Annotated in this window: 52 protein-coding genes, 2 tRNA genes and 2 pseudogenes (1 of these 56 only partly in view); 23 read left to right on the top strand and 33 right to left on the bottom strand. The window is 66.2% G+C overall.

Annotated features, from left to right (window positions below):
* Positions 1–439, top strand: the 3' portion of a protein-coding gene (locus tag Q0D93_RS11530) for a CHC2 zinc finger domain-containing protein (RefSeq protein WP_294394336.1). 476 nt of this gene lie to the left of the window's left edge; the window shows 439 of its 915 coding nt (coding positions 477–915); its start codon lies beyond the left edge, outside the window; it ends in the stop codon at positions 437–439.
* Positions 436–1,968 carry a YfjI family protein gene (locus tag Q0D93_RS11525; RefSeq protein ID WP_294394334.1) on the top strand — a complete coding sequence of 511 codons (1,533 nt, stop codon included), beginning with the start codon at positions 436–438 and terminating at the stop codon, positions 1,966–1,968. Before Q0D93_RS11530 ends, Q0D93_RS11525 begins: the two co-directional genes overlap by 4 nt.
* Positions 1,969–2,011: 43 nt before the next feature.
* Here Q0D93_RS11525 and Q0D93_RS11520 read toward each other — a convergent pair whose 3' ends face one another.
* The 7 genes from Q0D93_RS11520 to Q0D93_RS11490 all read right to left on the bottom strand — a co-directional run bounded on the left by Q0D93_RS11520 (position 2,012) and on the right by Q0D93_RS11490 (position 8,524).
* Positions 2,012–2,668, bottom strand: a complete 657-nt coding sequence (locus tag Q0D93_RS11520; protein ID WP_294394332.1) for a hypothetical protein — start codon at positions 2,666–2,668, stop codon at positions 2,012–2,014.
* A 159-nt stretch (positions 2,669–2,827) separates the two neighbouring features.
* A tRNA-Lys gene (locus Q0D93_RS11515) sits at positions 2,828–2,903 on the bottom strand.
* A gap of 96 nt (positions 2,904–2,999) precedes the next feature.
* Positions 3,000–4,106 (bottom strand): rod shape-determining protein RodA, encoded by a 1,107-nt coding sequence (rodA, locus tag Q0D93_RS11510; protein WP_294394329.1) that lies wholly within the window; start codon positions 4,104–4,106, stop codon positions 3,000–3,002.
* Positions 4,103–6,076 carry a penicillin-binding protein 2 gene (mrdA, locus tag Q0D93_RS11505; RefSeq protein ID WP_294394325.1) on the bottom strand — a complete coding sequence of 658 codons (1,974 nt, stop codon included), beginning with the start codon at positions 6,074–6,076 and terminating at the stop codon, positions 4,103–4,105. Before mrdA ends, rodA begins: the two co-directional genes overlap by 4 nt.
* Entirely contained in the window at positions 6,073–6,585 is a 513-nt protein-coding gene (mreD, locus tag Q0D93_RS11500) for a rod shape-determining protein MreD (protein ID WP_294394323.1), read from the bottom strand. The genes mrdA and mreD overlap by 4 nt, the downstream gene beginning before the upstream one ends.
* A gap of 1 nt (position 6,586) precedes the next feature.
* On the bottom strand, positions 6,587–7,462 hold the full coding sequence (mreC, locus tag Q0D93_RS11495; protein ID WP_294394320.1) for a rod shape-determining protein MreC: 876 nt from the start codon (positions 7,460–7,462) through the stop codon (positions 6,587–6,589).
* A 24-nt stretch (positions 7,463–7,486) separates the two neighbouring features.
* Positions 7,487–8,524, bottom strand: coding sequence for a rod shape-determining protein (locus tag Q0D93_RS11490; RefSeq protein ID WP_294394316.1), 1,038 nt, complete (start codon positions 8,522–8,524; stop codon positions 7,487–7,489).
* 104 nt (positions 8,525–8,628) lie between these two features.
* Here Q0D93_RS11490 and mutL point away from each other — a divergent pair, with 104 nt between their 5' ends.
* From mutL to Q0D93_RS11475, 3 genes are all read left to right on the top strand, one after another.
* A complete protein-coding gene (mutL, locus tag Q0D93_RS11485; RefSeq protein WP_294394313.1) occupies positions 8,629–10,380 on the top strand; it encodes a DNA mismatch repair endonuclease MutL in 1,752 nt (583 codons plus the stop codon).
* Between the two features lie 50 nt (positions 10,381–10,430).
* Positions 10,431–10,640: a hypothetical protein gene (locus Q0D93_RS11480; protein ID WP_294394309.1), complete on the top strand. Its 210-nt coding sequence runs from the start codon at positions 10,431–10,433 to the stop codon at positions 10,638–10,640.
* A gap of 104 nt (positions 10,641–10,744) precedes the next feature.
* Positions 10,745–11,227 carry a superoxide dismutase family protein gene (locus Q0D93_RS11475; protein ID WP_294394306.1) on the top strand — a complete coding sequence of 161 codons (483 nt, stop codon included), beginning with the start codon at positions 10,745–10,747 and terminating at the stop codon, positions 11,225–11,227.
* A gap of 48 nt (positions 11,228–11,275) precedes the next feature.
* Here Q0D93_RS11475 and leuA read toward each other — a convergent pair whose 3' ends face one another.
* Entirely contained in the window at positions 11,276–12,934 is a 1,659-nt protein-coding gene (leuA, locus tag Q0D93_RS11470) for a 2-isopropylmalate synthase (RefSeq protein WP_294394358.1), read from the bottom strand.
* A gap of 257 nt (positions 12,935–13,191) precedes the next feature.
* Here leuA and Q0D93_RS11465 point away from each other — a divergent pair, with 257 nt between their 5' ends.
* On the top strand, positions 13,192–13,596 hold the full coding sequence (locus tag Q0D93_RS11465; protein ID WP_294394304.1) for a BLUF domain-containing protein: 405 nt from the start codon (positions 13,192–13,194) through the stop codon (positions 13,594–13,596).
* Here Q0D93_RS11465 and hisN read toward each other — a convergent pair.
* From hisN to Q0D93_RS11400, 13 genes are all read right to left on the bottom strand, one after another.
* The gene (hisN, locus tag Q0D93_RS11460) at positions 13,584–14,354 is read right to left on the bottom strand and encodes a histidinol-phosphatase (RefSeq protein ID WP_294394301.1); all 771 of its coding nucleotides are present in this window, start codon (positions 14,352–14,354) and stop codon (positions 13,584–13,586) included. The genes Q0D93_RS11465 and hisN overlap by 13 nt on opposite strands.
* 55 nt (positions 14,355–14,409) lie before the next feature.
* Positions 14,410–15,300: a bestrophin family ion channel gene (locus tag Q0D93_RS11455; RefSeq protein ID WP_294394299.1), complete on the bottom strand. Its 891-nt coding sequence runs from the start codon at positions 15,298–15,300 to the stop codon at positions 14,410–14,412.
* The gene (locus Q0D93_RS11450; protein ID WP_294394296.1) at positions 15,297–15,587 is read right to left on the bottom strand and encodes a hypothetical protein; all 291 of its coding nucleotides are present in this window, start codon (positions 15,585–15,587) and stop codon (positions 15,297–15,299) included. Before Q0D93_RS11450 ends, Q0D93_RS11455 begins: the two co-directional genes overlap by 4 nt.
* Positions 15,588–15,725: 138 nt before the next feature.
* Positions 15,726–16,091, bottom strand: a complete 366-nt coding sequence (locus Q0D93_RS11445; protein ID WP_294394293.1) for a GFA family protein — start codon at positions 16,089–16,091, stop codon at positions 15,726–15,728.
* Positions 16,091–16,645 carry a hypothetical protein gene (locus tag Q0D93_RS11440; RefSeq protein WP_294394290.1) on the bottom strand — a complete coding sequence of 185 codons (555 nt, stop codon included), beginning with the start codon at positions 16,643–16,645 and terminating at the stop codon, positions 16,091–16,093. Before Q0D93_RS11440 ends, Q0D93_RS11445 begins: the two co-directional genes overlap by 1 nt.
* Positions 16,646–16,728: 83 nt before the next feature.
* Entirely contained in the window at positions 16,729–17,100 is a 372-nt protein-coding gene (locus tag Q0D93_RS11435; RefSeq protein WP_294394286.1) for a tRNA-binding protein, read from the bottom strand.
* A 1-nt stretch (position 17,101) separates the two neighbouring features.
* Entirely contained in the window at positions 17,102–18,286 is a 1,185-nt protein-coding gene (locus Q0D93_RS11430; protein ID WP_294394283.1) for an acetyl-CoA C-acyltransferase, read from the bottom strand.
* Between the two features lie 501 nt (positions 18,287–18,787).
* Complete coding sequence (gene clpX, locus Q0D93_RS11425; RefSeq protein WP_294394279.1) at positions 18,788–20,062, bottom strand: ATP-dependent Clp protease ATP-binding subunit ClpX; 1,275 nt, start codon at positions 20,060–20,062, stop codon at positions 18,788–18,790.
* Positions 20,063–20,298: 236 nt separating this feature from the next.
* Complete coding sequence (locus Q0D93_RS11420) at positions 20,299–21,354, bottom strand: acyltransferase family protein (protein ID WP_366510278.1); 1,056 nt, start codon at positions 21,352–21,354, stop codon at positions 20,299–20,301.
* Positions 21,355–21,812: 458 nt separating this feature from the next.
* A complete protein-coding gene (gene clpP, locus Q0D93_RS11415; RefSeq protein ID WP_294394274.1) occupies positions 21,813–22,448 on the bottom strand; it encodes an ATP-dependent Clp endopeptidase proteolytic subunit ClpP in 636 nt (211 codons plus the stop codon).
* An 89-nt stretch (positions 22,449–22,537) separates the two neighbouring features.
* Positions 22,538–25,129, bottom strand: a complete 2,592-nt coding sequence (locus Q0D93_RS11410) for an AMP-binding protein (protein WP_294394271.1) — start codon at positions 25,127–25,129, stop codon at positions 22,538–22,540.
* Between the two features lie 315 nt (positions 25,130–25,444).
* Complete coding sequence (tig, locus tag Q0D93_RS11405) at positions 25,445–27,097, bottom strand: trigger factor (protein ID WP_294394268.1); 1,653 nt, start codon at positions 27,095–27,097, stop codon at positions 25,445–25,447.
* A 52-nt stretch (positions 27,098–27,149) separates the two neighbouring features.
* Positions 27,150–27,234 (bottom strand) — tRNA-Leu (locus Q0D93_RS11400).
* 116 nt (positions 27,235–27,350) lie between these two features.
* Between Q0D93_RS11400 and Q0D93_RS11395 the strand changes: the two genes are divergently transcribed.
* On the top strand, positions 27,351–27,533 hold the full coding sequence (locus tag Q0D93_RS11395) for a hypothetical protein (protein ID WP_294394265.1): 183 nt from the start codon (positions 27,351–27,353) through the stop codon (positions 27,531–27,533).
* 55 nt (positions 27,534–27,588) lie between these two features.
* Here the strand turns inward: Q0D93_RS11395 and gatB are convergent, their stop codons facing one another.
* On the bottom strand, positions 27,589–29,064 hold the full coding sequence (gatB, locus tag Q0D93_RS11390; protein ID WP_294394262.1) for an Asp-tRNA(Asn)/Glu-tRNA(Gln) amidotransferase subunit GatB: 1,476 nt from the start codon (positions 29,062–29,064) through the stop codon (positions 27,589–27,591).
* 158 nt (positions 29,065–29,222) lie between these two features.
* On the opposite strand from gatB, the gene Q0D93_RS11385 reads away from it, so the two are divergent.
* Together Q0D93_RS11385 and Q0D93_RS11380 are read left to right on the top strand one after the other, a co-directional pair.
* Entirely contained in the window at positions 29,223–30,188 is a 966-nt protein-coding gene (locus tag Q0D93_RS11385; protein ID WP_294394260.1) for a glycosyltransferase family 2 protein, read from the top strand.
* Between the two features lie 11 nt (positions 30,189–30,199).
* Positions 30,200–30,793: a transferase gene (locus tag Q0D93_RS11380; RefSeq protein WP_294394258.1), complete on the top strand. Its 594-nt coding sequence runs from the start codon at positions 30,200–30,202 to the stop codon at positions 30,791–30,793.
* 104 nt (positions 30,794–30,897) lie between these two features.
* Here the strand turns inward: Q0D93_RS11380 and Q0D93_RS11375 are convergent, their stop codons facing one another.
* The 3 genes from Q0D93_RS11375 to gatC form a co-directional block, all read right to left on the bottom strand.
* Entirely contained in the window at positions 30,898–31,731 is an 834-nt protein-coding gene (locus Q0D93_RS11375) for a 2OG-Fe(II) oxygenase (RefSeq protein ID WP_294394256.1), read from the bottom strand.
* A gap of 177 nt (positions 31,732–31,908) precedes the next feature.
* Positions 31,909–33,390 carry an Asp-tRNA(Asn)/Glu-tRNA(Gln) amidotransferase subunit GatA gene (gene gatA / locus Q0D93_RS11370; RefSeq protein WP_294394254.1) on the bottom strand — a complete coding sequence of 494 codons (1,482 nt, stop codon included), beginning with the start codon at positions 33,388–33,390 and terminating at the stop codon, positions 31,909–31,911.
* Positions 33,390–33,677, bottom strand: a complete 288-nt coding sequence (gene gatC, locus Q0D93_RS11365; protein WP_294394252.1) for an Asp-tRNA(Asn)/Glu-tRNA(Gln) amidotransferase subunit GatC — start codon at positions 33,675–33,677, stop codon at positions 33,390–33,392. The genes gatA and gatC overlap by 1 nt, the downstream gene beginning before the upstream one ends.
* A 129-nt stretch (positions 33,678–33,806) precedes the next feature.
* Here gatC and Q0D93_RS11360 point away from each other — a divergent pair, with 129 nt between their 5' ends.
* From Q0D93_RS11360 to Q0D93_RS11315, 10 genes and pseudogenes are all read left to right on the top strand, one after another.
* Positions 33,807–34,592 (top strand): succinate dehydrogenase iron-sulfur subunit, encoded by a 786-nt coding sequence (locus Q0D93_RS11360; RefSeq protein WP_294394249.1) that lies wholly within the window; start codon positions 33,807–33,809, stop codon positions 34,590–34,592.
* Positions 34,593–34,612: 20 nt separating this feature from the next.
* On the top strand, positions 34,613–35,722 hold the full coding sequence (zapE, locus tag Q0D93_RS11355; protein ID WP_294394245.1) for a cell division protein ZapE: 1,110 nt from the start codon (positions 34,613–34,615) through the stop codon (positions 35,720–35,722).
* A 72-nt stretch (positions 35,723–35,794) separates the two neighbouring features.
* Positions 35,795–37,324 carry an O-antigen ligase family protein gene (locus Q0D93_RS11350; RefSeq protein ID WP_294394242.1) on the top strand — a complete coding sequence of 510 codons (1,530 nt, stop codon included), beginning with the start codon at positions 35,795–35,797 and terminating at the stop codon, positions 37,322–37,324.
* A gap of 141 nt (positions 37,325–37,465) precedes the next feature.
* A complete protein-coding gene (mdh, locus tag Q0D93_RS11345; RefSeq protein WP_294394239.1) occupies positions 37,466–38,428 on the top strand; it encodes a malate dehydrogenase in 963 nt (320 codons plus the stop codon).
* A 39-nt stretch (positions 38,429–38,467) separates the two neighbouring features.
* Positions 38,468–39,352 carry a succinate--CoA ligase subunit alpha gene (sucD, locus tag Q0D93_RS11340; protein WP_294394237.1) on the top strand — a complete coding sequence of 295 codons (885 nt, stop codon included), beginning with the start codon at positions 38,468–38,470 and terminating at the stop codon, positions 39,350–39,352.
* A gap of 83 nt (positions 39,353–39,435) precedes the next feature.
* The gene (locus Q0D93_RS11335) at positions 39,436–42,348 is read left to right on the top strand and encodes a 2-oxoglutarate dehydrogenase E1 component (RefSeq protein ID WP_294394234.1); all 2,913 of its coding nucleotides are present in this window, start codon (positions 39,436–39,438) and stop codon (positions 42,346–42,348) included.
* 9 nt (positions 42,349–42,357) lie between these two features.
* A complete protein-coding gene (gene odhB / locus Q0D93_RS11330; protein WP_294394231.1) occupies positions 42,358–43,656 on the top strand; it encodes a 2-oxoglutarate dehydrogenase complex dihydrolipoyllysine-residue succinyltransferase in 1,299 nt (432 codons plus the stop codon).
* Between the two features lie 69 nt (positions 43,657–43,725).
* Positions 43,726–43,990 (top strand): annotated as a pseudogene (locus Q0D93_RS11325) (GIY-YIG nuclease family protein).
* A gap of 95 nt (positions 43,991–44,085) precedes the next feature.
* Positions 44,086–45,480 (top strand): dihydrolipoyl dehydrogenase, encoded by a 1,395-nt coding sequence (gene lpdA, locus Q0D93_RS11320; protein WP_294394228.1) that lies wholly within the window; start codon positions 44,086–44,088, stop codon positions 45,478–45,480.
* A gap of 203 nt (positions 45,481–45,683) precedes the next feature.
* Positions 45,684–46,334: a hypothetical protein gene (locus Q0D93_RS11315; RefSeq protein WP_294394226.1), complete on the top strand. Its 651-nt coding sequence runs from the start codon at positions 45,684–45,686 to the stop codon at positions 46,332–46,334.
* A 237-nt stretch (positions 46,335–46,571) separates the two neighbouring features.
* Here Q0D93_RS11315 and Q0D93_RS11310 read toward each other — a convergent pair whose 3' ends face one another.
* The 5 genes from Q0D93_RS11310 to secB form a co-directional block, all read right to left on the bottom strand.
* On the bottom strand, positions 46,572–47,384 hold the full coding sequence (locus Q0D93_RS11310; protein ID WP_294394223.1) for an RNA methyltransferase: 813 nt from the start codon (positions 47,382–47,384) through the stop codon (positions 46,572–46,574).
* Positions 47,385–47,425: 41 nt separating this feature from the next.
* A complete protein-coding gene (locus Q0D93_RS11305) occupies positions 47,426–48,145 on the bottom strand; it encodes a DUF4136 domain-containing protein (RefSeq protein WP_294394219.1) in 720 nt (239 codons plus the stop codon).
* A gap of 118 nt (positions 48,146–48,263) precedes the next feature.
* Positions 48,264–49,265, bottom strand: a complete 1,002-nt coding sequence (trpS, locus tag Q0D93_RS11300; RefSeq protein WP_294394216.1) for a tryptophan--tRNA ligase — start codon at positions 49,263–49,265, stop codon at positions 48,264–48,266.
* A gap of 31 nt (positions 49,266–49,296) precedes the next feature.
* Positions 49,297–50,910, bottom strand: a complete 1,614-nt coding sequence (gene murJ, locus Q0D93_RS11295) for a murein biosynthesis integral membrane protein MurJ (protein ID WP_294394214.1) — start codon at positions 50,908–50,910, stop codon at positions 49,297–49,299.
* A gap of 151 nt (positions 50,911–51,061) precedes the next feature.
* Positions 51,062–51,571: a protein-export chaperone SecB gene (gene secB, locus Q0D93_RS11290; protein WP_294394211.1), complete on the bottom strand. Its 510-nt coding sequence runs from the start codon at positions 51,569–51,571 to the stop codon at positions 51,062–51,064.
* A 224-nt stretch (positions 51,572–51,795) separates the two neighbouring features.
* Here secB and Q0D93_RS11285 point away from each other — a divergent pair, with 224 nt between their 5' ends.
* The 3 genes from Q0D93_RS11285 (at position 51,796) to Q0D93_RS11275 (ending at position 54,229) form a co-directional block, all read left to right on the top strand.
* The gene (locus Q0D93_RS11285) at positions 51,796–52,440 is read left to right on the top strand and encodes a Tim44/TimA family putative adaptor protein (protein WP_294394208.1); all 645 of its coding nucleotides are present in this window, start codon (positions 51,796–51,798) and stop codon (positions 52,438–52,440) included.
* Positions 52,441–52,446: 6 nt separating this feature from the next.
* Positions 52,447–53,691: an MltA domain-containing protein gene (locus tag Q0D93_RS11280; RefSeq protein ID WP_294394205.1), complete on the top strand. Its 1,245-nt coding sequence runs from the start codon at positions 52,447–52,449 to the stop codon at positions 53,689–53,691.
* A 67-nt stretch (positions 53,692–53,758) separates the two neighbouring features.
* A complete protein-coding gene (locus Q0D93_RS11275; protein ID WP_294394202.1) occupies positions 53,759–54,229 on the top strand; it encodes a Smr/MutS family protein in 471 nt (156 codons plus the stop codon).
* Here the strand turns inward: Q0D93_RS11275 and dapE are convergent.
* Positions 54,195–55,331 carry a succinyl-diaminopimelate desuccinylase gene (dapE, locus tag Q0D93_RS11270; protein WP_294394199.1) on the bottom strand — a complete coding sequence of 379 codons (1,137 nt, stop codon included), beginning with the start codon at positions 55,329–55,331 and terminating at the stop codon, positions 54,195–54,197. The genes Q0D93_RS11275 and dapE overlap by 35 nt on opposite strands.
* Before the next feature lie 60 nt (positions 55,332–55,391).
* Positions 55,392–55,664 carry a hypothetical protein gene (locus Q0D93_RS11265; RefSeq protein ID WP_294394195.1) on the bottom strand — a complete coding sequence of 91 codons (273 nt, stop codon included), beginning with the start codon at positions 55,662–55,664 and terminating at the stop codon, positions 55,392–55,394.
* 106 nt (positions 55,665–55,770) lie between these two features.
* On the opposite strand from Q0D93_RS11265, the gene Q0D93_RS11260 reads away from it, so the two are divergent.
* Positions 55,771–56,205 carry a pyridoxamine 5'-phosphate oxidase family protein gene (locus Q0D93_RS11260; protein WP_294394192.1) on the top strand — a complete coding sequence of 145 codons (435 nt, stop codon included), beginning with the start codon at positions 55,771–55,773 and terminating at the stop codon, positions 56,203–56,205.
* A 101-nt stretch (positions 56,206–56,306) separates the two neighbouring features.
* Here Q0D93_RS11260 and Q0D93_RS11255 read toward each other — a convergent pair.
* A pseudogene (locus Q0D93_RS11255) lies at positions 56,307–56,526 on the bottom strand (chemotaxis protein); the annotation flags it as partial.

Here is a 56,526-nt window from a genome sequence, read left to right as displayed (position 1 = left end):
GATGCTGGTGGCAGGCATACAAAATGCCAACGGATCGCTGATCGGCATTCAGCGTACGTTTCTGGCGAAAGATGGGCAAGGCAAAGCGCCAGTCCGCAAGCCGAAGCTATCGCTGGGCTCGATACGCGGTGGAGCTATTCGTTGTGGCGAACCCGGACGAACGCTGATCCTGACCGAAGGACTGGAAGACGCCCTTTCGGTCATACAGCTCTTCGGCATTCCCGCATGGGCAGCGGCCGGTTCCGGGATGCTCGCATCCATGCGCCTGCCATTCTCGATCCGATCCGTGATAATAGCGCGGGATAACGATCCCGCCGGTGAACGGGCAGCGCAAGCCGCCGCACAAGCTTTGAGCCTGCAAGGGCGCGAAGTGCGCATCATCCAGCCGATGGACGGCTGCAAAGACTTTAACGACGAATTGAAGGAGGCAATCCGATGACGGATGCCAATAACGCCGTGCGCATCGAAGATGCGCCTGTTTTTACCGCTTGGGAAAAGCCCGAACCGCTACCCAGCGGCTTGCCTCCTGTGGCGCTGTTCGATCGTGATCTGTTGCCAGACGCGCTGCGCGATTGGGCTATGGATATAGCCGATCGGATGCAATGCCCGCCCGATATGGTAGGGGCGACCGCCATGGCGGCCGCTGGTGCCGTACTAGGCCGCAAAATCGGTGTTCGTCCGCAAGCTCAAACTGATTGGACGGAATGGCCGAACCTGTGGTGCTGTGTTGTCGGGCGACCGGGAGCGATGAAAAGCCCGGCCATGAGCGAAGCGCTAGCGCCCCTCAAAAAGTTGGAAGTGAACGCTCGCCATGTGCATGACAGTGCATTGCAGGTATGGCAGGAAGGTGATCTTGCGCGCAAGGCGCGTGAAAACGCTATCAAGAAAGAATTGCAGGGCCGATTTGCCGATGACATCAACGCAAATGTCTCGGACATTCAGGTGTTGTCAGATAATCCGCCCACGCTAAGGCGGTATATTGTTAACGATTCAACGTATCAAGCTCTTGGCCCTCTTCTGATAGAAAATCAGAACGGACTGGTGTATTTTCGGGACGAGTTGGCTTCTCTTTGGCGTTACCTCGACAAGGAAGAAAACTCCGAGGCGCGTGGCTTCTATCTTCAAGCGTGGAACGGCGCTGATAGCTACACCTTTGACCGTATCCTTCGTGGGCCTAACATCCACATCCCTAGCCTAACCTTGTCACTTGTTGGATCAACCCAACCCGGCAAAATTCAAGAGTATGCGGCGCGGGCGCTCGGCGGTGGCAGCGGTGATGATGGCCTGTTGCAACGCTTCCAGCTTCTCGTTTGGCCTGATCAAAGCCGCGCGTGGTTTGATACCGATAGGCCAGCCGATAGTGAGGCAAGGCGAAAGGCATTCGACGCCTTTGCTCATATGGACCGTCTGACAGCGGAGGCCGCCGGGGCTGAACGGGACAGCATCGATAGCGACAAGCCGTTTTTGCGGCTGGCTCCCGAAGCTCTCACGCTTTTTCGGGGCTGGCGCGAGAAGATGGAGGGCCGCCTTCGATCGGACGATCTGCACAAGGCGATGGAATCGCACCTAGCGAAATACCGCAAGCTCGTTCCTGCCCTCGCGCTTATTGATCATCTTTGTGATGGCGGCACCGGACCTATCGGAGAACAGTCTATGACCCGCGCGATCCGATGGGCGAATTATCTCGAAAGCCATGCCGCGCGGCTCTATGGTGCCGCCGCATCAGCTGTGACGGACGGCGCGAACCTGATTGTCGTGCGGGTAAGGCAAGGCAAGCTGCCAGCGACTTTCAAGGCTCGTGACGTTTCAAAAAAGGGCTGGGCCGGGCTACCAGATACCCGCACGGTTAATGTCGCAATGGACCTGTTAGAAGAATATGGCTGGGCGAGCCGACAGGCGATCGGTGCAGGCCCGAGTGGCGGCCGGCCTACCGAAGAATGGACGATCAATCCCCAATGTCTCGAATGAAGTTTTGGGGGTTCTGGTGGCCTGCACTCCGTAGAATCCGCCGTCACTTTTCCAGTCGGTAATGTAGCCCCTCACCGTCAATGTTCGTTACTACAAGCTTTACGTCCTTAAAGGCGACAGCTTGCGGGTACTTGTCGGTGAGGGGAAATGTATAGTCTTCCGTAAACGCGGGTCTCGCCATGTCATTTATAAACTCTCTATAGGAAAGCCTCAAAGTTGCGTTCATTGTTCCCAAATAAATAACATATTGTTTGTAGTTTCCATCAGCTTGCGGCACAGAGATTTCGGATTCTTTATAAGAAACAGGATGATCTAACTTTTTTCCACCTTGGATATTGGTGCCTGCGACTCGATCGAAATAGCCATCCCGATTATCATCTATCAGGCATCCGTTCATCATGGTATGCCAAGCTCTAGCTGGATCAGGGAAATAGCAGGCCTTTAAGACCTTTCGACTATTTGTAGACAGAAGCTTAGCGCCAGCCGGAATATCAACGTTCGCGAGTAACACCGTCGCCTGAACGGCTTCGCTAACCTGAAATGCCGGGACGACAGCGTAGTGGAATTTTTCCAAGACGTTTGTGCCCACGGCAGCGATCCTGTCGACCCCTGCTTCCGGGATCGTTCCTTCCCGCACTTCCGCATGAGCCATCGACGCTGTGAGTGCGCTACACGCTAACACCAAGGCTATACGCGTCATCTTCTCTTCCCCGCCTGCTATCCATGATATCGCACTGGTACGCAGATGACGTAAGCGGTCAACGTCCAACACACAGAGGCGCGTGGCTTGCTATCTGATTGCCGGATGGATCAGCCTTAGCCGTACCGGCATGGCCCCCGAGCTAAGTTATTGAAAAGGTGGTGGACGCACTTGGGCTCGAACCAAGGACCCGCTGATTAAGAGTCAGCTGCTCTACCAACTGAGCTATGCGTCCACACGTGATCAGGCTGGGCCTGTTCAGGCAACAGCGACAGTGCCGCTGTGGAGGCGCGCAGCTAGCAACGCCTGCAATCCTTGTAAACAGGTTTTTTCAGCGGGTCCGCAATTTGGTGTCGCGATCGATCGCCATCAACAGGCCGAGGCAGATCAGCACGGTCATCATCGCCGATCCGCCCCAGGAAATCAGCGGCAGCGGGATGCCCACCACCGGCGCCAGCCCCATCACCATCGACAGGTTGATGGCGACGTAGAAGAAGATGGTGGTGGCCAGCCCGCCCGCCGCCAGCCGGCCGAAGCGGGTTTCCGCCGCCACGGCAACCTTGAGCGCCCAGCCGATCACCCCGCAGAAGCCGAGGATGATCCCGACGCCGCCGATCATGCCCCATTCCTCCGCCATGGTGGCGAAGGCGAAGTCGGTATGCCCTTCCGGCAGGTAATCGAGGTGGCTCTGCGTGCCCTGGAGAAAGCCCTTGCCGAGGATGCCGCCCGATCCGATCGCGATCTTGGACTGGATGATGTGATAGCCGGTGCCGAGCGGGTCGCTTTCCGGGTTGAGGAAGATCTCGATTCGGCTGCGCTGGTAATCGTGCATCAGCGACAACAGGATCGGTGTCATGCCCGCCGCCGCCGCGACGCCGCCCGCGAACAGGCGCAGCGGCACGCCCGCCAGGAACATGGTGGTGATCCCGCCGAACACGATCATCAGCGACGTGCCGAGATCGGGCTGCACCATCACCAAAGCGAACGGCACGCCGATCAGCAAGGCCGCCGGCCAGATTGCGGAAAAGCGCCGTATCTCCGCCGCCGGCAGCATGTCGTAGAAGCGGGCGAGGGCCAGCACGATGGCGGGCTTCATCAACTCCGAAGGTTGCAGGCGGATGATGCCGAGGTCAAGCCAGCGGCGGCTTCCGCCCGCTACCGCGCCCAGCGCCTCCACCCCCACCAGCATGGTGATCAAAGCCAGGTAGATCGGCCAGGCGAGTGCGCGCAATTGCGGCAGGGACAGCCGCGACAGCACCAGCGCGCCACCCAGGAACGCCACGAACCGAACCCCCTGCGGCAACGCCCACGGCATCAGCCGCCCGCCCGCCGCCGAATAGAGCACGGTCAGCCCAAAAAAGGTGATCCCCGCCACCAGGGCCAGCATGCCCCACGGCACCCGCGCCAGCGCGGCGGGGACAAGGCTGGAGCGGTTCATTCGGGCGCATCCTCTTGATCCGGCGGTTCCGGTCCGTCGGGCGCGGGCGGGTGCGGGGCGGCGTGGCCGATCTTCCAGGCCGCGCTCTGCGCCGCCATGCGGGCCGCGATGTCGCCGCCCCATTGCTTCTCCAGCACGGCAAGCGTCGCCATGGCGCGGTCGGGCGCATAGAGCCAGGTCATCACGTCGCGCGCGACCTTGGCGGCGTCACCCCCGTGCCCGGCATGTTCCAGGGCGACGGAAATGGCGTAGCGCGGCTCGACCAGGGGTGCGAAGCCGATGAAGTGGCCGTGATCACGCAGCCGCCACGCCAAGGCCTCGTTCTTCAACACGCCCGATCGCCGTTCGGCCATGGTGATGCGGCGGACCTGGGCGCTGCCGGTCTTGCCCGCCATCTGCACGTCGGCGAGCGGCAGGCGCGATGCGCCGGCGGTGCCGCCCGGCGCGTTGATCACCGCGCTCATCGCCTGATGCACGATGTCCAGGTGGCTGGGCGAGATGTTCAGCGATGATCCCTGCGGCGGGTAGCGCCGATTGACGATCAGGCGCGGCACGAGCGCCCGCCCGCTGGCGATCCGGGCCGACATCACCGCCAATTGGAGCGGGTTGACCAGCACATAGCCCTGGCCGATCGAGGCATTGACCGTGTCGGCGATCGTCCATGCCGTATGATATTTGCGCTGCTTCCACGCGCTGTCGGGCATGGTGCCGTAACGCTGCATCGTGACCGGCAGGTCGAACTTCTCGCCCATGCCCAGCATCCGCGCCATGCCGGCGATCTTGTCGATGCCGATCCGCCGGCCCATCGTGTAGAAATAGACGTCGCAGCTCTGCTGGATCGCGCGATGCATGTCCACGGGCCCGTGCCCGCGCCGGCTGTGGCAGTGGAACAGGGCATTGCCCACGCGGTAGAAGCCCGGACAATTGACCCGCTCCCCCGGATCGACGCCCCAGCGCAGCAGCGCCAGCGACACCATCGGCTTCACCGTGGAGCCCGGCGGATACAGGCCCTGCAACGTCTTGTTCATCAACGGCAGATGGTCGTTCTGCGACAGCATCGCCCATTCGGACTGGCTGATCCCGTCCGAAAAGCTGTTCGGATCGTAGGAGGGCATCGCGCACATGGCGAGCAGCCCGCCCGTTTGCAGGTCCATGACGCAGACGGAGCCGCTGTTCGGCCCCATCCGGCGGGCGGCATAGTCCTGCAAGCCGGCATCCACCGTCAGGCGCAGGACGTTGCCCATCTTCTCGGGCCGGGTGGTCAGTTCCTCCACCAGCTTGCCACGCGCCGTCACTTCCGTTCGCTTGGCGCCGGCTTGCCCGCGCAGCCACGGCTCCAGCGTCTTTTCCAGCCCCTCCTTGCCCACCTTGAACCCGGGCGTGATCAACAGCGGATCGTGGGTCTCGCGATATTCCTCTACCGAAGCCGGACCGACATAGCCGACCAGATGGCCGACCGCCGCGCCCGCCGGATAATGGCGCGCAAAGCCGCTGGTGGGGGCGACGCCGGGCATGTCCGCCTGGCGCAGGGTGACGCGGGCGAAGCGGTCATAGTCCAGCCCCTCCGCCACCGGCACCGGCTGATAGCCCGGGGCCTTGTCTAGCGCCTGCTTGATCCGGTCCACATCCTCATGCGTCAGGCCGAGCAGCTGGCGCAGCTCGTCGATCACCGCATCTGGGTCCTGCAGGCGGTCGGGGATCAGGTCGACGCGGAAGCTGGTGCGGTTGACTGCGATCGGCTTGCCGTTGCGATCGACGATCCAGCCGCGCCGGGGCGGGACGATCTGGCTCTGGACGCGGTTGCTTTCGGCCAGGCGATCATATTTGTCCTTTTGCGCGATCGCCAGCCAGCCCATCCGCCCGGCCAGCAACCCGCCCACCGCCAGCTGCGCGCCGCCCAGCACCAAAGCGCGCCGCGTGAACGTGAAGGAAAGCGCCTGTTCCGTGACGACACGGCGCGGCCGCTTCATCGCCGCAGCCGCCAGCGGTCGAGCCGGGCGCACAACCGCGCCACCGGCGGGAACAGCAGGATCGCCAGCAGGATCTGCGAGAATGCGGGCAGAACCGGCCCGCCATTGGCGGTGAAGCGGTCGATCGCCGCCGCGCCGACGATGCCGAACAGCAGGGCGGCGCCGGCGATCATCCAGTCCAGCCAGAAATCGCGCCACATCGGCCGGGTGTCGGCAAGATCGATCGCCAGGAAGATGATCGTCCACAAGGCGGCGGCGCTGCCCAGCGGCGCGCCGCTCATCAGGTCGTCGGCCAGGCCCAGCGGCAGCGCCATCCACGCGGGCCACATCTCCGGCCGCAACAAGCGCCAGCCGAGCGCCATCAGTAGGCCGAACGGCGGCAGCAGCGCAGTGTTGGCGACAAACGGCAGCAGCGCCATGGCCGATCCCGCCAGCGTCGCCGCGATCGGCACCAGCCACAGACGGAGCGGCGAGGGCCGCTTGGTCAGTTCCTCGCTATAGACCGCCATGTCAGCGGGGGCCGTCGATCGGCGCGGGCGGGGGCGGGGGCGGCACCTCCGTCAGCACGACCGCGAGGTCGAGCTTGGCCGGATTGGCGAGCGGCAGAGCGGTCGCCAGCTCGCCGCTGGTCCCCGTCACCACCGCCACCGGCAGGCCCGGCGGATACACGCCGCCAAGGCCGGACGTCACAAGCAGGTCACCACGTCTCAGCCCTGGTGCGCCGGCGATCGTCGCGCGCACGTCGATCGCGCCGTCACCCCGTCCCTGGCCCAGCACCGGCGCGCCGGTGCGGACCACGCGCAGCGGCACCGCGCTGCTGCCGTCGGTCAGCAGGACGATGCGGGCGGCATGGCGGCCGACCTCTGCAATGCGGCCGACCAGCCCCTCGGGCCCACGTACCGGCTGACCGGAACGAACGCCATCGGCGCTGCCCGCGACCAACGTCGCGAAACGGCGGTTGCCGGTCACATTGGATCCCACGATCCGCGCGCTGGCGACGGGCTGCGATGCTTCGCCGGAAAAGCGTAGCAGCCGCTGGAGCCGGACATTTTCTGCCGCCGTTGCGCGTGCCTGGATCACCTGCCGCTCGGCGGCGGCCAGGCGGGCGCGCAGGGCCTTGTTCTCGCTCGCCGCGCCGAAATAGTCCGCAATGTCGCCGCCCAGCGACGTGGCGCCGCGCACGATCGGGCGGGTGGCGGTGGTGAAGGGCGCGGTCGCGTCCAGCGCCAGACCGCGGATCCCTTCAAACGCCAGCGGCTGGAACCGCGCGATCAGGATCAGCGCGATCGCCGCGACGATCCCGGCAGTCGCCGCGACGTAGCCGAAGAACAGGCCATATTGAATGCGCCGCGAAAAGCCGCGATCGCGATGGCGCGGCGGGGCCATGGCTCCGCCCTCCTTTCCTGGCCCTTAGGCCGTGTGCAGCACGCCGCGGAACACCGGATCTTCCAGCGCGCGGCCGGTGCCCAGAGCGACGCAGGTCAGCGGATTGTCGGCGACGGTGACGGGAAGGCCGGTGGCTTCACGCAGCACCTCGTCGATGCCGTCCAGCAGCGCCCCGCCGCCGGTCAGCACGATGCCCTGATCGACAATGTCGGCGGCCAGTTCGGGGGCGGTATTTTCCAGCGCGATCCGCACGCCCTCGACGATGGCGGACACGGGTTCGGACAGCGCCTCCGCAATCTGGCCCTGCGTGATCTGGATTTCCTTGGGCACGCCGTTCACCAGGTCGCGGCCCTTGATCATGATGCGCTCGCCCACGCCATCGGCGGGCATGCGGGCAATGCCATGTTCCTGCTTGATCCGTTCGGCGGTCGAATCGCCGATCAGCAGATTGTGGTTGCGGCGCACGAACGAGCTGATCGCCTCGTCCATCTTGTCGCCGCCGACGCGGACGCTGGTGGTATAGGCCAGGCCGCGCAGCGACAGCACCGCCACCTCGGTCGTGCCGCCGCCGATGTCGACCACCATCGACCCGATCGGTTCGGTCACCGGCATGTCGGCGCCGATCGCGGCGGCCATCGGCTCCTCGATCAGGAAGACCTGGCTCGCGCCCGCGTTGGAGGCGGCGTCGCGAATGGCGCGGCGTTCCACCTTGGTCGATCCCGACGGCACGCAGATCACGATTTCCGGCCAGCGCGGGAAGCGCCGGTTGCCGTGCACCTTGCGGATGAAGTGCTTGATCATGTCCTCGGCGATGTCGATGTCGGCGATCACGCCATCGCGCAGCGGCCGGATGGCCTCCATATGCTCGGGCGTCTTGCCCATCATCAGCTTGGCATCGTCGCCTACAGCGCGAACCTTCTTGATGCCGTTCATCGTCTCGATCGCGACCACGGACGGTTCGTTCAGCACGATGCCCTTGCCGCGAACATAGACCAGGGTGTTGGCGGTCCCGAGATCGATCGCCATGTCGTGCGACATGAATTTGAACCAGCGCATACGCATCCGTGCCTGTAGTGTCGTCCGGTCCGCGCGGGCGCCGGGAATCGACATGTCGATGAAGGAAAGCCCCGTCGCGGAAGGCCGCTGACTGGGCTACAGCCTGTTTCGTGTCAATACGCAGACTACCCGAGCATCTGGTCAACCGCATCGCCGCCGGTGAAGTGGTGGAACGTCCCGCCAGCGCGTTGAAGGAGCTGGTCGAGAATGCCGTCGACGCGGGCTCCACCCGCATCCTGATCCGCCTGTCCGATGGCGGAATCGGCGGGATCGAGGTGGTGGATGACGGGTGCGGCATGAGCCCGCCGGATATGGCGCTCGCGCTGGAGCGGCATGCCACGTCCAAGCTGCCCGACGACGCGATCGAGCACGTCGCGACGTTGGGTTTTCGGGGCGAGGCGCTGCCTTCCATCGCCAGCGTTGCGACGCTGACCGTCGAAAGCCGGGTGCGCGGTGCCGAGGGCTGGCGCCGCACCGTCGACAATGGCCGGGTGGTGGAGGAGGGGCCGGCCGCCTTGCCGCCGGGCACGCGGGTCAAGGTGGAGGGGCTGTTCGCCCGCGTGCCGGCCCGCGCCAAGTTCCTGCGCACCCCGCGCGCGGAATATGCCGCCTGCGTCGACGTCGTCCGCCGTCTGGCGATGGCGCGGCCCGAAATCGGCTTCACCCTGGAGCATGACGGCCGCAAGTCGATCGCCGTCCAGCCGGACGAGACCCGGCCGGAGCGGGTCGCCGCGCTGATCGACCGGGAACTGGTCCGCAATTCGATCGCGGTCGATCATATGCGCGAAGGCATCCGCCTGGGCGGGGTCGCGGGGCTGCCGACCTTCAGCCGCGGCGTGGCCGACCATCAATATCTGTTTGTCAACGGCCGCCCGGTGAAGGACCGGCTGCTGATCGGCAGCGTGCGCGCTGCCTATCAAGATCTGCTCGCCCGCGATCGCCACCCGGTGCTGGCCCTGTTCCTGGACGTGCCGATGGAAGAGGTGGACGTGAACGTCCATCCTGCCAAGACGGAGGTCCGCTTTCGGGAGGCGGGGCTGGTGCGCGGCCTGATCGTGGGCGGCCTGCGCGCGGCGCTGGACAGTGCCGGTCATCGCAGCGCGGAGCGGCCCTCCGTCGCGTCGCTGGGCCGGTGGCAGGTGGAGCCGCTCGCGCCGCAATGGGCGCCCCCCGCGCCCGTCCCGGTGTCGCAGCCATCGGTGTGGGATCAGGCGCCTGCCTACATGCCGCCGCCCGTCGCCCGCGCCGAACAGGCGATGGCGCCGCCGCCGGTGTCCGCCGAATATCCGCTCGGCGTGGCGCGCGGGCAGGTAGCCGCCACCTATATCGTCGCGGAAACCACCGATGGCCTGATCCTGGTGGATCAGCATGCCGCGCACGAGCGGCTGGTGCTGGAACGGATGCGCCGCGCGATGGCGGATGGCGGGGTGGCGCGGCAGTCCCTGCTGCTGCCGGAGGTGGTGGAGCTTGAGGAAACCGCCTGCGACCGGCTGGAGGCGCGCACCGGCGAACTGGCCGAAATGGGCCTCGAACTGGAACGGTTCGGGGCCAAGGCGATGCTGGTGCGCGCCACCCCGGCCCAGCTGGGCGGGGGCGATCCGCGCCAATTGGTCGTGGATCTCGCCGATGAACTGGCCGCTTACGACCAGGCGCTCAGCCTCAAGGAAAAACTGGATTCGATCGCGGCCACCATGGCGTGCCACGGCTCGGTTCGTGCCGGCCGCATCCTGTCGGTGGCCGAGATGAACGCCCTCCTACGCGAGATGGAGGCGACGCCCCATTCGGGCCAGTGCAACCATGGCCGCCCGACCTGGGTGAAGCTGGACCATGCCGAAATCGAGAAGCTGTTCGGGCGCAAGTGACGGCAACCGTTCCGCAACAGGCCCGTTTTCCCCGCATGGATGGACATGATTTGGTTGCCGCGGTCCGCGACGCTGCCGCGCGGCACAATGTGACATGGGAAGCTCTGGTGCCCGATGCCTACCGGGTCGATTTCGCGCATGAGGAAGCGGAAGAACTGGCCTATGCGGAGATGGAGGCCGCCAAAAGCGTGCTGCGCGACCATATCTGCCAGACCTACGGCATCAGCTATCGCGAGTTGGGCAGCCTTGCCCGGCCCTGACCGGCAACACTTCTAGAGGATGTCTGTCATGCTGCCGGCAAGTCACCTATGGTGACTGCGGTTGCCCGCATCGGCCGGGCTTTCCGCCGTCAGAGGAGACCAACATGACCCGACTGCCGCTCCTGCTCGCCGCCGCCGGCCTGGCCCTTGCTCCGGCGCTTGCGCGAGCGCCCGTGACCGCGCCGTTCAAGGGCGTGCAAGGCAACGTCACGGCGGTTCCCGCGCCCAAGGGCGTGCTGCTGAAGGTGGACGCCGCCGGCTTGACGCCGGGCTGGCATGCCATCCACCTCCACGAAAAGGGCGATTGCAGTGATGCCGCGTTCAAGGCGGCGGGCGGCCATACCCACAAGGCGGCACCGGTGCATGGCCTGCTCAACCCCGACGCGACCGATACGGGCGACCTGCCCAACATTCATGTCGCCGCTGATGGCACGGTGAAGGCCGAATTGTTCACCACGCTGGTGACGATGGACGGCCTGCGCGACGCCGACGGCTCGTCCGTGGTGATCCATGCCAAACCCGACGATCACATGACCCAGCCGATCGGCGGCGCCGGCGACCGCGTGGGCTGCGCGATCATCAAGTAAGCCGGGGTTCGGCCCCCGCCCGGGCAGGCGGGGGCCACGCCTCCTGCGTCAGAGCGCGTTGGCCGCGCTCAGCAATGCCCGCACCGATGCGGTCGCGACGTCCGTGTCGATGCCCACGCCGAAGATGGCTCGCCCGTCGCCGCTGCGCGTCTCGACATAGGCGGCCGCCTGTACGTCGCTGCCCTTGCCGATGGCGTGTTCGGAATAGTCAGCAATCTCCAGCTCAACCCCGAACGCCTCGCGCATCGCCGCGACGACGCTGGACAACAGGCCGTTCCCGCGCCCGCTGACCGTGCGCTCGACGCCGTCATGGCGGATCCTGCCGGTGAAGATCCGGTCCGACCCAGCCTGCGTTTCTTCGTAGGAAACGAGTGCGAATGCCTGTTCGCCTTCCAGCCGGTACTGCTGCTGGAACCGGCCCCAGATGTCCGCCGCGTTCAGCTCGCGGCTGGTTTCGTCGGCCAGGGCCTGCACCGCGCGGCTCAGGTCCGCCTGCATCCGCTTGGGCAGCTTCAGCCCCTTGTCCTGTTCCAGCACCCAGGCGACGCCGCCCTTGCCCGACTGCGAATTGACGCGGATCACCGCCTCGTAATCGCGGCCGAGATCCTTGGGGTCGATCGGCAGATAGGGCACGTCCCACATCTGATCGTTGCGCTGTTCCTGCGCGGCAAAGCCCTTCTTGATCGCGTCCTGGTGGCTGCCGGAAAAGGCGGTAAAGACCAGGTCGCCGGCATAAGGCGTGCGGGGATGGACCGGGATGTTGGTGCAATATTGCACCGTGTTCACCACCTCGTCGATGTCCGACAAGTCCAGTCCGGGCTCGACCCCCTGCGTGTAGAGGTTGAGCGCGACCGTCACGAGGTCGCAATTGCCGGTCCGCTCGCCATTGCCGAGCAGGCAGCCCTCGACCCGGTCGGCCCCAGCCATCAGCCCCAGCTCCGCCGCCGCCACGCCGGTGCCGCGATCATTGTGGGTGTGGAGCGAGATCACCACCGCGTCGCGATTGGGCACGTTGCGGCAGAAATATTCGATCTGGTCGGCGTAGATGTTGGGCGTCGCCGCCTCCACCGTCGCCGGCAGGTTCAGGATCAGCGGCTTGTCCGGCGTCGGACGCAGCACGTCCATCACCGCCGCGCACACCTCCAGGCTGAAATCCAGCTCGGCGGTGGAAAAGGTTTCCGGGCTATATTCGAAGTTCCAGTCGGTGCCCGGCCGCTTGGCCGCCTCGTCGCGCAGGATCTTGGCGCCCGCAACAGCAATGTCGCGCACCTCGTCGCGGGTCATGCCGAACACGATCCGCCGCCATGACGGCGATACGGCATTGTAGAGGTGGACGATCGCCTGACGTGCGCCCTCCAGGCTCTGGAAGCTCTTTTCGATCAGGTCGCGGCGCGACTGGGTCAGCACCTGCACGGTCACGTCGTCGGGGATGCGCCCGGTGCGGACCAGGCCGGAGATGAAGTCGAACTCGGTCGCGCCCGCGCTGGGGAAACCGACCTCGATCTCCTTCAGCCCGACCTTGACCAGCAGGTCGAAGAAGCGGGTCTTCTTCTCCTCGTCCATCGGATCGATCAGCGCCTGGTTGCCGTCGCGCATGTCGGTGGACAACCAGCGCGGGGCGCGCGTGATCGTTCGGGACGGCCATTGCCGGTCGGGCAGATCGACCTGCGGGAAGGAGCGGTATTTGACGGAAGGATCGGCGATCATCGGCATGGTCGGTCTCGGCACATAAGAGCGTCAGGGCGCTGTGGAGCGCGGTGGCGGTCCCTTAGGCGGTGACGGCGGCCTGGCCAGGCCGCAAGCGATCGACGCGCCTAAGGGCGCGTAAGTCGAAGCAGGAGAAGGCCGCGGCCGAACTGCATAAGGGTGGGCTTAACCGATGGCCGCACGGGCGTCCACCCGCTTTCCGCTCAACATTCCTTAACCATCGGCCTGCTAGATGGACGTGAAAGGATCACGCTCCCATGCTTCAGCTCACCTACATCAGCACCGGCACGCCGGGCCTGTCGGGGGAGCAGATCCGCGACATCCTGCGCACATCCCGCGCCAACAATTTCCGCGCGGGCCTGACTGGTCTGCTGCTGTATGACGGCTATCGCTTCCTGCAGGCGCTGGAAGGGGAACCGTCGGCGGTGATGGCGACCTACAACCGCATCAAGCTCGATCCTCGTCACCGCGCACTCGTTCTGCTGTCCCAGCGAACCGTGGAAGTGCGCTCGTTCGGCGGCTGGGCGATGGCCGCGCAGCGCGTCACCATCGCCGCGGGCGAGACGGTCGCCGATCTGGTGGACCGGATGACCGACACGCTGGAAGACAAGAATATGCGCGAACTGTTCCGCGGCTTCGCGCGCGTGCGTCAGGCCGCCTGAAGCAATTCAACGGCCGGGTCGATCAACGCCGGGTCGCCGGCCGCGATCACCTGGCCGATGCTGTCGCGGTCGAGCGCGCGCCCCTGCCAGTCGGTCATCCGCCCGCCGGCACCTTCGACGATCGGCACCAAGGCGGCGAAGTCATATAATTTCAGCCCGTCCTCGATCACCAGGTCGAGATGGCCCGCCGCCAGCAGCCCGTAATTGTAGCAGTCGCCGCCCCACAACGTGTCGCGCGCGGCGGCGCGCACCCGGTCGAACGCGAGGTAGCTGTCCGTCGTGAAGTAAGCCGGGCCGGTGGTGGCAAGGTGCGCCCGCGCGATGGCCGAACAGGCGCGGGTGCGGATCGCCGCGCCGTTCAGCAGGGTCGGACGGCCCTTGGCCCCGATCCAGCGTTCGCCGGCAATCGGCTGGTCGATCACTCCCAGCACCGGTCGCCCGTCCTCCAGCAACGCGATCAGCGTACCGAAGATCGGCCGCCCGGCCACGAAGGAACGGGTGCCGTCGATCGGATCGAGCACCCATTGCCGCGCGGCCTGCGCGCGCTCCTCGCCATATTCCTCACCGATGATGCCGTCGTCCGGCCGTTCGGCGCCCAGGATCGCACGCATCGCTCCTTCCGCCGCCCGGTCGGCCTCCGTCACGGGCGATTGGTCGGCCTTGGTCTCCATCGAAAAGGGCTTACGGAACAAGGGGCGGATCGCCGCGCCCGCGGCATCGGCCAGGCGCTGTGCCAGCAGGAGATCGTCGTCAGTCATCCGGCCTCCATGCCCCAGATCTCCACCAAACCGAAGTCCCGGAGCGACGTGCCGCTCACCACAACACGCCCTTGACCGGCACCAGGGGCGGCGGCGCTTCCTCGCCAATGGATTGCAGCAGGTCGATCTCGATCGTCCGGCACATGGCGGTCAGCGGTACGTCGTGCACCGTGCCGGCGAACGGATCGACCAGATCGTCCGCGATCTGCAGGCCGACCAGGAACATGAAGCCCGCCACGGACGAACCGATCGGCGTCGCCCAGCCGAGCGATTCAACCATCCCGATCGGCGCGAATATGCACAGCATCCGAGTGAAAAATGCCGGAAAGCTGCGATATTGGGCAGGCAGGGGCGTGTTCTTCAGCCGCTCCATGCCGCCCTGCGCATTGGCAACATCGACCAGCACCGCTTCCAACTGCGTCTGCTGGATCGTATCGATCAGCCCTTCGCGGCAGACGGTGGCGATCAGCCGGGCATTGCCCTCCAGAAGGGCATTGGCGGGATTGGCCCGCGCCAGTGCGTCGCGTCCGCCTTCCTCACCCAATAAGCGGTGGATTTCCGGGGCGGGATCCTCCCGCCGCAACTGGCGCCGCAATGCCTGCACATAGGCGATCTGGCGCAGCACCAAGATCCGCTTGATCGACAGGGCGCCGGCATGGTCGTCGGGCAAAAAGGCGATCACGCCGCGCGTCAGGCTGCGTGATGCGTTGATCATCGCGCCCCACAATATCCGCCCTTCCCACCAGCGTTGGTAGGCGGACGTGTCGCGAAAGCCGATAAACAAGGCAACGGCGGTGCCCAGCAGGGTGATGGGCAAGGCCGGCGCCTTGAACGGCACCACGAAGTAGAACACGGTGACCGCCAGGTCCCACACGAACAGCACCGCCAGGATGCGCCAGGCCGAATAGAGCGTCTGCCGGATGCGCGGCGCGGGGCCGACGATCATGCGGCGGGGCTCTGCTGGTCGGCGGCCTCCTGCTCATAATCGAACAGCAGGTAGCGCAGGCCCAGCATCATCAGGATCAGGACGGATTTGAACAAGGCGGATTCCAGCTCGGAATCGATGCCCAGCCAGACGCGCACCAAGCCGGCGACGATGATCGCGGCAAAGATGTAGAAAGGCAGCGCCTCCACATCGGCCCAGCTCAACGGCTCGTCGCGCGTGGCCAGATAATAATGCAGCATTCCATGCTCCCGCCGGCTGAAGCGCGGGATTTGGATGCGGCGCAGCATGGGTCAACGCCGATCATGGGCGGGAAACACTAATTGGCAGCAATGTTGCCGTATGCCGACCGTTTGCGTCCCGACGTTGCTGCTCCATTTCCGCTGCACGTCATAGTGCGGTGCAGCGGAACCATCAGGTGCCGGCGATCAGCCGACGACGCCGGGATGGTTGCGGCCGTCGAACGGACGCATCACCGTATCCAGTCCATGCCCTTGGTCCAGGCAGCGCAAATTCACGCTATACGAATCGGGATGGGATCGGGGGCGGTAGAAGCTCTTGATCCCGCACTGCGTGCAAAAGATGTGCTGCGCCGTGCCCGTGCCGAAACGATAGCTGGTGGTGTCACGCCGCCCCTCGACCAGGCGGAAGTTGGCGGCGGGTACGATCAGATGCTGATACCCCGTCATCGAACAGATCGAACAATCGCATTCGTCGATCGTCACCGGCCCGTCCGGCACATCCGCCTCGAACCGCACCAGCCCGCAATGGCAGCCGCCTTCGACCGTACGCATCAGCCAACCCGCATCGCGCGCAGCGCACGGGCATCACCGATCCGCAGCATGTAGCTGCCCATCAGCGCCCGCTTGATGTGGACCGGGGTTCCCGCGCGCGGCGCCACCGCCATGCCCGCTTCCGTGGTGCGCCACACCGCGCCGCCGGCGATGCGGATCGTCCAACGATCGACCGCATAGGGCGTGGCCGACACGATCGTGGAGGAAATTTCGTTGACCGGCTCGGGCGCGGGGGTGGGCCCCTTCGCTGTCACCTGAGCCGGCGCCTTCCTGCTTGCCTTGGGCGCGGGCGGCTCCTGTCCGGAATAGCCGAACATGGCCTTGCGGTTGACCTGTACCTGCTCGCGGTCGAGGATCGTCACCTGCTTGGCGGACACGGCGCCACGCAGCCCATCAAGCGCCCGGTCGTAGCAGGCCGCGCGCGCGGAGGCGTCGCTGATCGGTCGGCAGGCGACCAATGGCGCCAGCACCCGCGTCGCGCCGTCCTTCTCCGCCGCCATGGCGGGCATGGCCGCGACCAGCAGGCCGCTCACGATCGCCGCAATCATCTTCATCCCCGCTCACTCCCCGTCTTGCGTCCGCGCACATAGCCCCTGGCCGTCCGCCGCAACAGACCCTTCGGCCTTGGCCGCTCGGGTCAGAACAGGCGTGCGCCCTCGGGCGTCGGCCTGTTCGGGGCGAACAGCACCACCTCGCCCGCGTCATCGGGGAAGCCGAGGGTCAGCACCTCCGACAGGAACGGGCCGATCTGGCGTGGGGGCAGGTTCACCACCGCCGCCACCTGCCGCCCGACCAGGCTGTCGGCCGCGTAATGGCGGGTGATCTGCGCGCTCGATCGCTTGGTGCCGATGGCGGGGCCGAAATCGATGGTCAGCTTCAGCGACGGCTTGCGCGCTTCGGGGAAGGGCTCGGCCGCCACGATCGTGCCGATGCGAATATCGACCGCCAGGAATTGGTCGAAGCCGATGGTCGGGGCGGCCCCGGTCGCGGGATCATGGGTCAGGTGCATGTCACGGGCGCTCCACGGCGATGGCCGTCGCCTCGCCACCGCCGATGCACAAGGCGGCCACCCCGCGCTTCAGCCCGCGCGCTTTCAGGGCCGCCAGCAAGGTCACGATGATGCGCGCCCCCGATGCACCGATGGGGTGACCGAGGGCGGTCGCCCCGCCATGCACGTTGACCCGATCGTGCGGCAGCTCCAGCTCCTGCATCGCGATCATGGTCACGCAGGCAAAAGCCTCGTTGATCTCGAACAGGTCCACATTCGCCACGGTCCAGCCCGCTTTTTCCAGCACCTTGGCGATGGCCGGAACGGGCGCGGTGGTGAACTGGGCAGGATCCTGCGCATGGGCGGCGGTAGCGACGATCCGCGCCTCGATCGGCCAGCGCTGGTCCCGTGCCAGGCTTTCGCGCGCCAGCAGCAGGGCGGCGGCTCCGTCGGAAATCGAGGATGCGTTGGCGGCGGTGATCGTGCCGTCGGTTGCGAAGGCGGGCTTCAGCGTCGCGATCCTGTCCGGCCGCGCCTTGCCGGGTTGCTCGTCCGTATCGACCGCCACGTCGCCGCCGCGCGTCCTCACCGTCACCGGCACGATCTCGTCGGCGAAGGCTCCATTCTCGACCGCGTGCGTTACCCGGGCCAGGCTCTCGATCGCGAACGCATCCTGCGCCGCGCGGGTCAAGCCGTAGCTGCGGGCGGAGTCCTCCGCGAATGCGCCCATTGCCTTGCCGGGTTGGTAGGCATCCTCCAGCCCGTCCATCATCATCGAATCGACCACGCGATCATGGCCGATCCGGGCGCCGGCACGATGCTTGGGCAGCAGAAAGGGCGCGTTGGACATGCTCTCCATCCCGCCGGCCAGCACCGTGCCGACCGCGCCGGCGCGGATCGCCTCATCGCCCATGATGACGGCCTGCATCCCCGATCCGCACATCTTGTTGACCGTGGTCGCCTCCACCGATCGCGGCAGCCCCGCGCCGAGCGCCGCCTGGCGCGCCGGCGCCTGGCCCAGTCCGGCCGCCAGCACGCACCCCATATAGATGCGCTCGATCCGGCCGGGCGACACCCCCGCCCGCGCCACCGCCCCCTTCACCGCCGCCGCGCCCAGTTTGGTGCCGGACAGCGAGGACAAAGCGCCTTGGAAGCCGCCCATCGGCGTGCGCGCGGTGCCGCAGATGACGGTGGGATCATAAGCCATGCCATCATATAGCGCCCACGTCCGCGCCTTTCAGCCCTTCCGCGATGCGGCCCGCTTGATCGTGATAGGCGGAAGGGGAGGGGGCAAGTCGCCCGCCAAATCCTCGCACCCGGCGGCTCACGCAGGCCATCCGCAAGCGCCTTGCGCCATGCATCCGTCACACAGGCGCGGCCCAGCCCACGACCGGGCATCCACCCCGCAAACGTCACTAGGTGTGCTCCCGCGCAGGCGGGAGCACATGGGATCAGGCGGTACCCCTCCGCTTCCCAAGCTCTCGCCTGCGTGCGGGCACAGCTTCCGTCTTGATGAGGTGGCGCCGACAGCTCTGTCCCGACTGCAAATGCCCCAAGCCTCATGCGGCGAGAACGGACGCACGATGAGGCCAACCCGTCACCCACGGCGCCACCGCCCCGTACCGTCCGGGCGCGTCCGCCCCAAAGAAAAACGGGTGCCCCGGCCATCGCCGGGACACCCGCCATCCGATCGGTCGAAACGCCAGCCTCAGGCCGCGTCGCCGCCCGCCTTTTCCTTGGCCTTCTTGGCGAAGACGCGGACCGGTTCCTTGCGGCCTTCCACCACGTCCTTGTCGATCACGATCTCGTCCACGCCGTCCATCGACGGCAGGTCGAACATCGTGTCGAGCAGCATCCCTTCCAGGATCGACCGCAGCCCGCGCGCGCCGGTCTTGCGGACGATCGCCTTCTTGGCGACCGCGCCCAGCGCCTCGTCCGTGAAGGAAAGGTTGACCCCCTCCATCTCGAACAATTTCTGATATTGCTTGACCAGCGCGTTCTTCGGCTCGGCCAGGATCTTGACCAGCGCCGCTTCGTCCAGGTCCTCCAGCGTCGCGATCACCGGCAGGCGGCCGACGAATTCGGGGATCAGGCCGAACTTCAGCAGATCCTCCGGCTCGCACTGGCGCAGCACCTCGCCGGTGCGGCGCTCTTCCGGGGCGGCCACGAACGCGCCGAAGCCGATCGACTTGCCCTGCAGGCGGTCGCCGATGATCTTCTCCAGCCCGGCGAACGCGCCGCCGCAGATGAACAGGATGTTGGTCGTGTCCACCTGCAGGAATTCCTGCTGCGGATGCTTGCGCCCGCCCTGCGGCGGCACGCTGGCGGTGGTGCCTTCCATCAGCTTCAGCAGGGCCTGCTGCACGCCTTCGCCCGACACGTCGCGGGTGATGGAGGGGTTGTCCGCCTTGCGGCTGATCTTGTCGATCTCGTCGATATAGACGATCCCGCGCTGCGCCCGCTCGACATTGTAGTCGCTCGCCTGCAGCAGCTTCAGGATGATGTTCTCCACATCCTCGCCGACATAGCCGGCTTCGGTCAGCGTGGTCGCATCGGCCATGGTGAAGGGCACGTCGAACGTCTTGGCCAGCGTCTGGGCCAGCAGGGTCTTGCCGCAGCCGGTGGGGCCGACCAGCAGGATGTTGGACTTGGCAAGCTCGACGTCCGCACCCTTGGCGCCATGGTTCAGGCGCTTGTAATGGTTGTGGACCGCGACGGACAGGACGCGCTTCGCCTGGCTCTGGCCGATCACATAATCGTCCAGATGCTGCTTGATGTCGGACGGCGTCGGCACGCCCCCATCCTTGCGACTGACAAAGGCGGCCTTCGTCTCCTCGCGGATGATGTCGTTGCACAGCTCCACGCACTCGTCGCAGATGAACACCGTCGGCCCGGCGATGAGCTTGCGCACCTCATGCTGCGACTTCCCGCAGAAGGAGCAATACAGGGTACTCTTGGAATCGCCGCCGCTAAGCTTCGTCATTCACTCACCTCAAGGCCGATGGCCGACTCGAAAGATGCCACTCTTTGCATGGCCGTAGCAACCCTGCACGGCCATCTCGGGCATGGACACCCTATGTGTGTATCAGCGCGCGGTAAACAAGCGGTGCTTCAAGCCATGCCGCATCATTCAGCCCTCCCGGAATCATATCGATGCGATCGGACCCGGTTCGTTCCAGCTTTGCCGCTAAGGTGGCGAGCAGGCAACCTGTCCGGGCCCTAAGTCATTTTGCCGTTGAGCAAGAAGCGCGCCCATCGGTGGCGTTCCACAAGCTGGGAATGAATTGTCAGGGCTACTATAAACACCGAAATGACTGTCGCGGCTGCGGCAGGATAAATTGATAGCCCTGCCCAGGAATAGGCGTACAAAAACATAGAAACGAGCAAAAAATGTACGATGTAAATAGTGTAAGAGGATTTGCTGAGACTGGTAAGAAACGGATGGATGGACGTTATTTTCAGAAAAACTGGCGTAGTAATTACAATGAACGCCAGTGAAAAAGCGGTGGATCCAACGCTGTTTACAATGTCATGGGTCTTGGGGTCGAGTGCCACAACGCCGATCCTGGCTAGGAGCAGAGGAATGCTCAGCAGGCCTACCAGCCAGTATATAGGCGATGAAAACATGGCCTGAAGAAACCGGTGGTTTGGAAGTAGGTAACCCAGAAGGTAGAATGGTAGGGTGCCAAATGTCATGGATATGATGAAGGAAAAATGGCCTAGTCCTGCTGACCTGAATGGTATGTGATAAACCACCCACATCGCCAAGTAGCGGAGTGCCGGAAAGGCAAGCAGGGCGGCAAGCACTGCCAATCTGATATGTGGCGCGTCAGGGATGAGATTATCGTTTCTGATCGCTATGCTGCGCCCCTTTCTTACTTGCAAGTCCCGGATTGCAAAGGTGGTCATTGTAAAGGCGAGCAGCGGAAACAGGAACCACAAGTGAAGGTGCCATACAAGCCGATTGCGCTCTACAAAGCCCACCATGAATCCAACTTTAGGAACATGACTGTGTAGCAAGAAGAAAAGAGGATTGAGTATCAGCAACCCGAACAGGAGAGGTACGCTCAACGCGATCACGCGTTTTTGAAGCCACGAGGCCGGCGTTGCTCGCCCGATTGTCAACGCCGCCAGTAATCCGGATAGAAAGAAGAAGGTGTTCATCCGGAAAAGACCCGAGCTTCCTTCTATGAAGAAAAACAGGGGTTCAATCTTGACGTTGGCAGTATGGACGAAGATGCCATAGCTCAGAAGGATGGCACGCAATGCGTCCAATCCTATTAATCGGGAGACGGGTGCTGCCTGGTTGTCAGCTTGAAAACGAATATCGTTTTCCGGGCGTGCGCGATGAGTAGCAAGAATCGGATTTCCCCCCCAATTCTAGATTGTCACGCTTTACAGAGTAGGCGCCTCACCGCATCTAAGGTGCAATCCGCATCCCATGCATCCGGTGACTTCTATGCTGCGTGCGCCTACCAATATTCGCTTCTTAGCGCTTGGCGGTCTGGTCTGTCTATAGACCAAACAGAGCAAATAGCAGGGAGCTGCAAAAACGGGTATGCGCTTGCCAGCCCACCCATCCAACATCGGTGCCACGCATCAGCCCAAAGCTGACTGTGTTGCTGCTGTGCTACTTGGGAATTGTTAAGTCGGGTAGGTCAGTAAAATGCGCCGCCATGCCACAAGGCGAGATGGCGGCGATTTTCGAAGAAATCCGGTACAGTATCCAGTACTTAAGCCGAAGCCGCCTCATCCGACGGGGCGGGGCGCTTGTCGAACACTTCGTCGATCAGGCCGTAGGCCTTGGCTTCGTCGGCTTCCAGGAACTTGTCGCGGTCCATCGCCCGCTCGATCTCCTCGATCGGCTGGCCGGTATACTTCGCGTACAGCGAGTTCAGGCGGTGGCGCATGCGCAGGATTTCGCGCGCCTGGATCTCGATGTCGGCGGCCATGCCCTGGGCCCCGCCCGACGGCTGATGGATCATGATCCGGCTGTTGGTCAGCGCCACGCGCATCCCGGGCTCGCCGGCGGCCAGCAGGAAGCTGCCCATGGAGGCGGCCTGGCCGATGCACACGGTGCCCACGCGCGGGCGGATATATTGCATCGTGTCGTGGATCGCGAGGCCCGCCGTCACCACGCCGCCCGGGCTGTTGATGTACATGAAGATGTCCTTCTTGGGGTTCTCGGACTCCAGGAAGAGCAATTGGGCGGTGATCAGCGAGGCCATGTGATCCTCGACCTGACCGGTCACGAACACGATCCGCTCGCGCAGCAGGCGGCTGTAGATGTCGAAGCTGCGCTCGCCGCGGTTGCTCTGCTCGATGACGATCGGAACGAGGCCCGCGGTGATGTCGGCGTGGTCGGTCATGTGGGATGGGATCCTTGGTGGCTTGGTCTGCTTTGGTGGCTGCAAGATCGTCGCTTGCGCAAGGGAGTTCAAGCCCCGCGCGGACGGGGTCACCGGCCGATCACGGGCAGGCTGATCCAGCGCGGCGCGCGCGTCATGATGGTGTGGAGCATCACCGGCAGCAGCATGCCGCCCGCCAGCCCCAGCAGGAACAGCACCGGCCGCTGCTCGACGCCCGCGATGCGCAGCGCCTGGCGCACCGCGGCATTGCCCATCGGGTGCCACAGATAGATGGTGAAGGAATAAGCCCCCAGCACCTCCAGCGCGATCAGACGGGGGAAGAAATGCAGCGCCAGCAGCACGATCGCGCACCCGCCCGCAATTCCCATCGGCAGCAGCCAATGCTGCGCCATCAGGCCGGACAGCACCAGCTGCTGGAGCGCGAGCAGGACCACCGCGCCGGCTCCGGCCAAAGTCAGCAGCGGCCGGGACGACATGAGCTGCGGCCGGCGATGCAGCAGCATGCCGAGCACAAAGAAGGGCAGCAGGTGCAGCGCCTCCGAAATGCTGAACAGATAGACGAAGGGCAGCGTCATGGCGGCGAACGGCGTGAGCAGGAACACCACCGCCCAGAAACGCCACGCCATGCTTACATAGCAATCCAGCACGCCCACGATCACGAACAGGACCATCAGCGCGTAGACGAACCACAGGTGGAGATAGCCGTGCAGCAATCCCCATATCAGGTCGTCCCGCACGCCATAGGCTGCGCTCCGCCCGAGCCAGTTGACCAGGGTGACGAACAGCAAGGGTGCGGCGAGCAGGGCCACCTTGCGCCGCAGAAACGGGCCGAGCCCCTCGCCGGGGGCCGGCATCGCGGCATAGAGGAAGCCCGCCATGGCGGTGAACAGCGGCATGCGGATGAAGTCCAGGCTGTCGACCAGCCGCAACCAGATCGACCCGTCCGGCAGGCGCAGGCCCGACGTCGAATCCAGGCCCACCACATGGTAGACCACCACCAGCAGACAGGCGATCGCGCGCAGCGTCTCCAGGTTGCGCGGCATGGCCGTACGCGCGGCGGGAAGCTCCCCGTCCGCCCGCTCCTCGGCCAGCGCAGTCAGTTGCCCGATCGACAAGGCCGGCCAGTCGTCGGGCAGGTCGCCGAGGACGCCTTCCAGCGCCAGCGCGACCGACACATAGTTGAGCGAATCCCCGCCGAGCGACGCGAAGCTCGCCGTCTCCTCATGCCCCCGATCGCCAAAAGCGGCGATGAAGGCGGCCCCGACCGCCGCCGGATCGCGCCGGGCCGTAGCGGGCGCGGCGTCGGCCCTGGCGGGGATGGAGGCTTTAAGGCCGGCATAGTCAATCTTGCCGGACGCCAGCAGCGGATAATCCTCCACCACCCGCACGGTGAAGTAGGCGTCGGGCAGCTTGAGGTCCCGCCGCAGCATGGCGGCAATGGCCGGCACCGCGCTGGCATCGCGCGTGGCCACCAGCAACTGGTCGTCGATCCCTGTGGCGATCGCGGGATGGCCGGCATCCGCCAGCAGCCGTTCCACATCGTCCAGGCCGATGCGATTGCCGAAGATCTTGATGAAGCGGCTGAGCCGACCGACGATCCGAAAGAAGCCGTCCGTGTCACGCACCGCCAGGTCGCCGGTCGCCAGCACCGGCGGCTGCCCCGCGTCGCGCAAATGGTCAGGCGACGTCGCATAGCCCATCATCACGTTGGGGCCGGCATAGACCAGCTCCCCCACCTGCTCGACCGCCTCGATCGCCGCGCCATCCTCGTCGCGCAGGGAGAGCGCACCGCCGGGAATGGCGATGCCGATCGTGCCGGCCTTGCGCAGCGCGTCGGCGGGCGGAACATAGGCCATCCGCGCGGTCGCCTCGGTCTGGCCGTACATGACGAAGAAACGCCAGCCATGCCGCTCCGCCAGCGTCGCGAACTGGCGCATCTGGGCTTCGGGCAGCCGACCGCCCGCCTGGGTGAAATAGCGCAAGCTGGCCGGCGCGCGCGAGGGCAGCTCGACGCGGGCCAGCAGGTCGTAGCTGTGCGGCACGCCGGCGAAGCTGGTCGCGCCATGCCGCGCGCAGAAGGTCCAGAAATCGTCCGCCACCACCGACTCGCCGGTCAGCAACAGGGTCGCGCCCGCATGCAAATGGCTGTTCACGATCGACAGCCCATAGGAATAATGCGTCGGCAGGCTGACCACGCCGCGCTCGTCCGGCCCGAGCGCCAGATACGCCCCGATCGAGGCCGCATTGGCATGGAGACTCGCCGCCGACAGCCGAACGCACTTGGCGCTGCCGGTCGATCCGGAGGTGGACAGCATCAACGCCAGATCGGGGTGCAGTTCGGGCGGCCGTTCGGACAGGTGCTCGACCTGGAACCCACGATCGGCGGTCAGGCGCAGCGACGGCCGGAAGCTGTCCTGCAATCGCCCGAGCGCGTCCGGATTGCCGCCGGGCGCGATCAACATGGGGTGGCCGCCGCGCAGGCCCGCGACATAGGCCACCAGCCAGGCGCAGCTATTCTGCCCTTCCAGCAGGATCAGCTGCCGCTCGGGACCGATATCGCGCAGCATGTCGTCGGAGGCCGCGATCAGATCCGCGTAGGACAGCGTCACGCCCCGATCGTCGATAGCGGCGGTGGCGTCGGGTCGTGCTGCCGCGATCCGTTCAATCACCTCACCGAGCATTCGCCATGTCCTTCGGCTTGGATGTATCTGGATCGCCGGCAAGGCGCTTAGCCAACAACGCTATTGCAGCGCAACACGCAGGGGAAAGCGGCCGGGACGTCCACCATCGCACCTGCCGCAACATAGCTCAACTCCCGAACGGTTCGTCGGGGCGAGGGGGGGCGGGGGCCTTTATCCTGTTTCCGGTGGCGGGCGCGTCGGACAGGTTGCGGAACATGAAAAAAGGCGGCGACCGGACCTGCCGGACGCCGCCTTCTGTATCATAAGACGATCGGAACGACGGCGTTGCACCCGGTCGCCCCGATCCGGCCGGCCTCAGCCTTCGGCTTCGGTCTTCTTCTTGGTCGCGCGCTTCTTGGGGGCTGCCTCGCCCTCGATCGCGATTTCCTCACCGTCAGCGGCGACGGCCTTCTTGGCACGCTTGGCGGCAGGCTTTTTGGCCGCGTCGTCCGCCTCGCTCACCTCGGCTGCGTCGCCCTCGATCGCCGGAGCGGCCTTCTTGGCGGCGGCCTTCTTCGGCTTGGCCAGATCGGCTTCGGCCGCGTGATCGTGGTCATGGCCGTGCGCATGGTCATGGTCGTGATCGTGGTCATGGTTGCAGTCCGGGCCATGGACGTGCGGCTTGGGGCCGCCGTCATCCTCGGCCTCGATCGCCGCTTCCAGCTCCTCGCGGGTCACGGCACGATCGGTGATGGTGGCCTTGTCGAACAGGAAGTCGACGACCTTGTCTTCGTAGAGCGGCGCGCGCAGCTGGGCGGCGGCGACCGCATCCTGCTGGATATATTCCATGAACCGCTCGCGATCCTTGGGCGCATATTGCTGCGCGGCCTGCATCGCCAGCCGCTGCATTTCCTGCGGGCTGACCGTGACGCCGTTCTGCTGTCCGATCTCGGACAGGAGCAGGCCCAGGCGCACGCGGCGCTCGGCGATGCCGCGATATTCCGCGCGATCCTTCTCCAGGTCGGCCTTGGCGGCTTCCGGATCGGCCTCGTGCGTCGCCTCATGCTCCAGCTGGCGCCAGATCTGGTCGAACTCGGCCTCGACCATCGATGGCGGCACTTCGAAATCGTGGCCCTGCGCCAGCTGATCGAGCAGCTTGCGCTTCATGTGGGTGCGGGTCAGGCCGTTCAGCTCCTGCTCGATCTGGCCCTTGAACAGCTCCTTCAGCTTGTCCAGGCTTTCAAGGCCGAGCGTCTTGGCGAACTCGTCGTCGATCACCGTGTCCTTGGGCACGTTCACCGACTTGACCGTGATGTCGAACGTAGCTGGCTTGCCGGCCAGGCTCTTCTCGCCATAGTCGGCGGGGAAGGTGACGTTGAGCGTGCGCTCCTCGCCGACCTTGGCGCCTTCCAACTGGTCCTCGAAGCCCGGAATCAGGCGGCCCGAACCCAGTTCGACCGACATGTCCTCGCCGGTGCCGCCGGGGAAGGCCACGCCGTCCTCGGTCTTGCCGACGAAATCGATCACCACCTGGTCGCCCTCGACGGCGGGGTGGCCGTCCTGCGCGGGCTCGAAGCTCTTCTGCTGGGCGGCGAAGCGTTCGACCTGCTGGTCGACGTCCTCGGCCGGTGCCTCGACCGTCAGGCGCTCCAGCGTCAGGCTGTCGATCGCGGGCGCGGGCACCTGCGGCAGCACTTCCAGCGAGACGTCGATGGCGACGTCGTTGCCGGCCGTATAATCTTCCTGCAGCTCGACCTGCGGCTGCATGGCGGGGCGCAGCTGCTTCTCGCTCAGCAGCGCCTGGATGCTTTCCTGCACGGCGGTGTTCAGCGCGTCGCGCTCCAGCGCCGGGCCATGCATCTTCTTGATGAGGTTGGCGGGCACCTTGCCGGGACGGAAGCCGGGCATCCGGATCTGCGGCGCGGCCTTCTGGACCTCGGCATCGACCTTGGCGGCGATGTCGCCGGCCGGGATGGTGAGGGTGTAGGCGCGCTTCAGGCCCTCGTTCAACGTCTCAACGGTCTGCATGGATCTACTCGAAGCCCTCGGCTTGGGTTTGGCCCTTCTCGAAAGCAGCGGCTGGTGCGGGCGAAGGGACTCGAACCCCCACATCTTACGATACTGGAACCTAAATCCAGCGCGTCTACCAGTTCCGCCACGCCCGCGGGACGCTGCTCGGAAAGCGGGCGCTTATAGCAGCGCGCGGCGAAGGGCAAGGTTTGGTGGAGCCTTCCGGCACGACCGCTCGTTGTGAAACCTCAAACCAGGACGGAGAGAGACCATGGCCATCTACCCCGACGCTATTCCTGATTCGCCCCCGGCTGGGTCGCCCGACGCCCCCGAGCAGGTGTCGCCCGCCGAGCAGCCCGACCGCGAGAATATCGAGGACAGCCCCGGCGAGTTCCAGGGCACTGCGGGCACCGGCGGCGAGAACCGGGTGCAGGATCAGTCGTTCGAACGCTGATATCCTGACGGGATAAAGACCGGGCCGGGCAGCGTGACGCTGGCCGGCCCTGGCTTCAGGCGTCCAGCGCCTTTTTCAGCAGTTCGTTGACCACCGCCGGATTGGCTTTGCCGGCCATCGCCTTCATCGTCTGACCCACGAAGAAGCCGAACAATTTGTCCTTGCCGCCACGATAATCGGCGACCTTGTCGGCGTTGGCGGCCATCACCTTGGCGATCTCCGCCTCGATCGCGCCGGTGTCGCTGGTCTGCTTCAGCCCGCGTTCCTCCACGATGGCAGCGGGATCCTGGCCGGTCTCCAGCATGATCTCGAACACCTGCTTGGACAGGCTGCCCGACAGGGTACCATCAGCGACCAGGCCCAGCAGCTGCGCCGCCTGCGCCGCGCTGACCGGCGAGTCGCCGATGTCCTTGCCCAGTCGGTTGAGCGCGCCGAACAGTTCGGACGTCAGCCAATTGGCCGCCGCCGCCGGTTTTGCCCCTTCCGCCAGCACCGTCTCGAACCAGCGCGCGGTTTCCACGTCGGAGGTGATCACGCCCGCATTGTAGGCCGAAATGCCCAGCTCGCGCTCGTAACGGTGGCGCTTGGCGTCGGGCAGCTCGGGCAGGCTGGCGCGGCACTCCTCCAGGAATGCCTCCTCCAGCTCCAGCGGCAGCAGGTCCGGATCGGGGAAGTAGCGATAATCGTGCGCATCCTCCTTGGAGCGCATCGACCGCGTCTCGTTGCGGTCGGGATCGTAGAGGCGCGTTTCCTGCACGATCGTGCCGCCCGCTTCCAGCACGTCGACCTGGCGGCGGGCCTCGCCCTCGATGGTCGCCATGACGAAGCGTACCGAGTTCACGTTCTTGGTCTCGGTGCGGGTGCCGAACGGCGCGCCTGCCTTGCGGACGGAGACGTTGACGTCGGCCCGCATCGAACCCTGCTCCATATTGCCGTCGCACGAACCGACATAGCGCAGGATCGCGCGCAGCTTGCGCAGATAGGCACCGGCCTCGGCGGGGGAGCGCATGTCGGGCCGGCTGACGATCTCCATCAGCGCCACGCCCGACCGATTGAGGTCGATATAGGACCGCGTCGGATGCTGATCGTGCATCAGCTTGCCGGCATCCTGCTCGACATGGATACGCTCGATCCCGATGGTCTTCACCTCGGAGTCCGGATCCTTCTCGTCCAGCGTGATCTCGATCGCGCCTTCGCCCACCAGCGGATGGTAGAGCTGGCTGATCTGGTAACCCTGCGGCAGGTCGGCGTAGAAATAATTCTTGCGGTCGAACCGCGACCAGCGGTTGATCTCCGCGCCGATCGCCATGCCGGTGCGCACCGCCTGGCGGATGCATTCCCTGTTCGGCACGGGCAGCATTCCGGGCATGGCCGCGTCGACCAGGCTGACCTGGCTGTTGGGCTCGGCCCCGAAGGCGGTCGCCGCGCCGGAAAACAATTTCGCCGCGGACGTGACCTGGGCATGGACCTCAAGCCCGATCACGACCTCCCACGGGCCGGTGGCCCCTTCGATATGATAGGGTTCGCTCATGCCGATTGCGATGGGTAGGGGCGGAGCCATTGTCAATCCGCTGCGGTGCGGGCAAGTGAGCGCCGACCGCACGCGGCGGCGTCAACGGAGGTGATCGCAGGCATGAAGGCGCCGTTCGTGGCCGTGCATCCCGCCTACCAGCCAGAGGGGGTCCGCCAGTGACCAACATTGCGATCGTCATCGTCAATTACCGGACGCCCGGGCTGGTCAAGGAATGCCTGGCCTCCGTTGCGCGTGAGCGTGCGCCCGGACTGACGCTCAAGGTCTATGTCGGCGATGCGGATTCAGGCGACGGATCGACCGGGATCATCCGCGACTATATCGCGGAGGCCGGCCTCGATTTCTGCACCTGCTTCGACATCGGCGTGAATGGCGGCTTCGCCTATGGCAACAATCACATCCTCGAACAGCATGTGCTGGGCGACCCCGGCATCGACTATGTCTATTTCCTCAATCCCGACACCTATGTCCGGGCGGGAGCGATCCAGGCGTTGCTGACGACGCTGCGGGAGCATCCCAAAGCAGGCGTGGCCGGTAGCCGCCTCGAAAATCCCGACGGCAGCCCGCGCGCCTACGGCTTCCGCTTCCCCGCGCCGTGGCGGGAATTCTTCGGCGGCGCGCGCCTGGGGGTGGCGGACAGGCTGGTGCCGAGCGCCTCGGTCAAGATCGAGAATCTGGAGGAGACCGGGCAAGTCGATTGGGTCACGGGCGCCAGCTTCATGATGCCGCGGCCGGTGCTGGACGTGGTCGGGCTGATGGACGCACGCTATTTCCTGTATTTCGAGGAGGTGGACCTGATGGCCCGCGTGCGCGCCGCCGGCTACGAAATCTGGCATGTGGCGGACAGCCGCGTCGTCCACCTCGCCGGCCAGTCGACGGGCGTCCGCTCCGATGAAAAGCTGAAGCGCGTGCCCGCTTACTGGTACGAATCCCGCTACAAATTCTTCCATGATCGCTACGGCAAGGGCCAGGCGGTGTTGGCCAACATGCTCTTCCTGACCGGGGATCTGGTGTATCGCGCCCATCGCACAGCACGCGGCAAGCAGATCCTGGATGCGCCGTTCCTGTGGCGCGACATGATAGCACACGGCTTCTCATTGCCGAAAGCCAGGGGCGCGCGGTGATGGAGGCGATCATGGTCCATCCGTCGCCGGATCCGGCGGTGCAGCCGGACAGCGACCGGATGCTCGGCCGCCTCAACCTCAACCCGCCCGGCATGACCCTGCGTCAGCTGCTGCGCGAGGATTATGACACGCATGAGCGCGACCTGTTCGCGCAGGGTTTGTGGGCTATCGCCGTGCATCGCTTCGGAAATTGGCGCATGGGCATCCGCAACCGCCTGCTCCGTGGCGCCTGCTCGCTCCTGTACCGGATGGGCGCGAAGATCGTGCAGTGGCTGTGCGGCATCGACCTGAAATATACGACGCAGGTCGGCCGGCGCGTCCGCCTCTGGCACCAGGGCGGGATGCAACTGGGCGCGCTGGCGATCGGCGACGACGTCCATATCCGCCAGAACACGACCATGGGCGTCCGCCGCCATGGCGATCCGCGCTGGATGAAGCCGGTGATCGGCCCCAATTGCCAGATCAATGCCGGATCCGTGATCGTCGGGCCGGTCGTCGTCGGTGCCGGGAGCGTGATCGGCGCCAATGTGGTGCTGGCGCAAGATGTCTCGCCGAATAGCATCGTTACCGTTCCGAAGCCGAATGTCCGGCTTCGGACGCACTGACCCTGCGCCTGCTTCAGCGCCAGGCGGGCAATACGCTGGGCAAGGGGGTAGCAGTTGCTCTTTGCAACTAATGCAGCATCCTCTTGCCCGGCCGGTGCTTCCGATTAGCCCATCAGCCGGCGCGCATGTTTCTGCAGGCGGGGCGGGACCCAGTCCTGCACGAAATGGTGGTATTTGATCTTCCAGTCCGTCCGGTCCCCGGTCCCGGGGCGCGTCTGGAAGGTGGTGGTCCGCTTGGGCGGGGCCACCTGCGCCGGCAGCGCGGTGTAGTAATAGGTAGCGATCGACCTGCGTGAGCGATCCGGCGGGCAGGTGAGCGGCGAGGGCTGACCGTGGAAGCTCTGCAACGTGGTGTTGAACACCACGGCACGTCCCATCACCGGTAGGATCGACGTCGCCGCGGCGCGCATCTTCTTGTCCCACAGTTCGAGCCGGCCGCCATAGGACTCCGGCCAGTCGTCGTTGAGGTAGATGAGCAGGTTGAGCCGCCGCTCCACATTCATCCGGCTATGCATGTTGAAGTCGGCATGGATGCTGAGGTGCCCGCCCGACAAGGTCTCGTGCAGGCCGCCGCCGGCGTAATACGGGTCGGAAATCAGCCCCTCAATCCCCGTCATCTCGCTCAGGAACGCCAGAAACGGTTCGCCATTAAGTTCAGCCAGCAGGTTGCGGACCTGGCGACTCTGCACCGTATTGGGGTCGAACTGATATTTCAGTCGTTCCTGCGCGCGGTCGAAATAATTGCGGCCTTCCCGATCTGGAAAGGTGTCAACGATCTCCCGCAACCGATCCGACGACACGAAATCGTCCATGACGATGTGCGGAAACGGCTGCGCGGACTGATAGGCCTCCGCGCGCGCCTTCCCGGCGGCGACACATTGATCGCGATTGAAATGCAGGAAACCGTCGGTTTCGACCAGATCCAATATCGGCATCATCACACCCTCTTCATGCCACTGGCACGACGGCATGCCTCCATCCTGTCGTGCCGGCACTAGAATGCGAATATTGCCAGGTCCATCCCGATATTGGGGCCCATTACGCCGTTGAAGCTAAAACCCGAAAGTTTTACACGTAGTTTAGTAGCCTAGATTACAGAAGCATGATGCTTATGTTCACCACCACTTGCCCGGACGTGCGCTGAACCCCGCGCGTTCCTCGATCGCCAAGGCCGCGTTCAGCACGCCTTGTTCGTCCAGGGGGCGGCCGATGATCTGCAGGCCCAATGGCAGGCCGGCCTGGTCGAGACCGCCCGGCACCGACATGGCGGGCAGGCCGGCAAGCGAACTCGGCACGGTGAAGACGTCGTTCAGGTACATGGCCAGCGGATCGTCCGCCTTTTCGCCCAGCGCGAAGGCGGCCGACGGCGCGGTCGGGGTCAGCAGCACGTCGCACGTCTCGAACGCCTGTGCGAAGTCGCGCACGATCAGCGAACGCACCTTCTGCGCCTGGGTGAAATAGGCGTCGTAGAAGCCGGCCGACAGCACATAGGTGCCGATCATGATGCGGCGCTTCACCTCCGGCCCGAAGCCCTCGGCGCGGGTCGCGGCATACATCTCCTGCAGGTTGGCGCCATCGGGCAGGTCGCGGAGGCCGTAGCGCACGCCGTCATAACGGGCGAGGTTGGAGGACGCCTCAGCCGGTGCGATGATGTAATAGGTCGGCAGCGCGTATTTGGTATGCGGCAGCGACACGTCGACCACATTGGCGCCGGCATCCTTCACCAGCTGGATGCCGCGTTCCCACAGGGCCTCGATCTCGCGCGGCATGTTGTCGACGCGATATTCGCGGGGGATGCCCACCGTCTTGCCACGCAGGTCGGCGGACAGGTTTTCCTCCCACGCCGGCACGGGCAGATCCAGGCTGGTGGCGTCTCTGGGATCGAAGCCGCTCATCGCTTCCAGCATGATCGCGCAGTCGCGCACGTCGCGCGCCATCGCCCCGGCCTGGTCCAGGCTGGAGGCGAAGGCGATCGTGCCCCAGCGGGAGCAGCGGCCATAGGTCGGCTTGATGCCCGAAATGCCGGTAAAGGCGGCGGGCTGGCGGATCGATCCGCCGGTGTCGGTGCCGGTCGCGCCCGGTGCGATCCGCGCCGCCACCGCCGACGAACTGCCGCCCGACGACCCGCCGGGGGCGAGCGGGGCATTGCCGCCGTCGTTGCGCCGCCACGGAGAAACGACGTTGCCGAAATAGCTCGTCTCGTTGGACGATCCCATCGCGAACTGGTCGAGGTTGAGTTTGCCCAACATGCCCGCGCCGGCCAGGAACAGTCGTTCCGTTACCGTCGATTCATAGGTGGGCACGAAGCCCTCCAGCATGTGGCTGGCCGCCGTGGTCTGGACGCCGTCGGTGCAGAACAGGTCCTTGATGCCGAGCGGCACGCCCGACAGCGGCCGCGCCGAACCCTCGCTACGTTCCTGGTCGGCGGCATCGGCCGCGGCGAGCGCATGTTCCGGCGTTTCGACGATGAAGGCGTTCAGCGGCCTGGCGGCGGCGACGGCGGCGTTGAACGCCTCCGCCACTTCGCGCGCGGTGAAGTCGCCTTCGCGGAAACCGTCGCGGATGTCCGCAATGCCAAGATCGGTCAGGTCGCTCACTATTCGATCACCTTGGGCACGGCAAAGAAGCCATGTTCAGCCTGGGGGGCGTTGGCGAGCACCGCGTCGCGGATGCCGCCATCGTCGATCACGTCCTCGCGCAGGCGAAGATGATTGGGGATCACCGCCGCCAGCGGCTCCACCCCCGTGGTATCGACCTGGGCCAATTGTTCGACCCAGTCGAGAATGTTGTTGAGTTCGCCCGTCATCGCCTCGACCTCGCCGTCCGTGACGGCGATGCGGGCGAGGCTGGCGATCTTGCGGACCTGCGCGGCATCGACTGACATGGGGGCGCGGCTAGCAGCCGTGGGCCGCCCCCGCAATGGCCCGGCAGGCTGGGGCGGGGTATTTGAGGCATTTGGGGCTTTCGCACCTGCACGCTTGCGCCTATCAGCCGCGGCGGAGGTATTTGATCGATGGCGGATTTCTTTCCCGACAAGAAGAGCAAGATCACGGGCAAGGGGAAGGATATCAAGGCGTCCGCCGACGCCAGCCGCAAGCGCGCCTTCAAGATCTACCGCTACGATCCCGACAGCGGCGAAAATCCCCGCTACGACCGGTTCGAGCTGGACCTGGACCAGACCGGCCCGATGGTGCTGGACGCGCTGCTGAAGATCAAGAACGAGCTGGATTCTACGCTGACCTTCCGCCGCTCCTGCCGCGAAGGCATTTGCGGGTCCTGCTCGATGAACATCGATGGGCGCAACGGCCTCGCCTGCACCACCGCGATCGAAGATGTGAAGGGCGAGGTGCGGATCACGCCGCTGCCGCACATGGACGTGATCAAGGACCTGGTGCCCGACTTCACGCATTTCTACGCGCAATATTCCTCCATCAAGCCGTGGCTGCAGACGGTGTCGCCCGCGCCGTCCGCCAAGGAACGGCTGCAGTTGCCGGAGGATCGCGCCAAGCTGGACGGCCTCTACGAGTGCATCCTGTGCGCCTGCTGCTCGACCTCCTGCCCCAGCTATTGGTGGAACAGCGACAAGTTCCTGGGCCCGGCCATCCTGCTCCAGGCCTATCGCTGGCTCGCCGACAGCCGCGACGAGATGACGGGCGAGCGGCTGGACGAGCTGGAGGATCCGTTCCGCCTGTATCGCTGCCACACCATCATGAACTGCGCCAACGTCTGCCCCAAGGGACTGTCGCCGGCCAAGGCGATCGCCGAGGTTAAGAAGATGGAGATGGAGCGCCAGCTCTGATCCTGTGACCTGCTGATCCGGTGCCCACCCCCCTTGCCCGTTACGATCGGCTGGTTGCGGCCGGCGAGCTGAAGCCGGACGCCGCCCAGCGCAAGGTGGCGGAACGGCTCGATCGCCTGGCGCACGAGCTGGAGGACCAGCCGGGCAGGGGCACCGTGCTGTGGCGGCTGCTGCGCCGCAAGCCGGAGCCGGTGCGTGGCGTGTACCTGTGGGGCGGGGTGGGGCGTGGCAAGTCCATGCTGATGGACCTGCTCTACGACTGCGTCCACATCCGGCCCAAGCGGCGGGTCCACTTCCACGAATTCATGCTGGAAATGCATGACCGCCTGCGCACGGAGCGGGCCAAGGAGCAGGGCGATCCGGTCATGCCAGTCGCCGCAGCCATCGCCGCCGAGGCGCGGGTGCTGGCGTTTGACGAGATGGTGGTCAACAACACCGCCGACGCCGCCATCATGAGCCGCCTGTTTACCGCGATCATGGATCACGGCACCACGATCGTCACCACCTCCAACCGGCCACCGCGCGATCTCTACAAGGACGGGATCAATCGCGGGCTGTTCCTGCCCTTCATCGACCTGATCGAGCAGCGGCTGGACGTGATGACGCTGGACGGGCCGACCGACTATCGCCTGCAACGTCTGGCCGGTGCGCCGACCTGGTATGCGCCGCTGGGCGATGCGGCCACGGCGGCGGTCAGCGCGGCCTTTTTCCGCCTGACCGACTATCCGCCCGACGATCGCGCGCATGTCCCCTCCTGCGCGCTGACCGTCGCTGGACGATCCCTGCACGTGCCCAAGGCCTTGAAGGGTGTCGGGGTGTTCTCGTTCAAGCGGTTATGTGGGGAGCCGCGTGGCGCCGCCGATTACCTGGCGATCGCGCGCGCCTTCCACACGGTGATCCTCGTCGGCATTCCGGTCATGGGTCCGGAGTTGCGCGACCAGGCCGCGCGCTTCAAGGTGCTGATCGATGCTTTGTACGAACACAAGGTCAAGCTGATCGCCGCCGCGGCCGCCGCGCCCGAGGCGCTCTATCCGGCTGGCGACGGCGCATTCGAGTTTGAGCGCACCGTTTCCCGATTGATGGAAATGCAGTCGGCGGACTATCTCGCCGAGGGGCACGGCGCGGCCTAGCCGATCCTGCCGGTCGTGCTCCGGTGCTGCCGGGCCCCATTTGCTTATTGTCCCCTGTTGCGGAGCGACGCCGTGAAGATCTTCCTGATGCTGATGATCGTGTTCAGCGCGATTTATGGAGCGATCTACTGGAGCGCCCGCGACGAACTGCGCCGCTACATCGGGGGGCGCTTCTACGCGGGCTACGCCCTGACCATGCTGTGCGGCTTCATCTTGCCCTCGCTGGTGCTGTTCGATGCCGCCGCGTTCGTGATCTTCGTGGCAACGGTGCGCAACCGGGTCGATGCGGTATGCCGCTACGTGATGATGGTGCTGCTTGCACCCAGCCTCAGCCTGCCCATCCAGGCGGGATCGACCTACCTGCTGGACATTTCCGTCATCTTCGTTCTGTCGATGGCCTTGGCGGTCAGCCTGCTGATGTACCCCGCGCCCAGGCTGGCCAAGCCTCGCGGTTTCGCGCCGGAAGATGCGCTGGTCGTCATCCTCATCGCGTTGTTCTGGATTGCCGCGGACCGTTTCTCGTCCTCCACCGTGTTCCTGCGCAATGGGCTGGGGCAATTGCTGGGGATAGGGTTCATTTATGTGCTCCTGCGGCAGAATGTCCGGTCCGCGCAGGAGGCGCGGTTGCTGTTCGGCTGCGTGGCTGTTGTCGCAGGGCTGCTGGCCGGTTTGGCGGTGGTCGAAGCCACGCTTGGCTGGTCCTTCTACTCTCCCGTCCTCAACGGATTGTCCGTGAGGGGCGGCATATCGGCGTACAGCATGAAGCGTGGCGATCTGTTGCGCGCGGCGGTGTCGATGAGCGGACCGCTGAACCTGGGTTGCTTCCTGCTGATCGGGATCGTGGCGGTGCTGTCGTCGCGGTCGCTGCTCGGTACGCGCTGGCAATGGCAATGCGCCTTGGCCCTGACCTTCGTCGGATTGCTGGCAACGCAGTCGCGCGGCAATCTGGTGGGGTTGGTGCTGGGCGTGGGCGTGTTCATGCTGGCGCGCGGCAAGGGGGGGCGGGCCATCGGCGTGGTGATCGCGGCCGGGGTGATCGGGGGTGTCGCCATGCTGCTGGCGAAGCACAGCGGTTTCCTGTCCGGGATGTTCGCGCAGAACGAGGCACTGCCCGGCGAATATTATGATTATCGCGAGCTGCTGCTTTCGCGCGGTCTGGAGGAGGGGGCCAAGCACCCGATATTCGGTGCGCGATTGAGCGATGTGATCGACCGCCTGCAGGACATCACCCAGGGTCAGCACATCGTCGACATGGTGAATACCTATCTCACCATCTACCTGATTTCGGGCCTGGTCGGACTGGCCTGCTTCTTGGGGGTCGCGGGGCTCGTTCTCGCGCGGCTGGTGACCGGGTTCAGGGGGCTGCGCGATCCGGAGGTGATCCGTCTGCGCGCCTTTGTGCTGGCGGGGATCGTCATGCTGCTGTTCCAGATTTCGTTCATGAGCTTGATCGACCGCATGCCGTTCCTGATTGCGCTGATGCTGGCCGCGTCCCGCTTGATCTATACCGTCCATCGGAGGCAGCGCACGGCGGCGCGCCAGGGGCAGGGCGATCCGGCCTCCGCCCCCACGCGTCATCGCGGGTCGCCGGCGCTCGCATGAGCGCGGCCGGCCAACGTTCACAAAAACACACCGATTCGCCGGTTGAACCCCCGGCCGCATGGGTCTAAGCGGCCCCCGCAGCTTTCGCGGTTGCGTCCTTGCGACCGCTTTCTACGCGCACTGGACCTTGAAGGGAGTCGCATGGCTCGGAAGAAGATCGCGCTGATCGGCGCGGGCAATATCGGCGGTACGCTGGCGCATCTCGCCGCGAAGAAGGAATTGGGCGACATCGTCCTGTTCGACATCGCCGAGGGTATTCCCCAGGGCAAGGCGCTCGACCTGTCGCAATGCGGCCCGGTCGAGGGCTTCGACGCCAAGATCACCGGCACCAACGATTATGCCGACATTGCCGGCGCGGACGTGATCATCGTCACCGCCGGCGTGCCGCGCAAGCCGGGCATGAGCCGTGACGACCTGCTCGGCATCAACCTGAAGGTGATGAAGTCGGTGGGCGAGGGCATCAAGGCCCACGCACCCGACGCATTCGTGATCTGCATCACCAACCCGCTCGACGCGATGGTGTGGGCGCTGCGCGAATTTTCCGGCCTGCCGCACCACAAGGTGGTCGGCATGGCGGGCGTGCTGGATTCGGCGCGCTTCAGCCACTTCCTGGCCGACGAGTTCCAGGTGTCGGTCAAGGACGTGAACACGTTCGTGCTCGGCGGCCATGGCGACACGATGGTGCCCGTGGTCCAATATTCGACCGTGAACGGCATCCCCGTTCCCGACCTGATCAAGATGGGCAAGTCCACGCAGGAGCGGATCGACGCGATCGTCAAGCGCACGCGCGGCGGCGGCGGCGAGATCGTGGCCCTGCTCAAGACCGGCTCGGCCTTCTATGCGCCCGCGACCAGCGGCATCGCGATGGCCGAAGCCTATCTGAGCGACCAGAAGCGGATCCTGCCCTGCGCCGCCTATGTCGAAGGTCAATATGGCCTTGACGGCCTTTATGTCGGCGTGCCGGTGGTAATCGGTGCCGGCGGCGTCGAGCAGATCGTCGAGGTCGCGCTGGACGACGAGGCCAAGCAGAACCTTCAGGTGTCGGTGGACGCGGTCAAGGAACTGCTGGTCGCCTGCAAGGGCATCGACCAAACCCTGGCCTGATCGGCCGTTACTTACGCACACGAAGGACGCTGACCACGCATGTCGATCCTGGTTAACGCAAACACGAAGGTCATCACCCAGGGCTTCACCGGCCAGCAGGGCACCTTCCATTCCGAGCAGGCGATCGCCTACGGCACCAAGGTCGTCGGCGGCGTCACGCCGGGCAAGGGCGGGCAGACCCATATCGGCCTGCCCGTGTTCGACACGGTCCACGAAGCGGTGGCCCGGACCGGCGCCGACGCCAGCGTCATCTACGTTCCGCCGCCCTTCGCCGCCGATTCGATCCTGGAGGCGATCGACGCCGAAGTGCCGCTGATCGTCGCGATCACCGAAGGCATTCCGGTGCTCGACATGGTACGGGTGAAGCGGGCGCTGACAGGTTCCAAGAGCCGCCTGATCGGCCCGAACTGCCCGGGCGTGCTGACACCGGGCGAGTGCAAGATCGGCATCATGCCGGGCAACATCTTCTCCAAGGGTTCGGTCGGCGTCGTCTCGCGCTCCGGCACGCTCACCTACGAGGCGGTGTTCCAGACCACCAACGAGGGCCTGGGCCAGACCACGGCCGTCGGTATCGGCGGCGATCCGGTCAACGGCACCAACTTCATCGACGTGCTGGAACTCTTCCTGGCCGATGACGCGACCCAGTCGATCATCATGATTGGCGAAATCGGCGGCTCGGCCGAGGAAGAGGCGGCGCAGTTCCTGAAGGACGAGGCGAAGCGCGGCCGCAAGAAGCCGATGGCCGGCTTCATCGCGGGCCGCACGGCGCCTCCGGGCCGCCGCATGGGCCATGCCGGCGCGATCGTGTCCGGCGGTCAGGGCGGCGCCGAGGACAAGATTGCGGCGATGGAAGAAGCCGGCATCAAGGTTGCGGCTTCCCCATCCGAACTCGGCACGACCCTCGCGGCCGTGCTCAAGGGTTGATTCAGTGACGGGTCGCGCTCACCTGATCGGGTGAGGCGCGACACGCCGCCTTGTTCGGCGGTGAAGTGATAAAAGGACGACACATGGGTATCGAGGGACAGGGCTTCGACGGGCTGGAGGGTGTGAGTCCCTCCTTCGCGGAGGCGCTGTACCGGCGATACCGCGCCGATCCGCAGTCGGTCGAGGCGGATTGGCGCACCTATTTCCAGGCACTGGAAGCGACGGTCAGCGGGCCGAGCTGGGCGCGGCCGAACTGGCCGCCGCACGATACGGACGCGCTGACCGCCGGGCTCGACCCGACCCAGATGGAGCCGGAAGCGAAGCCGGCCAAGGGCGGCAGGCCGGGTGCCGCCGCGACGCCCGCCGCCGCCAAGCCCGCGCCGCAGGCGGCCGATGTCGCCGCTGCCGCGCTCGACTCGATCCGTGCCGTGAACCTGATCCGCACCTATCGCGTGCGCGGGCACCTGCTCGCCGACCTCGATCCGCTCGGCCTTGCGCGGCAGGAAACGCCGGACGACCTCAAGCCCGAATTCCATGGCTTCACCGATGCCGATATGGACCGTCCCATCTTCCTGGGCGGATGGCTCGGCTTCGAGCGGGCCACGGTGCGCGAGATCGTCGCCACCCTCCGCAAGAATTATTGCGGCAAGGTCGGGCTGGAGTTCATGCACATCCAGGACGTGGAGGAGCGTGCGTTCCTGCAGGACCGGATGGAAGGCAAGGACAAGGAGATCAGCTTCTCGCCGGAGGGCAAGCGCGCCATCCTCGGCAAGGTCGTCGAGGCCGAGCAGTGGGAGAAGTTCCTCGCCAAGAAATATGTCGGGACCAAGCGTTTCGGTCTCGACGGCGGCGAAAGCATGATCCCGGCGCTGGAAGCCGTGCTGAAATATGCGGGCCAGGCCGGTGTCGAGCAGGTCGTGCTCGGCATGGCACATCGCGGCCGCCTGAACGTGCTGACCAACGTGATGAAGAAGCCGTTCCGGATCCTCTTCCACGAATTCGCCGGCGGTTCCGCCAACCCGGAGGATGTGGGCGGTTCGGGCGATGTGAAGTATCACCTCGGCACCTCGACCGACCGCGAGTTCGACGGCAACCGCATCCACCTCAGCCTCGCGCCCAACCCTTCGCACCTTGAGGCGGCGGACCCGGTGGTGCTGGGCAAGGCACGGGCCAAGCAGACCACGCTCAACGACAATGAGCGGGCCAAGGTGCTGCCGATCCTGATCCATGGCGACGCCGCCTTTGCCGGCCAGGGCGTTATCATGGAGTGTTTCGGCTTTTCGGGCCTGCGCGGCTACAACACCGGCGGCACGGTCCATTTCGTGATCAACAACCAGGTGGGCTTCACCACCTCGCCGCAATTCGCGCGCTCGTCGCCTTATTGCTCCGACATCGCCAAGATGGTCCAGGCGCCGATCCTGCACGTCAATGGCGACGATCCCGAGGCGGTGACTTACGCCTGCAAGGTCGCGACCGAGTTTCGCGCGAAGTTCAAGCGCGACGTCGTGATCGACATGTGGTGCTATCGCCGCTTCGGCCACAATGAAGGCGACGAGCCCGGCTTCACCCAGCCGTTGATGTATGACGAGATCCGCAAGCATCAGGCCGTGTCGCGTCTCTATGCCGAGCGGCTGATCGGCGAGGGCGTGATCGACCAGGCCTGGCTCGACCAGAACGAGGCCGAATTCGTCGCCGTGCTGGAGGAAGAGTTCGAGGCGGGCAAGGGCTACAAGGCCAACAAGGCCGACTGGTTCGAAGGCGAATGGGCCGGCCTCGCCGCCCCGCGCGAGCCGATCACCGAGCGCCGCGCCGCCGCCAGCGGCGTCACGCGCGACGCGCTGGATCAGGTCGCCAAGATCCTGACCACCGTTCCCGCCGACCTGACGGTCCACAAGACCCTGTCCCGCATCCTCGATGCCAAGCGCGCCATGTTCGACACCGGCGAAGGCTTCGACTGGGCGACGGCCGAGGCGCTGGCGTTCGGCACGCTGATGCTGGACGGCTATCCCGTCCGCCTGTCGGGCCAGGATGTCGGTCGCGGCACGTTCAGCCAGCGTCACGCCGCCTGGACCGACCAGAAGGACGGCCACCGCTACTTCCCGCTGTCGGAAATCGATCGCCGTTTCCAGGTGCTCGATTCCCCGCTCAGCGAGTTCGGCGTGCTCGGCTTCGAATATGGCTATGCCGGCCAGTCGCCCAATACCCTGGTGCTGTGGGAGGCGCAGTTCGGTGACTTCGCCAATGGCGCGCAGGTGATGATCGACCAGTTCATCGCCGCCGGCGAGGCGAAGTGGCTACGCGCCAACGGCCTGGTGATGCTGCTGCCGCACGGCTACGAAGGCCAGGGTCCGGAGCATAGCTCGGCCCGTCTGGAGCGTTATCTGCAGCTGTGCGCAGAGGATAATATCCAGGTCGCTAATTGCACCACGCCCGCCAACTACTTCCACATCCTGCGCCGGCAGATGCTGCGCAAGTTCCGCAAGCCTTTGGTGATGATGACGCCGAAGTCGCTGCTGCGCCACAAGGCGGCGGTGTCGACGGTCGACGAGTTCCTGGGCGACAGCCATTTCCGCCGGATGCTGAGCGATCCCAACGCGCCGGCCGATGCCGATGTGAAGCGGCTGGTGCTGTGTTCGGGCAAGGTCTTCTACGACCTGGCCGAGGCGCGCGATGCCGCGGGCGACAGGAACACCACCATTGTCCGGGTGGAGCAACTCTATCCCTTCCCGTCGGATGCGCTGGTGGCGCGCCTCGGTCGCATGCCGAACCTGGAAACGGTGGTGTGGGCGCAGGAAGAGCCGAAGAACAACGGTGCGTGGTTCTTCGTCGACTGCCTGATCGAAGACGCGCTGAAGCAGGCGGGCAAGGGGGCGTCGCGTCCGGTCTATGCCGGCCGCAAGGCGTCCGCCGCCACGGCCACCGGCCTGATGAAGAACCATGCCAAGCAGCAGGCGGCGCTGGTCGCCGAGGCGCTTGGCCACGAAGTGCAAGCATAAGGAAGACCAATGGCCACCGACGTCGTCGTTCCCACGCTGGGCGAATCGATCACCGAAGCGACCTTGGGCCAGTGGCTCAAGCAGCCGGGCGAAGCAGTGAAGGCGGACGAGCCGATCGCCAGCCTTGAAACCGACAAGGTCGCGGTGGAGGTGAACGCCCCCACCGCCGGCGTCCTTGCCGAGCATGTCGCCGGCGAGGGCGACACGGTGGAGGTCGGTGCCGTGATCGCCCGCATCCAGGAAGGCGCCAGCGCCTCCACCAGCGCGACCCCGGCGGTCGAGAACCGTACTGCCGTGGGCAAGGCGGAGGCGGCCGAGCGTGCGCAGCCCGCGGCCGCGTCCGAGCCGCCGGCCCAGCCGCAGACGGCGCCGGCCGGCTACGGCAACCATGGCGAGCCGCAGACCGGCGGCACGTCGCAGCCGCTCTCGCCCTCCGTGCGCCGCGCGGTGCAGGAGCATGGGCTGGATCCGGCCAAGGTCGCCGGCACCGGCAAGGATGGCCGCCTGACCAAGGACGACGTGCTCGCCGCCGCCAAGAGCGGCACTGCCGGCGCTGCCCCGGCCGCACCCGCCGCAGCCGCGGCTCCGGCCGCGCCCGCCACGGGCGGCCGCAAGGAGGAGCGCGTCCGCATGTCGCGCCTCCGCCAGACCGTCGCCAAGCGCCTGAAGGAAGCGCAGAACACCGCCGCCATGCTGACGACGTTCAACGACGTCGACATGAGCGAGGTGATCGCCGCCCGCGCCAAGTATAAGGACCTGTTCGAGAAGAAGCATGGCGTGCGCCTCGGCTTCATGGGCTTCTTCGTGAAGGCCGCCTGCCAGGCGCTGCGCGACATCCCGGCCGTGAACGGCTCGATCGAGGGCGACGAGATCGTCTATCACGATTATGCCGACATCTCGGTCGCGGTGTCCGCGCCCAACGGCCTGGTCGTGCCGGTGATCCGCGATGCCGACCAGCTGTCGGTCGCCGGCATCGAAAAGACGATCGGCGACTTCGGCAAGCGCGCCAAGGACGGCACGCTCAAGATGGACGAGATGAAGGGCGGCACCTTCACCATCTCCAACGGTGGCGTGTTCGGCTCGCTGATGTCGACCCCGATCATCAACCCGCCGCAGTCGGCCGTGCTGGGCCTGCACCGGATCGAGGAGCGTCCCGTGGTCCGCAACGGCCAGGTTGTGGTCCGCCCGATGATGTATCTGGCGCTCAGCTACGATCACCGCCTGATCGACGGCCGCGAGGCGGTGACCTTCCTGGTCGCGCTGAAGAACGCGATCGAGGATCCCACGCGCCTGCTGATCGACCTGTAATGCCCCCGATGCTCCGGCGCAGGCCGGGGCGGTGGCGGAAGCATGATGAAACCCGGGTGGGTCTACCTGATGGCCAGCAGGCGCAATGGAACGCTCTACCTCGGCGTGACGGGCAACCTGCCATCACGGCCCTACCAGCATTCGCAACGCCTTGGTGGATGGCTTCCCCAGGCGTTATGGGTGCAAGAGCCTGGTGTGGTTCGACGCGTTTGACGATCTGCAGGACGCCCGCCGGCGCGAACTGCAGATCAAGAAGTGGAAACGGGCTTGGAAGCTCGAACTGATCGAGCGCAACAACCCGTCATGGACGGATTTGTACGAGACGCTGGCATAAAGGCCTGTGCTCCTGCGAAAGCAGGAGCCCAGGCTGGGGCTCGGCACGTGCAAGCCTAGGCTCCTGCGTTCGCAGGAGCACAGTGGAGCGGAATGATGGCTGATTATGATTTCGACGTCCTGGTGATCGGTGCCGGTCCGGGCGGTTATGTGGCGGCGATCCGGGCGGCGCAGCTGGGGCTCAAGACTGCCTGCGCCGAAGCGCGCGAGACGCTGGGTGGGACCTGCCTCAACGTCGGCTGCATCCCGTCCAAGGCCATGCTGCATGCGTCCGAGCTGTTCCAGGAAGCGGCCAGCGGCGCGCTTGCCAAGCTGGGCGTCAAGATCGACCAGATGAGCCTCGACCTCGACACCATGCATGGCCAGCGCCGTGATGCGGTCAATCAGCTGACCGGCGGCATCGAATATCTGTTCAAGAAGAACAAGGTGGAGTGGCTCAAGGGCCGCGCCGCATTCCAGGACGCGCACACGGTCGCGGTGGGCAACCGTACCGTCACCGCCAAGAATATCGTGATCGCCACCGGATCCACCGTCACCCCGCTGCCCGGTGTCGAGATCGACCAGCAGGTGGTCGTCGATTCCACCGGCGCGTTGGAATTGCCCAAGGTTCCGGGCCACCTGGTGGTGATCGGCGGCGGGGTGATCGGGCTTGAGCTGGGTTCCGTGTGGCGTCGCCTCGGTGCCAAGGTGACCGTGGTCGAATATCTCGACCAGGTCCTGCCCGGCATGGACGGCGAGGTCCGCAAGGAAGCCAACAAGATCTTCAAGAAGCAGGGCTTCGAGTTCAAGCTGTCGACCAAGGTGACCAAGGTCGAGCGCCAGGGTGGGGGCGCGGTGCTGACGGTCGAGCCCGCCGCCGGCGGCGCGGCCGAGACGATCGAGGCGGACGTGGTGCTGGTGGCGATCGGCCGCCGCGCCAATACGGACGGGCTTGCGCTCGACAAGTCCGGCCTGGCCCTCAACCAGCGTGGCCAGATCGAGATCGACCATGATTTCGGTACGCAGGTGCCCGGCATCTGGGCGATCGGCGACGTGGTGCCCGGCCCGATGCTCGCCCACAAGGCCGAGGATGAGGGCATTGCCGTGGCCGAGAATATCGCCGGCCTGACCGGCATCGTGAACCATGATGTGATCCCGGGCGTCGTCTACACCGCGCCCGAAATCGCCGGTGTGGGCCTGACCGAGGAACAGGCCAGGGAGCGCGGCAAGGTCAAGGTCGGCAAGTTCCCGATGCTCGCCAACAGCCGCGCCAAGACCAACCACGAGCCGGACGGCTTCGTGAAGGTGATCGCGGATGCCGACAGCGACCGCGTGCTGGGCGTGTGGTGCATCGCCAGCGTCGCCGGCACCATGATCGCGCAGGCCGCGCAGGCGATGGAGTTCGGCGCGACCAGCGAGGACATCGCCTATACCTGTCACGCCCACCCGACGCATTCCGAAGCGATCAAGGAAGCGGCGATGGCGGTGCAGGGCAAGCCGATCCACATGTGATCCGGGCATCCCGGGGCTGGACCGTCCAGCCGCGGGACCTGAAATCGTCGTGCCGACATTGCAGGGCTCCCGCGTTCCCGTGAACGCGGGAGCCCTGTTTGCATCCGCGCCGGGCGGGGCCGGGCACTCCGTCCCGCGACCACCGGCAACCGATCCGCCCTCCGCACGTTCCGTACGTAAGCGAAACGATTTGGAGATCTGGTTTGGTAAAGATCGCGAGCGCCGTTGTGCCCGTGCTGGCGGCGTCCCTCCTGCTGGGCGGATGCGGCGAAAAGACCGTGACCCTGCCCAGCGATGCGGTGGAGCAGGCGGCGACCTGCGGCGTGATCGCCGCCGCGACCGAGCGCGAGGCGGCCGGCGTCAAGGGCGAGCTGCCCGCCGACGCGCAGGCGCGGATCTTTCATTATGCCCTGCTCGCGGGTTCGTCGGGCGAGACGTTCGACAACGGCAAGGCGGACGCGGTGTTTCAGCGCATGCCGAAGCTGTTCGATCAGACCATCAAGGGCAAGTGGCAGACGCTCCGGCCGAGCTGCCAGGCGGCCTATCCCGCGACACAGATCAAGAGCCCGGCGCTGCCGGTTGATCCGCTGGAAAGCGTGGCGCAATGCTACGCAATCACCAATTTCATGCGCAAGGCACTCGGCAGCCAGGGTGCGGCCTATCAGGAGGCGGCGACCCGCTATGGCGTGCTGGGCACCAAGCTGGACACCCGCCTCGCCTCTGCGCTGGACCGTGCCGGTATGCGTTCGCCGGAAGCCCGCAAGCGCAACAGCGACCATACGCTCGCCACCTCCGCCAAGCTCGGCCAGCCGCCGGCGGTGATCGCGGCGTGCGAGGCGAAATATGATAGCTGACGCGACGGGAAGGGGCGGGCAGGGCGGATAATCCCACCCGGCTCACTCTCCCGCCTTACACCATCGCCGTGCCCCCGCGAAAGCGGGAGCCCAGAAGGCTGGGCGATGCGTTGTCGGCGTTTGCGGCCGCTGCCCTGACGGCAGCGACCTGGGCCGGCCTAAACCGTCCGATCAATCCGACCCGTGCTCCTGCGAGCGCAGAAGTACGGGCGGTGCGCACCCTGACCGCATGCCGCGCTAACCCCGCGCCAAAGGCCTCTGCTGTCCCAGCACCTGATAGGCCATCACCGCCACGGAAATTGCCGCATTGAGGCTGTCCGCCTTGCCCAGCATCGGGATCTTGACCCGCACGTCGCAGGCGGCGGCATAATCCTGCGGCAGGCCCTGCGCTTCGTTGCCGACCATCAGGAAGGTGGGGGCGGCATATTGCGGCGCGCGATAATCCTCCGCCGCCTCCAGGCTGAGGCCGACCAGCTGGCCCGGGCCGCCGCGCAGCCAGGGCAGGAACTCCTCCCACCGCGCCTGCGCGATTCGCTGCGTGAACAGCGCGCCCATGCTCGCCCGCACCGCTTCGACGGAGAAGGGGTCCACCGTGTCGTCGATCAGGATCAGGCCGCCGGCCCCCACCGCGTCCCCGGTGCGCAGCATGGTGCCGAGATTGCCGGGATCGCGCATTGCCTGCGCCACCAGCCAGATGCCGGACGCACCCCGATCCAGGCGGGCGAGGCCGGTGTCGAACTGGCGATAGACGCCCAGCACCACCTGCGGATTGTCCTTGCCGGACAGTTTGTGGAGGATATCGCGGCTGGTCTCGATCGCCTCGCCGCCGCGCGCCTCCACCGCGGCCGTCAGCCGGCGGACGATCGGGTGGCCGGCGCTGTCGGCGGCGAAGAACAGATAGTCGGGCAGGGTGCCCGTCTCCTCCGCCTCGGCCAGGATGCGAAGTCCTTCGGCGAGGAACAAGCCTTCCTCGCGACGGTGGCGCTTTTCACGAAGCGCGCGGACCCGCTTGATCAGCGGATTGGAAAAGGCGGTGATGGAACGCGGCATGGCGCGCGGGGCTTAGCCGCGCGCCAGCCGTAACGGAAGGCTCAGCGTCCGCCGCGATTGACCGGCGCCTGCCCGTCCTTGGGGGGCGGCGGCACCGTGATCAGCATGTCTTCGCCCGAACGGCCGGGGAAGCCGGTGAACATCGCTTCCACCAGGTTCGGCACCAGGTAGGGCAGCGAATCGGTGGTGGACCTTGCCCGCGCCTTGCCCTCGAACAGGATCTGGTTGTCGGCGGCGCGCGCGATCTTCACCCGCAGCTGGCTGACATAATATGTGTAGCTGCGGACGTCGGGATAGCCGAACGGCTGATACCAGAAGGGATCGGCCCAGCCATAATAGAAGCCACGCCCGTAGAACGGCCGGCCGAACCCGCCATAGCCCCACGGACGACCGTAGAAGCCGCCGCCACCATAAGGCCCAAAGCCGCCGCCGAAACCCCCGACGCCCGGCGTGCTGACCACCTTTTCATGCCCGCCATCGACGCCGTAATCGACCGAGACGACCAGCGTCGGCTTCTGCCCCGGTTCTGCCGGGCGATAGCCCTGTTCCGCCAGGCGCGCGGACACCAGATTGGCGTAATTGGCGAACTCGATCCCGCCCTGCAGGCGCGGATCGGCCGCTTCGACCGTGAAGCTCTGCCCCTGCGGCGGGGGCATCATCTGAAAACGCGAAACATCCGCGCGGAACGACGAGGCGCAGGCGCTGACGAGCAGCAATGCGGCCGGGGCGGCGACGGACAGGAACTTGCGACGGAGCGACATTCGTTATGTCCCGTAAGAGCGAACGACCGTCATTGGACGAACGCGACTGAACCGCGATTGAACGTTTCTCCCGTGCGTTGAGTTGCCTGGCCGCCTGCTTGGCTATTTGTCGGCCCGGTTACAGCCCCATCGCTGCATAGGCACTGGCCAGCGTCGGCGCCGCCACCGCCCGCGCCCGCTCCGCGCCCGCCGCCAGCAGCCGGTCCAGCTCCGCCGGATCGGCGGTAAGGGCGGCGATCCGCTGGCCGATCGGCCGCAACGTTTCCACCATCAGCTCGGCCAAGGCCGGCTTGAACGCGCCGAAACCCTGTCCGGTGAAGCGGGCGAGCGTATCGCCCACGCTCTCGTCCGCCAGCGCGGCATAGATGCCGACCAGGTTGCGTGCCTCCGGACGCGCCGCCAGCTCGGCCGGATCGGCGGGCAGCGGCTCGGGATCGGTCTTGGCCTTCTTCACCTTCTGCGCGATCAGGTCGGGATCGTCGGTCAGGTTGATGCGGCTCATGTCCGACGGGTCGGACTTGGACATCTTGGCCGATCCGTCACGCAGCGACATGATGCGCGCGGCCGCCGGCGGAATGATCGGCTCAGGCAGGGTGAACAGCTCGGTCGCGTAATCGGTGTTGAACTTGGTCGCGATGTCGCGCGCCAGCTCCAGATGCTGCTTCTGGTCCTCGCCCACCGGCACGTGCGTCGCCTGATAGAGCAGCACGTCCGCCGCCTGCAGCACGGGATAGGTGTAGAGCGCGACGCTGGCGCCCTCGCGATTCTTGCCGGACTTGTCCTTGAACTGGGTCATCCGGTTGAGCCAGCCGACCCGCGCGACCCCGTTGAGCAACCACGCCAATTCGCTGTGCGCGCCCACGTCGCGCTGGCGGAACAGGGTGGAGCGGGCGGGGTCCACCCCGGCGGCGATCAGCGCCGCCGCCATCTCGCGGATGCTGCGCCGGAGCGCGGCCGGCTCCTGATACAGGCTGATGGCATGGAGGTCGGCCAGGAAGAAGAAGCATTCGCCCCCGTCCGCCCCCATCGCGTCCTGCATCCGCACCCAGTTGCGGATCGCGCCGAGATAATTGCCGAGGTGGAGGTTGCCGGTGGGCTGGATGCCGGAGACGGTGCGCATGGCTGGCCTGTCGGTCAGCGCCCGCTTTACGTCAAGGGAGGGTTGTGTCCGGCGTGATGGCAGGCGTCGCCGCGCTGCTCCGCGCCCGCCGGCGCAGCAGCAGGCGGATGTCGTCCAGCACGAAGGCGCGGGTCAGGAAGCTCGCCAGGGCATAGACCGCAGCACCGCCGCCGCAGAGGATCGACAGGGCCAGCGCCCGCACCGGCAGGCCGCGCACCAGATAGGGGTCGGCCAGCGGTCCGAGCAGGTACAGGGCCCCGCCCATGATCAACGCCGCCGCCAACAGGCGCGGCACCCGCCGGCGGAGCTGCGCATCCACCTCGAAATGGCCGCGCTGGCGCAGCGTGCGGTACAGCATCGCCACGTTGATGGTGGACGACAAAGCGGTGGCGAGCGGCGGTCCGACATGGCCCAAGGTCGGGATCAGGGCGAAATTGCCGAGCAGGTTCACGCCAACGGAGAGCAGGGCATAGCGCACCGGCGTCCGCGTATCGCCGCGCGCGTAGAAGCCGGGGGTCAGCACCTTGACCAGCACGTAGGAGGGCAGGCCGAGCGAGAAGGCGCTCAGCGCCCAGGCGACGCGGGTGGTGTCGGCCGGGCCGAACGCGCCATGCTGGAATATGCCGCGCACGATCGGCTCCGCCGCGAAGATGAAGGCGACGGTGGCGGGCAGGGTCAGGAACAGCGCCAGTTCCAGCCCGCGATTCTGCGTGTCCATCGCCTCCTGCTCCTGCCCGTTCGCCAGCATGCGCGAGACGGTAGGCAGCAGCACGGTCCCCAGCCCGATGCCGATCAGGCCCAGCGGCAGCTGGTTGAGGCGGTCGGCATAGTTGATCGCGGAGATCGATCCGGCGGCAAGCAGGCCACCGGCCAGTGCGGTGGAGATGGCGAGGTTGATCTGCGCCGCGCCGGCCCCGGTCGCGGCGGGCAGGATCAGCCGCATCAGCTGCCGCACATCGTCGCTCAGCCGTGGCCGCCGCAGCTTCAGGCTCACGCCCGCTTGGCGGCAAGCCAGCATCAGCCAGCCGAGTTGCAGCGCCCCGCCCACCGTGACCGCGATCGCCTGCGCCCGCGCGGTGGCATAGGGATCGGCCCCGTGGAACAGCAGCAGCGCGCCGACCATGGAGATGTTGAGCAGGATCGGCGCCGCCGCATTGACCCAGAAGCGCCCGAGCGAATTGAGGATGCCCCCCAGCAGCGACGCCACGCTGATCAGCAGCAGGTAGGGGATGGTGATGCGCGACAGCAGCACCGCATAGGCGAATTGCGACGACGTCGGCTGCTGGCGCGAAAATCCGCCGGCCAGCGCCCAGGTGACCGGCCACGCGCCCGCGATCATAACCACGGTCATCGCCACCAGGATCGGGAACAGCACCGCCAGCGCCTGTTCGGCGAAGCGCAGGCCCGGATCGATATTGCCGTCCTTGCCTACCTTCTGGTTGAACATCGGGATGAAGGCGGCGGCGAACGCCCCTTCCGCGAACAGGGCGCGAAACATGTTGGGCAGGCGAAAGGCGACATAGAAGGCATCGGACGCGAAGCCCGCGCCGACATAGCTGGCCTGCAACGTGTCGCGCACCAGTGCCAGCACGCGGCTGGCCAGCGTCATGCCCCCGACGGAGCCGAGCGAGCGGAGAAGGTTCACGGTAACGCCCGGATCGCGGAAGCGGCGCGGCGGCGACGGCGGATCATGGCCGCGCGGGCGGGGCTGCCGGGCAAAGCCTCGTCCCGGGGACGCGGCCCGCCGGACACCCCCGGCCCCGGCCAGAACCGGGACTCCGCGCGATCATGCGGCCTTACGCCTGACCGGCCGGCTCGCTCTCGGCGAGCTGCGCCGCCTGCTGGGTCTGCGCCATGTACATGCTGGCGAAGTCGACCGGATCCAGCAGCAGCGGCGGAAAGCCGCCATCGCGGGTCATGTCCGAAATGATCCGGCGCGCGAACGGGAACATCAGACGCGGCGCTTCGGCGTAGAGGAACGGGTGCAGCTGCTCCATCGACACGTTGCGCGCGCCGAACAGGCCGGCATAGACCAGTTCGATCGCGAACACGGTGTGGCTGTCGGCGACGGCGCGCACCTCGATCTTCATCGCGACCTCGCTCACATCCTCGCCATTGTTGTTGACGCTGATGTTGAACTGCACCTCGATCTGCGGCTGGACCTGGCTCTGGAACACGGCCGGCGCGTTGGGATTCTCGAACGAGAGATCTTTCACATACTGCGCGATCATGCCAATCTGCGGCAGCGTGTCTTCGCCGTTGAGCTGGAAATCGGCAGGCGCTGCGGCGGTGTCGTTCTCGGCCATGGGATGATCGATCCTGAATGTGTGGAGGGGCCGGGCGCGGCCGCCCGGCAGGGGCCGCCGGTAGCAAAGCGGCCGGGGGAGGGCAATGCGGAACACCGGCTCGGCCCGGGGGACGTGGAACCGGGAATACCTCCGCCGCGTCTAGCATGGCAGCCGTGATGGGTGGTTTGCAGATCGGCGGCGGCGTCCCTATGTAGGTCGCCGAGTAGAGGTGTGGAGGTCTGGTGACCACGATCGTTGTCCTTGCGCTGGTGTTCGTCTTCGTGGCGCTTCGGCTGTGGAGTGTTCTCGGCAGCCGCACGGGGCATGAGCAGCCGCTGGCCAAGCCGGTCGAACGGCCGGTCGCCCCCCGCGCCGTGCCGCTGGTCGGCAGCGATCCTGCGCCTGCCGTGGGCCAGGTGCCCGCCACCGCGCCGGCCGCCGCCGCCGGCCTGCGCACGATCGCATCGGCCGATCCGTCGTTCGACGCGCAACGCTTCGTGGATGGCGCGCGCTCGGCCTACGGCATGATCCTGGAAGCTTTCTGGCGCGGCGATCGCGAAAGCCTGGCCAAGCTGGTGGACGGCGAGGTGGCCGATGCCTTCAGCCACGCCATCACCCAGCGCGAGGCGGCGGGCGAGACGCTCGACAATCGCCTGGTGGCGGTCGAACAGGCCGAGATCGAGGATGCGCGGATCGAGGGGCAGACGGCGCATATCCGCATCCGCTTCGACGCGGACGTTGCGGCCGTGACCCGCGACCGTGACGGCAATGTGGTCGCCGGCTCAACCACCGACGCGATCCCGACCCACGACGTCTGGACCTTCAGCCGCGCGGTGAAGTCGCCGGATCCGAACTGGATGCTGACCGAGACCGACGAAGCGGCCTGACCGCAGATGCGTATCGCTTTCGTGCGTGGCGCGGCCACGCTGTTCGTCGCGCTGACGCTCGCCGCCTGTTCGTCCCATCCGCGCGAGCGTCCCCATTCGGCGCGCCCGCCGGTGTCCACGCCCGCGCCAACCCCGCCCAAGCCGGCAACGCCGCCGCCTCCACCCCCGCCGACCCGCGCGGTGGAGGCAGGGGTGTTTGCCGGACCTGCGGTCGAGTCGTTCGACCTGTCGCCCGAGGCGGCACGCGCCGCGCTGGATGCGTTTCGCCTGTCGTGCAAGGCGGTCACCCGCCGCACGGACGTGAGCGGCCTGACCCGCCCGGCTGACTGGCAGCCCGCCTGCACCGCCGCCGCCACCGGCCAGGTGGACCCGATCGGCTTCTTCCGCACCCATTTCGAGACGGTGATCGTCGGCGGCGGCGCATTGTTCGCGACCGGCTATTACGAGCCGGAAATCGAAGGCTCGCGCGAAAAGACGGATGATTATGCCGTCCCCGTCTATCGCCGCCCGCCCGATCTGCTGGACGCCGATCCCGTCACCAGGCGCAAAGGCAAGGGCCGTGTCGACGAAAATGGCCGCTACGTCCTTTACCACGACCGCGCGGCGATCGACGCCGGCGTGCTGGACGGCAAGGGGCTGGAAATCGGCTATGCCAGGGATCCCGTGGAGTTCTTCTTTCTCCAGATCCAGGGTTCGGGCCGGCTGATCCTGCCCGATGGCGGCGTGCTGCGGATCGGTTATGACGGCCAGAACGGGCGCGAATATGTCGGCGTCGGCCGGCTGATGCGCGACAAGGGGCTGATCGGCGGCAAGACGGGCTATGCCACCTCCATGCAGGGGATCATGCAATATATGCGCGATCACCCGGATGAGCTGCGCCCGTTGCTGGAAGCGAACAAGAGCTACGTCTTCTTTCACGAACTGACCGGGGCCGGCCCGCTGGGTGCGCTGGGCGTAGCAGTAACCGGCCATGTCAGCGTCGCCGCCGATCCGAAATATATTCCGCTCGGCGCGCCCATCTGGCTGTCGGCCGATCGGCCGGAGGCGACCGGCCTGTGGGTGGCGCAGGATACGGGCGGGGCGATCAAGGGCGCGAACCGGGTCGATACCTTCTGGGGCGCGGGCGTGATGGCGCGCATCACAGCGGGCGGCATGTCGGCCAAGGGGCAGGCGGCGATCCTGGTGCCGCGCGGCACCCTGGGGCGGCTCAATCAGGCGGGGCTGACCGGTGGGACGCCGGCTCGACGCTGAGGAGCGGGCGCTGTGGTCGCGTGTCGCGTCCACGGTCACTCCTCTCCCTGGCCGCAAGGCGGAGCCGATGGCGCCCACGCTCAAGGTTTCGGGCGACGGTGCGACGCCATCCCTTACCCGAACACCCTCGCGCGCCGATGCGCTGCGTCCGGCCCGGCCGGTTCCCGTCTCCAAGAGCCAGCCTGCGGATACGCTGGACGGCGGATGGGACCGGCGGCTGCGGCGCGGCAGCATCGCGCCTGATCGCACGATCGACCTGCACGGCCATACCCTGGCCAGCGCGCATCACGCGCTGGAGACGGCGCTGTCGCGGGCGGTGGCTGACGATGTGCGCGTGCTGCTGGTGGTCACCGGCAAGCCGCCGCGCGCCAGCGAGGCCCGACGTGGCCTGATTCGCGCCAGCATCGGCGAATGGCTGTCCGTATCCTCCCACCGTGCCCGGATCGCGGCGGTGCGCGTCGCCCATCCGCGCCATGGCGGATCGGGCGCGCTCTACCTGATCCTCAGGCGCCGTCGCGAGGAAGCGCCGCCGCGATGATCCGCGCGTAGATGTCGGTCAGCGCGTAAAGGTCCGCCACCCCTACCGCCTCGTCCAGCTTGTGCATGGTGGCGTTGAGCAGCCCGAACTCGACCGCGGGCGCAATCTTCGACAGGAAGCGCGCGTCGGATGTGCCGCCGGTGGTGGACAGGTCCGGGGTCAGCCCTGTCACGGCGGCGATGGCATCACCAATCAGGGTGGACAGCGCGCCCGGCTCGGTCAGGAACGCCTCGCCGGAAATGGCTGCCTCCACCGTCGCCTGCGGTGCCTCCTCCGCCACGATCCCGCGCACCTCTTCGATCAGGTCCGCGCCCCGCTGCAGGTCGTTGAAGCGGATGTTCAGCCGCGCCCGCGCCGCGCCCGGAATGACGTTGGTCGCGGCATTGCCGGTGGACACGTCCGTTACCTCCAGGTTGGAAGGCTGGAACCAGGCATTGCCCTCGTCCAGCGCCAGCGCCGAGAGCCGGTGGACGATGCGGGCGAGCGCCGGCACCGGATTGTCCGCCAGGTGCGGATAGGCGACATGCCCCTGCGTCCCCGGCACCGTGATCCACATATTGACCGATCCGCGCCGACCGACCTTGATCGTGTCGCCCAGCCGCGCGGCGGAGGTCGGCTCGCCCACCAGCACCATGTCGGGATGGTAATCGTGCGCCTGCATCCACTCGATCAGCGCCACCGTGCCGTGGGTCGCCGGCCCTTCCTCGTCGCCGGTGATGATCAGGCCCAGCGTGCCGCCATGCGCCGCCTGTTGCGCGGCGGCGGCGACAAAGGCGGCGATCGCGCCCTTCATGTCCACCGCGCCCCGGCCGTAGAGCAGGCCGTCGCGCACCTCCGGCACGAACGCGCCGCCGGTCCAGCCCTCGCCCGGCGGCACCACGTCGGTATGCCCGGCAAAGGCCAGAAATGGCCCGCCCGATCCCCGCACCGCGAACAGGTTCTCGACCGGCCCGTGCGGTGGCCCGCCGTCGGAGAAACGGTGCACGGTGAAGCCTTGCGCGGCGAGCGCGTCGGCCAGCACCGCCTGGGCGCCACCATCGGCGGGGGTGACGCTGGGGCAGGCGATCAGCGCCTGGGCAAGGTCGAGCGGATCGAAGGACATGGCCGCGCCGCCTAGCGGGGGCGCCCGATCTTGCCTAGCCGCAACGACCGGGCAATCGCGTCAATCGTCCTTGGTCGCGGAATTGGGGTTCTTGTCGTCGCCGACCGGCGTGTCACCAAGCTGGCCGGTGCCGTGATAGGCGATCTCGGTCTGTCCGCCATGGCCGGTAAAGCCTTCGCCCGGATGGTCCGACTTGCCGCTATGCGGGTTGGGATAGGCCCCACCGCCGCTTTCGCCGGAATTGCCGCGCGCATGGGTGCCGGTGTCGCTTACACCGTCCGTTCCGGCCTGATCGTCCTGGCCCGACGCCTGCATCGGCTGCTTGTCACTCATCCTGCGTCTCCTCTGCCCGCCCAACGCACGAGCGGCCCCGAGCGGTGCAGGGTGGACACATCACTGCGGCAGGGCGTTCGTGGCCCGAACTGAAAAGGAGACGATCATGGCCGACAAGACCCTTGCCGATTTGTCGGAGAAGATGCGCGACATCGACTTCACGATGCTGACCACCAAGACCAAGGGCGGCGCGCTCGGCAGCCGTCCGATGAGCAACAATCGCCAGGTCGATTATCAGGGCGACTCCTATTACTTCACCACCGACGATACGCTGATGGTGCAGGACATCACGGCCGATCCCAACATCGGCCTCAGCTTCCATGGCAAGTCGGGCATCCTCGGCCAGCGCCCCTTCTTCGTCGCGATCGAGGGCAAGGCCGACCTGTTCCGCGACAAGGGCCGTTTCGCCGAGCATTGGACCCCCGATCTCGACCGCTGGTTTTCAGACGGGATCGACACGCCCGGTCTGGTGATGATCCACGCCCGCGCGGCCCGCGTCCATTATTGGGACGGCGAGGACGAGGGCGAGATCGCCCTCTAAGCCCAGCCCACTGGCGGGAAAGCGCGATCGCCGGTTCCGGTCCGGCGACCGCGCGCCCGGGCCCCCGCCCTGAAACTCTCCCGCCCTTGAACTTTCGGGGCTCAGGCGGCGAACCGATCCACGAACGCCCCGGTCGTGGTTTCCAGCCGCCCCAACTGCTCGTCGACCGAGCGGAAGCCGGTTTCCAGCTGGTCGATATCGCGCGCGACCTGCTCCGTATCGGTGCGGATCGCGGCAATGGTGAAGGACATGGCGTCTGCCGCCAGGGCGGTCTCGTCCACGGCGGCGGTGATCATGGTGACGGTCTGCGCCTGCGTCTCC

The sequence above is a fragment of the uncultured Sphingomonas sp. genome, from assembly GCF_934560975.1.
Lineage (GTDB): Bacteria > Pseudomonadota > Alphaproteobacteria > Sphingomonadales > Sphingomonadaceae > Sphingomonas_I.
This window is presented reverse-complemented; position numbering and strand designations above follow the sequence as displayed.

Excerpts from the sequence above, each read along its gene's own strand:
- Q0D93_RS11525 (WP_294394334.1), top strand. The coding sequence starts at position 436 with ATGACGGATGCCAATAACGCCGTGCGCATCGAAGATGCGCCTGTTTTT.
- Q0D93_RS11520 (WP_294394332.1), bottom strand. The coding sequence starts at position 2,668 with ATGACGCGTATAGCCTTGGTGTTAGCGTGTAGCGCACTCACAGCGTCG.
- rodA (WP_294394329.1), bottom strand. The coding sequence starts at position 4,106 with ATGAACCGCTCCAGCCTTGTCCCCGCCGCGCTGGCGCGGGTGCCGTGG.
- mrdA (WP_294394325.1), bottom strand. The coding sequence starts at position 6,076 with ATGAAGCGGCCGCGCCGTGTCGTCACGGAACAGGCGCTTTCCTTCACG.
- mreD (WP_294394323.1), bottom strand. The coding sequence starts at position 6,585 with ATGGCGGTCTATAGCGAGGAACTGACCAAGCGGCCCTCGCCGCTCCGT.
- mreC (WP_294394320.1), bottom strand. The coding sequence starts at position 7,462 with ATGGCCCCGCCGCGCCATCGCGATCGCGGCTTTTCGCGGCGCATTCAA.
- Q0D93_RS11490 (WP_294394316.1), bottom strand. The coding sequence starts at position 8,524 with ATGCGTATGCGCTGGTTCAAATTCATGTCGCACGACATGGCGATCGAT.
- Q0D93_RS11475 (WP_294394306.1), top strand. The coding sequence starts at position 10,745 with ATGACCCGACTGCCGCTCCTGCTCGCCGCCGCCGGCCTGGCCCTTGCT.
- leuA (WP_294394358.1), bottom strand. The coding sequence starts at position 12,934 with ATGATCGCCGATCCTTCCGTCAAATACCGCTCCTTCCCGCAGGTCGAT.
- Q0D93_RS11465 (WP_294394304.1), top strand. The coding sequence starts at position 13,192 with ATGCTTCAGCTCACCTACATCAGCACCGGCACGCCGGGCCTGTCGGGG.
- hisN (WP_294394301.1), bottom strand. The coding sequence starts at position 14,354 with ATGACTGACGACGATCTCCTGCTGGCACAGCGCCTGGCCGATGCCGCG.
- Q0D93_RS11455 (WP_294394299.1), bottom strand. The coding sequence starts at position 15,300 with ATGATCGTCGGCCCCGCGCCGCGCATCCGGCAGACGCTCTATTCGGCC.
- Q0D93_RS11450 (WP_294394296.1), bottom strand. The coding sequence starts at position 15,587 with ATGCTGCGCCGCATCCAAATCCCGCGCTTCAGCCGGCGGGAGCATGGA.
- Q0D93_RS11445 (WP_294394293.1), bottom strand. The coding sequence starts at position 16,091 with ATGCGTACGGTCGAAGGCGGCTGCCATTGCGGGCTGGTGCGGTTCGAG.
- Q0D93_RS11440 (WP_294394290.1), bottom strand. The coding sequence starts at position 16,645 with ATGAAGATGATTGCGGCGATCGTGAGCGGCCTGCTGGTCGCGGCCATG.
- Q0D93_RS11435 (WP_294394286.1), bottom strand. The coding sequence starts at position 17,100 with ATGCACCTGACCCATGATCCCGCGACCGGGGCCGCCCCGACCATCGGC.
- Q0D93_RS11430 (WP_294394283.1), bottom strand. The coding sequence starts at position 18,286 with ATGGCTTATGATCCCACCGTCATCTGCGGCACCGCGCGCACGCCGATG.
- clpX (WP_294394279.1), bottom strand. The coding sequence starts at position 20,062 with ATGACGAAGCTTAGCGGCGGCGATTCCAAGAGTACCCTGTATTGCTCC.
- clpP (WP_294394274.1), bottom strand. The coding sequence starts at position 22,448 with ATGACCGACCACGCCGACATCACCGCGGGCCTCGTTCCGATCGTCATC.
- Q0D93_RS11410 (WP_294394271.1), bottom strand. The coding sequence starts at position 25,129 with ATGCTCGGTGAGGTGATTGAACGGATCGCGGCAGCACGACCCGACGCC.
- tig (WP_294394268.1), bottom strand. The coding sequence starts at position 27,097 with ATGCAGACCGTTGAGACGTTGAACGAGGGCCTGAAGCGCGCCTACACC.
- Q0D93_RS11395 (WP_294394265.1), top strand. The coding sequence starts at position 27,351 with ATGGCCATCTACCCCGACGCTATTCCTGATTCGCCCCCGGCTGGGTCG.
- gatB (WP_294394262.1), bottom strand. The coding sequence starts at position 29,064 with ATGAGCGAACCCTATCATATCGAAGGGGCCACCGGCCCGTGGGAGGTC.
- Q0D93_RS11380 (WP_294394258.1), top strand. The coding sequence starts at position 30,200 with ATGGTCCATCCGTCGCCGGATCCGGCGGTGCAGCCGGACAGCGACCGG.
- Q0D93_RS11375 (WP_294394256.1), bottom strand. The coding sequence starts at position 31,731 with ATGATGCCGATATTGGATCTGGTCGAAACCGACGGTTTCCTGCATTTC.
- gatC (WP_294394252.1), bottom strand. The coding sequence starts at position 33,677 with ATGTCAGTCGATGCCGCGCAGGTCCGCAAGATCGCCAGCCTCGCCCGC.
- Q0D93_RS11360 (WP_294394249.1), top strand. The coding sequence starts at position 33,807 with ATGGCGGATTTCTTTCCCGACAAGAAGAGCAAGATCACGGGCAAGGGG.
- mdh (WP_294394239.1), top strand. The coding sequence starts at position 37,466 with ATGGCTCGGAAGAAGATCGCGCTGATCGGCGCGGGCAATATCGGCGGT.
- sucD (WP_294394237.1), top strand. The coding sequence starts at position 38,468 with ATGTCGATCCTGGTTAACGCAAACACGAAGGTCATCACCCAGGGCTTC.
- Q0D93_RS11335 (WP_294394234.1), top strand. The coding sequence starts at position 39,436 with ATGGGTATCGAGGGACAGGGCTTCGACGGGCTGGAGGGTGTGAGTCCC.
- odhB (WP_294394231.1), top strand. The coding sequence starts at position 42,358 with ATGGCCACCGACGTCGTCGTTCCCACGCTGGGCGAATCGATCACCGAA.
- lpdA (WP_294394228.1), top strand. The coding sequence starts at position 44,086 with ATGGCTGATTATGATTTCGACGTCCTGGTGATCGGTGCCGGTCCGGGC.
- Q0D93_RS11310 (WP_294394223.1), bottom strand. The coding sequence starts at position 47,384 with ATGCCGCGTTCCATCACCGCCTTTTCCAATCCGCTGATCAAGCGGGTC.
- Q0D93_RS11305 (WP_294394219.1), bottom strand. The coding sequence starts at position 48,145 with ATGTCGCTCCGTCGCAAGTTCCTGTCCGTCGCCGCCCCGGCCGCATTG.
- trpS (WP_294394216.1), bottom strand. The coding sequence starts at position 49,265 with ATGCGCACCGTCTCCGGCATCCAGCCCACCGGCAACCTCCACCTCGGC.
- secB (WP_294394211.1), bottom strand. The coding sequence starts at position 51,571 with ATGGCCGAGAACGACACCGCCGCAGCGCCTGCCGATTTCCAGCTCAAC.
- Q0D93_RS11280 (WP_294394205.1), top strand. The coding sequence starts at position 52,447 with ATGCGTATCGCTTTCGTGCGTGGCGCGGCCACGCTGTTCGTCGCGCTG.
- Q0D93_RS11275 (WP_294394202.1), top strand. The coding sequence starts at position 53,759 with ATGGCGCCCACGCTCAAGGTTTCGGGCGACGGTGCGACGCCATCCCTT.
- dapE (WP_294394199.1), bottom strand. The coding sequence starts at position 55,331 with ATGTCCTTCGATCCGCTCGACCTTGCCCAGGCGCTGATCGCCTGCCCC.
- Q0D93_RS11265 (WP_294394195.1), bottom strand. The coding sequence starts at position 55,664 with ATGAGTGACAAGCAGCCGATGCAGGCGTCGGGCCAGGACGATCAGGCC.
- Q0D93_RS11260 (WP_294394192.1), top strand. The coding sequence starts at position 55,771 with ATGGCCGACAAGACCCTTGCCGATTTGTCGGAGAAGATGCGCGACATC.